Origin of the sequence: Streptomyces diastatochromogenes, assembly GCF_002242805.1 — a bacterium.
Lineage (GTDB): Bacteria > Actinomycetota > Actinomycetes > Streptomycetales > Streptomycetaceae > Streptomyces > Streptomyces diastatochromogenes.
Genome location: NZ_MCGQ01000030.1, coordinates 1 through 56,372, shown reverse-complemented (window position 1 = coordinate 56,372; position 56,372 = coordinate 1). Strand labels below are relative to the sequence as shown.

Sequence of the window (56,372 nt, the reverse complement as noted above, 5' to 3'; positions counted from 1 at the left end):
GCCGCCGACGTAGAGCGGCCCGGCGGGGTTGAGCTGGCCGAAAGCGCTCTCGGCGCCCGACAGCCAGGCTTCGAGCACGGCTGCGGTCTGAACACTGGTCTGGGGCATCTGTGGCCTCCGAAGGCGGGAGTTTGGGGCGGATCGCCCAGCCCTGAGTATCGCGATGTTCGAACACCCGTCAGATGCGCAATCCGGCCACAGTCGTGCGGGAATCCTGATGCCTCCTGTAGGAAACTGAGGCGTACGACGTGTGCCCGTCCCGCTCACAACATGACGTGCTTGACCTGTGTGTAGTCGAGCAGGCCGGTCAGGGACAGGTCGCTGCCGTAACCGGAGTGGCGCACACCGCCGTGCGGCATCTCCGAGACTGTCGTGCCATGGGTGTTGACCCAGACGATGCCGGTGTGCAGCGCGCGGCTCGCCCGCATGGCCCGGTCGTGGTCGCGGGTCCAGACGCTGGCGGCCAGCCCCTGGGGAACGGCGTTCGCCATCCGGAAGGCCTCGGACTCCTCGGTGAAGGGCTGGACGGTGACGACCGGGCCGAACACCTCGCTCCGTACGATCTCGTCCTCCTGCCGGGCTCCGGCGACCACCGTGGCCTGGTGGAAGTAGCCGGGGCGGTCCAGGGCGCCGCCCCCGGTGACGACCTCGGCGTGGTCCGGGATCCGCTCCAGCAGGCCGCGCACGCGGGTGAGTTGGGCGGCGTTCGCGAGCGGGCCGAAGTCGGTGTGCTCGTCGTCGGGGTCGCCGGGCAGCAGCCGTGCGGCCCGGTCGGCGAAGGCGTCCAGGAAGGTCTCGTACACGCGGTGGTGGACGAGGATCCGGGTGGCGGCCGTGCAGTCCTGCCCCGCGTTGTAGAAGGCCAGCGACGACAACTGCTCGACCGCGTCGTCGAGATCGGCGTCCGCGTGGATCAACACCGGTGCGTTGCCGCCGAGTTCGAGGTGCAGCCGTTTGAGGTCAGCGGCCGCGGCGGCGGCGATCTCCTGCCCGGCGCGGACGCTGCCGGTGACGGCGACGAGCCGGACGTCCGGGTGGGCCACGAGGGCGCGCCCGGTGTCGCGGTCGCCGCACACCACGTTGAGTACCCCGGGCGGCAGATGCTCGGCGGCCAGCCGGGCCAGCAGCGTGGCCGACGACGGCGTGGTGTCGGACGGTTTCAGGACGACGGTGTTGCCGGCGGCCAGCGCGGGGGCGACCTTCCAGACGGCCATCATCAGCGGGTAGTTCCATGGGGTGATCTGCGCGCAGACGCCGACCGGCTCTCGGCGCAGGACCGAGGTGCGGCCCGGCGTGTACTCGGCGGCCGCGGCGCCCGGCAGGTTCCGGGCGGCCCCGGCGAAGTACCGCAACACGTCGACGACCGCGGGCAGTTCGTCCGCCAGGAACAGGGCACGCGGCTTGCCGGTGTCGGCCACCTCGGCGCTTGCCAGCGCGCCGGCCTCCCGTTCCAGGGCGTCGGCGATGCGCAGCAGTGCGGTCTGCCGCCGCGCCGGAGTCGTGGTCGACCAGCCGTCAAAGGCCTGCTCGGCCGCACGGCAGGCCGCGTCCACGTCCTCGGGGCCGGAGAGCGGGGCCGTGCCGTGGGGGAGTCCGGTGGCCGGGTCGACCAGCCGCACGGTGGCACCGGAGGCGGCCGGTACCTCCTTGCCGTCGATGTGGTTGAGACGGGCGTGGTCAGCCACGGCGCAGCGCCTCCCCGGCGGCGGCGCGGCCGGTGCGGACCGCGCCCTCCATGTATCCGGCGACCCACTGGTCCGAGCCGCAGACGTAGAACGGTGGCTCGTGCGTGCCGTGCAGCGGGCCTACCGCCATGACCTCGCCCGGCGGCCACTGGGTGACGTAGCCCTGGGTCCACGGGTCGGTGCCCCAGAGCCGCAGATGGCAGGCCGTCGGCCGCTGTGCCTCGTCGCCGAACATGGCGGCCATCTCCGCCAGCAGCTCGGGCGTGCGCAAATGGGGCGGGGTGCCGAGCAGGACGCCGTAGCGTTCGGGCGGGATCAGCGCGGACAGGACGCCTTCGTTCTGTGGCCAGGTGCTGCCCAGGACCCCCTCGGTCTCGGAGAGGCCGTTGAGCCCGTCGGCGCGCCAGAAGGGACGGTCGTACACGGCGGCGAACTTGGCGGCGACCGCCTGGCGTTGCCGGTGCAGGGAGGCCAGCCGGGCCTCGCTCACGCCACTGACGGTGACGGACCGCAGCGGTCCCACGGGCAGGGCGCTCACCACGGCCGCCGCGGTGAGGACTTCGCCGGTGACGAGGCGTACGGCGCAGTCGCCGGGGCGTATGTCCAGCGCGGCGACCGGCGAGCCGAGGCGTATGCGCGGCCCCAGCTCGCGGCCCATGACCTCGGCGAGGGTGGCCGACCCTTCCGCCAGCCGGAGTCCCTCCCAGTTGTCGTAGTCGTAGTCGCCCGTACCGGGGACCGCCGCGCTCTTGCGCAGCGCGGCCAGGAGCGAGATGCGCTCGTACGATCCTCCCGCCAGGGCCAGTTGGCCGATGTCCCACAGCCGCACCACGGCGGGTGTGGCGTGGCGGGAGCGCAGCCAGTCGGCCACGGACAGCCGGTCCAGGGCGGTCGCCTCCGGGTGCGACCAGGGATCGTCGGGGTCGACCGTGGCGGCGAGTTCGCTGAACTCCTTGCCGAGTTCCTCGTGTCGGGCCAGGTCGCCGGGGCCGAACCAGTGCGGTGGGTCGCCGGCCGAGAGACCCTCGGGTGTGGAACGGGTGATACGGCCGGGTTCCGCGACGTAGCTGGCGACCAGCTCCAGGCCGAGTTCCTCGGCGAGTCGCAGGTACGCGGTGTGGGCATGGCCGACCACTTCGCCGCCCAGCTGGACGGTACGGCCGTCGGGCGTGCGGGTCTGCTCGACCCGGCCGCCGACACGGTCCCGGGCCTCCAGGACGAGCACGTCGGTGCCGGCGGCTGCCAGGTCCCGGGCGGCGGCGAGCCCGGCAAGACCCGCGCCGAGCACGATCACGTCGTGATGCATCAGCTTCGCTTTCTTGAGGGATGGGGTCAGGCCAGGACCAGGCAGTGTTCGGGCCGCCAGCCGAACTCCACCGTCTCGCCGCCGCTCCAGCGGTCCTCCATGCGCGCACGGGCCGTGTTCTGCTCCAGCACCGACAGCGTGACGCCCGGGGCGAGTTCGATCAGGTACGTGGTGGTCGGGCCGCTGTAGACGGTTTCGCGGATCACCCCGCGCAGCATCGACATGCCCGGTTCGAAGTCCGACAGCCAGATCTTCTCGGGGCGCACCGACACGCTCACGGCGGTGCCGTCCGCGATGCCGGTCCGGGCGCCGACCGGCAGGGCGGGCCCCTGCTCCAGGGCGACCTCACCTGCCCGGTAGGTGCCGGTCATCAGGTTGGAGGTGCCCATGAAGGAGGCGACGAAGCGGGTCGCGGGGTGTTCGTAGACGTCCTCGGGGGTGCCGCACTGTTCGATGCGGCCCTCGTTCATGACCGCGATCCGGTCGGACATGGTCAGCGCCTCGTCCTGGTCGTGGGTGACGAAGACGAAGGTGATGCCGACCTCGCGCTGGATCTGCTTCAGCTCGACCTGCATCTGCCGGCGCAGCTTCAGGTCGAGGGCGGCCAGCGGTTCGTCGAGGAGCAGGACGGCCGGACGGTTGACGAGCGCGCGGGCGAGCGCGACGCGCTGCCGCTGGCCGCCGGAGAGGGTACGGGGTCTGCGGTCGGCGAGGCCGGCGAGCTGGACCAGGTCCAGCATCTCGCCGACCCGCTGCCGTATCTCGGCCTTGGCGACGCCCTGGCGCTTCAGCCCGAAGGCGACGTTGTCGGCGACGCTGAGGTGGTCGAACAGCGCGTAACTCTGGAAGACCGTGTTGACGTTGCGCCGGTTCGGCGGCAGCGCGGTCACGTCCTCACCGGCGAGCAGCACCGAGCCCTCGCTGGGGTCGCTGAACCCGCCGATCATGCGCAGCGAGGTGGTCTTGCCGCAGCCGGAGGGGCCCAGCAGGGAGAAGAAGTGGCCGGCCTCGATGTCGAGGTCGAGACGGTGGACGGCGGAGGAGTCGGCGAACCGCTTGGAGACGCCGTCGAGCCGGACTGCGGGGGTCGCGTCCATGGATCACTCTCCGGAGAGGATGTCGAGGCCGCCGCGGCGGCCGAAGAGGCGCGGGATGAACAGGGCGAGGGCGATCAGGGCGATGGATCCCGCGAGCATCAGCGTGCCGACCGCGTTGATGGTCGGCTGCACCCCGAAGCGGATCGCCGAGTAGATCCGCACCGACAGCGGCTGGGGGTCGACGCCGGTGGTGAAGTACGCGAGGACGAAGTCGTCGAAGACGAGCGCGAAGATCAGCACGGCGCTGGCCAGCACAGCCGGGAGCAGGGCCGGCAGGGTCACCAGACGGACCGCCTGCCACCGGGTGGCGCCGAGGTCCATCGCGGCCTCCTCCACCTCCGGGTTCAGCGCGGCCACCCGGGACCGGAGGATGACCGTCACGTAGGAGATGGAGAAGGTGATCTCGGCGAGCATCACCGTGCCGGTGGACAGGGCCACGCCCAGGCCCTTGAACAGCAGCATCGACGCCACGCCCGTGACGATCTCCGGCGTGATCAGCGGCACCAGCATGATCAGGCCGGCCAGCGAGCCGAGCCGGGTGCGGCAGCGGACCAGACCGAGCGCCAGCGCCACTCCGAGGACGACCGAACCGGCCATCGCCACCAGGGAGATCCGCAGGCTGGTGCCGAGCGACGAGATGAGGACGTCGTCGTGGACGAAGGCCCGGTACCAGCGCAGGCTGAACCCGCCGAAGACGGTCAGGGACTTCTTGGAGTTGAAGGAGAAGAGGGCGACGACGGCGATGGGGAGATAGAGCAGGGCGAAGAAGAGGCCGGTGACCGCGATCAGGATCCGCGGCTTGCGGTCGGCACGGCCGCGCCGCGTGCGGTTACGGGCGGTCGGCCGGGAGGGGGCGGTGGCGGAGGGCAGCTTGACGATGGTCATCGGCGGGCCTCCGCCTCGTCCTTGCGGGTGCGCCGCAGATAGCCGAACATCCCGATCAGCAGCACCAGCATCAGCAGCATGGTGAGCGCGGAGCCCAGCGGCCAGTTCTGGCCCTGGAAGAACTTGTCCTGGATGAGGTTGCCGATCATGATCTGGTCCGGTCCTCCCATGAGCTGTGCGCTGACGAAGTCGCCCATGGCGGGCAGGAAGACCAGCACGAGTCCGGCCGCCGCGCCCTGCCGGGTGGCGGGCAGGGTGACGTAGAGGAAGGTGCGGACCGGGCCGCCGTAGAGGTCGCGGCCGGCCTCGATGAGGGAGACGTCCAGGCGTTCCAGGGCCGCGTACAGCGGGATGATCATGAAGACGACGAAGCCGTAGACGAGTCCCGCGACGACGCCGACGCCGGTGTTGAGGATCTTCGTGCTCCCGTCGGCCAGCCCCACCGCGCGCAGGGCGCGCAGCACGGGCCCGTCGTCGGAGAGGACGACCGACCAGCCGTACATCCGCACCAGGTAGTTGGCGAAGAACGGCACGACGATCGCGGCGATCAGCGCGTGCTTGTACCGTCCGCCGTACAGGGCGATGGTGTACGCCACCGGGTAGGCGATCAGCAGGCAGATCGCGCAGGTGAGCAGGGCGTAGCCGAGTGAGCGGGCCAGGACTTCCGTGTAGGCGGGATCGGCGAGGGCGCGTACGCCGGACAGATCGAAGCCGAAGCGCGGGTTGCCGAGGTCGTCGGTGGTGCCGACCGCGAGGACGGCGACGAGGACCAGCGAGGCGATCAGGAAGCCGGTCATCCACAGCGTGCCCGGCAGCATGAACCAGACCCACATCCGGTTTCCGGTGGTGTCCCGGCGGCCGGTGCGGGAAGCGGGGCGGAAGAGTGCCATGGTCAGCCCGCCTTCACATGCGTCCAGGCGGTGTCGCGGGCGTCCTCCGCCGCGCGGCCGCCGTTGCGGAAGAACAGGTCCGCCTTCAGGTCGTCCTCGGTGACCAGGCACTCGGGGAACGGCTTGACCAGCTCGGCGTAGGTCTTCTCGGAGCCGGCCACCGGCATCGGGTAGCCGATGTACTCGATGTTCTTCTTCACGTTCTCCGGCCGCAGCATGTAGTCGATGAACAGCATCGCCGTGCCGGGGTGCGGGGCGTTCCAGGGAATGGCGTAGCAATCGGAGTTGATCGGCGTGCCCTCCCTCGGGGCCTCGAAGCCGAACACGGAGGGGTCCTTGGCCTGGTTGAGCATGGCGGCCATGTCCCCGCTCCAGGCCTGGGTCATGACCGCGTTGCCGTTGAGAAGGTTGTTGTAGCTGTCGCTGGAGAAGCCGCGCAGCCGCGGGCGCAGCGTGCTCAGCAGTGAGGTGATGCGGTCGAGGTCACCGGTGTCCCCGGTGCTGACGGGCAGACCGAGTGCGAGGGCGCCCATGCCGAGGACCTCGTCGCGGTCGTCGAGCAGGAAGACCTTGCCCTCGGCCTTGTCGCTCCACAGGTCCCGCCAGGATCCGGTCAGTTCACCGATCCGGTCGCGGCGCCAGCCGATGCCGGTCTTGTACGCGGTGAAGGGGACCGTGTGCGCGGAGCCGGGGTCGTACCAGGGATCGGCGAAGTACGCGTACGTGCCGAATATGGCGTGCGCGTTGGTGAGTTGGGTGTGGTCGATACGGCGCAGCCGGCCGCCGCGGACCAGGCGCTGGGCCCATTTGGCGGTGGGGAAGACGATGTCGTAGCGGTTTCCGGCGTTGAGCTTGGCGACCATGCCTTCCATCGAGTCGAAGTTCGACTGGATGACCTTGACGCCGTACTCCTTCTCGAACCCCTTGAACACGGACGGGTCGACGAAGTCGGCCCAGTTGAAGTAGACGAGATCGCCGTCGACGCGCGCCTTGACCGGGGCGAGCTGCTGGGCGTCGGGTGTTTTCGCGGGCATGAACCCGCAGCCCGCGGCCGCCGCACCGAGCAGGCCGTAGGCGCCTGCCCGTAGCACGGCGCGGCGGGGCGGGGGTGGGGATACCTCGGGGGACATGGAGCGTCCTCTCCGTCGAGGAACGGCACAAGTCCAGGGCGGACCGGCTGGTCGGCTCACGGAGGCCCTGACTCCGTAGTGAAGACCGGTCTGGGGAGGGTGCTGGTGTGCTCAGAAGGAGAGGGGTAAGCCCGACGGAAGGCGTACGGCGTACAGCGTGCGGGAGGGCGTCACCGGGTGTCCCCCTCCAGGTCGTCCCGGACCCGGCGGGCGAACCAGCCGACGGCGGCCTCGCGCTGCGACAGCGGTCCCGGCTCGAAACCGGGCGTGGTCAGGCCGGCCTGCACGCGTTCCACCAGCTCGGCGTCCTCGTCGTTGGTGACCCAGCCGATGTGGATGTTCAGCCGCCGGGCAAGCCGGGTGCGGACGCTCTCCCCGTGCCGGGTGTAGAAGCCGCCGGGGATCGCCGCCCGGTCCTGGGCGGTGGGCAGGGCGGTCCACGCGAGCACGTGGTCAGGGTAGAAGTCGATGAGCGTGTTCGGATAGATCACGGCGTACCGCCACACGCGCCGGTCGGCCTCGGTCAGCCCCGGCATCGGGGTCGCGAGGCGCTGGTAGAGCCGCTCGGTCCAGTTCGAGGAGGGCTTGTCGCGCAGCGGGGACTCGAACAGGACGTAGTTCTGCTGAACGTCCACCGTGTACGCCTGGTAGTCCAGCAGCCGCATGAGCGCGGGGTGGGCGACGGGGACGTGGTAGCCCTCCAGATAGTTGTCGACGATCACCTTCCAGTTGGCGTTCTGCTGCTCGCCGCCCGCCAGGTCGTGGATGCGGTGCTTTCCGACGGGGATGAGGCCGGGCCCGGCGTAGTGGCCGACGGCCTGGGCGAGCCCGGCGCAGCTCTCCGCGAGCGGGGTCGCCTCCATGTCGAGGTTGACGAAGACGAACCCGAGGAAGGACTCCACGTTGACCGGGTGCAGTCCGAGCCGGGGCTTGTCCAGGCAGGGGATCCGGCGCGCCTCGGGGGCACCGACGAGCCGTCCGTCGAGCTTGTAGGTCCAGCCGTGGTACGGGCAGCGGATCGCCTTGCCGGACGGCTCCGGTGCGGTGACCAGGCGGGTGCCCCGGTGCCGGCAGACGTTGAGGTGGGCGGCGAGGCCGCCGTCCTCGGTGCGGACGACCAGCACCTCCCGGCCGGCGGCGGTGGCGGTGAGGCGTGCGCCGGGTCCGGGGAGGTCGGATTCGTGGCAGACGAGCTGCCAGGACTTGGCGAAGATGCGCTCGGTCTCGGCCTCGGCGACGGCCGGATCCGTGTAGTAGCGGGCCGGCAGGGCTTCCCCGGGGTGCTCGGGGGGCGGTTCCGGCGGGGCAGCGGAGACGGTGTCGGCTGCCCGGGTGGGCGAGGGGTGCATGGGGTCCTCCTCCGCGCCGCGGCGGCGGCGATGGGCGGTGAGGCTGTGCCCGGAACGGACGGCAGGTACGGCGTCAGGCGAGGCGTAGGGGTCAGGAGAGGCGTACGCATCGGCTGAGCCGTCCGGACCTGCCGGGATCCGGCTGACTGATTGGTTAGTCAGAGTGCGACCGCGGCGGGATCAAGTCAAGACTTGTGGGCTGACTAATTAGTTAGTTAGTCTCGTGGTAGGCGGACGACCGTGCATCTCGCACCGGTCCGGACACCCTCCGTCGCCGTCCACGCCACGCCCGGTCCCGGCCGGGCTCGCACAGCTCCCCACCCCTCTCGTCGCGGTGCCGGAGCATCCCCGTCCACGCCGTCGCCGCGCCACCCCGTTCTCCGGACCACCCGGGGACGGTGCGCCCCCGGAGGCACCCATGAGCGCTCGCCGAAGTCTCGTCTGGCTCGGTCTCACGCCGGAGCCCGAACAGGAACTGCCCGCCGCGGTGGCCGCCCTGCGCGCCCCGGCGGACCACCGCCCGCCGGCGGCCCTCGTCGCCGCCGAGCGGCACCGCGTCGAGCGGCTCGTGCTGCGCGGCACGCAACGCGGCTGGCTGCGCTACCTCAGCGAAGTCACCGACCTGGTCGTCGAGGCCGCCGCGCCGACCGCCACCGCCGACCCGCGGCCGGCGCTGGTGGCCGGTGAGGTCGTCCTCGACCACCACCGCATGCTGATCGGCCTGCCCGGGGCCGGATACGTGCGCACCGCCACGCAACGGCGGGATCTGGAACGGGCGCTGGTGCGGCTGAGAGACCGCGACTACACCGTCCCCTCCAGCCACCGCGACCCCAGGAGCACCGCATGACCGGCGTCTTCTCCCTCCTCCCCGAAGGCCGGCCGGGCCTCCTCGCCCCGCTGCTGTCCGGCGCCTGGCTGTCCGGCGGCAGCGAGGACGCCTCCCGGTACCTGGCCGCGGGCGGCTACGCACCCCTGACCGCGCCCGACCGGCTGCTCGACCGGTTGCTCGACCGCATCGCCGCCGTGGGGCTGCGCGGCCGTGGTGGGGCCGGTTTCCCCACCGCGGTCAAGATCCACGCCGTCCGCGACGCACCGGGCCCACCTGTCGTCGTCGCCAACGGTGAGGAGGGCGAGCCGGGCTCGGTGAAGGACCGCTGGCTGCTGCGGCACCGGCCGCACGTGGTCCTGGACGGCATCCGCCTGGTCGCGGCCATGACCGGCGCCGAGCGCGGCTGCGTGTACCTCTCCGACGGTCCCGCCGAGCGGGCCGTGCGCCGGGCCCTCGCCGAGTGTCCCCCCAGGCTGCGCATCGACGTCGTACGCACGGAGCACACCTACGTCGCGGGGGAGGAGACCGCGGTCGTACGACGCATCGACGGCGGCCCGGCGCTGCCCACGGCGAAACCCCCGCGCCCCTTCGAGCGCGGTGTCGGCGGCGCGCCCACCCTTGTGGCCAATGTCGAGACGCTCGCACGCATCGCGCTGATGTACTCGCGTCCCGAGGCCGCGGGCGCCGTCGCCGGAACCCATCTGGTGACCCTCTCAGGAGTCCGTGGCGCGTCCGCGCTGGCCGAGGTGCCCGCCGGTACGCACCTGAAGGTCCTCGCCGACCTGTGCGGGCACGGCAGAGCCCAGGCAGTCCTGCTGGGCGGCCTCTTCGGCGGCCTGCACGGCACGGGCTGGACGGACCTTCCCCTCGACCACGACCGCCTGCGCGCGGCCGGCGGAGGCCTCGGCTGCGGGGCGCTGCACTTCCTGCATCCGGAGGACTGCCCGGTCGCCGTGGCCACGGAGGCCGCCGCCTACCTCGCGGCACAGAGCGCCCGGCAGTGCGGGGTGTGCGTCTCCGGCACCGGAGCACTGGCCCGCACCCTCACGGCCGTCGCTCGCGGCCAGGCGGGCGACGAGGCGGCGGACAAGCTGCACCGCTGGTCGCGGCAACTGCCCGGCCGCGGGGCCTGCGGGCTGCTCGACGCCGCCGCCCGCATCGTCGCCACCCTGCTCGCCCACTTCCCCGACCACGTCGACGCCCACCGCCGCTCTGGCTGCCCCGCCTGCGAGGGGGCGGCACCTGAGGACGGACGCCGGTTCACGGTGCCGGTGCCCTGAGCCGCGTCCGGCCTCCTAAGTCGCATCCGGACCCCGGCCCCGCATCCGGACCCCTCGCCCCGCCCCCGCCCCGCACCCCGCCGTACCGAAAGGACCCCGCCATGAAACTCCTGCTGGACTCCACCCGCTGCCAGGGCTACGGCCTCTGCCACGAACCCGCGCCCGAGCTGATCGAACTCGACGAGTGGGGCTACGCGCGGGTGCGCGAGCACGACGTCCCGCAGGGCGGCGCGGACGCTGCCGAAGCAGCCGTCGCCGCCTGCCCCAACTCCGCGCTGCGGCTGGTGAAGTGACATGGGACGTGACCTGTCGGCCCTCTTCGACCCCGTCTCCGTCGCCGTCGTCGGAGCCAGCGACGACCCGGCCAAGTACGGCCATGCCATCGCCGCCCAGGCCATCCGCGCGAACGGCCGCCGCCCCGTGCACCTGGTCAACCGGCGTGGCGGCACCGTGCTCGGCCGTACCGCAGCCCCCAGCCTGAGCGCGATCGGCGAGCCCGTCGACCTGGCGGTGGTCTCCGTGCCCGCCGCCGGCTTCGAGGACGCCGTCGACGAGGCGCTGCGGTGCGGGGCCCGGGCGATCGTCGCGATCACCGCCGGGTTCGCCGAGACCGGCGAAGCGGGGCGCACCCGCCAGCGTGCCGTCGCCGAACGCGTGCGCGCCGCCGGTGCCGTGCTGATCGGCCCCAACTGCCTGGGCCTGGCCGACAACACCACGGACCTCTTCCTGGCCTCCGACACCTTCGCACCCGGCGGCATCGCGCTCCTCAGCCAGAGCGGCAACCTCGCCCTCGAACTCCAGCTCCGCTTCCGCCCGCACGGCCTCGGCTTCTCCCGCTTCGTCTCGCTCGGCAACCAGGCCGACGTCACCCTCGTCGACCTGCTCGCCGACTGCGCCCGGCACGAGGGCACCAACGCCATCGCGGTCTACGCGGAGGACTTCGCCGACGGACGCGCCTTCGCCGAGGCGGCCGCCGACGCCGGCAAGCCCGTGGTGCTGCTCACCGGCGGACGCGGCGACGCCTCCGCACGCAGCGCCCAGTCGCACACCGGCGCGCTCACCACCTCCGCCGACGTCGTCACCGCGGCCTGCCATGACGCCGGTGTGGAACTGGTCGCCACGCCCCGTGAACTCACCGTCGTCCTGGCCGCGTTGAGCGGCGCGCGACGGTCGGCCGGCCGCCGGGTCGCCGTCCTCACCGACGGCGGCGGCCACGGCGTGGTCGCCGCCGACGCCGTCGAGGCGGCGGGCCTGACCGTGCCCGAACTCCAGGAGCCGACGCGGCAGCACCTGCGGGAGGCCCTGTGGGCACAGTCGGCCGTCGCCAACCCGGTGGACCTCGCCGGAATGGGGGAGCAGGACCCCGGCTCGTACGCGGAAACCGTCGCCGCGCTGCTCGCGGCCGAGGAGGTCGACGCCGTCCTGATGACCGGCTACTTCGGCGGCTACGCGGCCGCCGACGGCGGGCTCGGGGGAGGCGGTACGGTACTCGCGGACGGGGAACAGGCGGCCGCGCGCCTCATCGCGGCCCGCCACCGGGCCACCGCGAAACCCCTCGTGGTGCAGTCGATGTACCCCGAGTCCCCCAGCTGCCGCACCCTCACCTCGGCCGGCATCCCGGTCTTCGCCGCCACCGAGGACGCCGCCCGCGCCCTCGCCGCGACGGCACCCGGCACACCGGACACCGGTGTCACACCCCTTCCCCGGGCCGCGTCACCGCTCCGGGAGAGCGGTTACATGGAGACACGCAGGGCCCTGGAAGCGGCCGGACTCGCCTTCCCCGCCGCCCGGGAGATCCACGACGAGGCGGAACTGCTCGCCGCAGCCGAGGAGTTCACCGGCCCCTACGTCCTCAAGGCCCTCCACCTGCTGCACAAGTCCGACGCGGGCGGCGTGGCACTGGGCCTGGCCGGACCCGGCGAACTGCTCGCCGCGTTCCGCGAGATGCACGCCCGGCTCGGCGCCTCCTCCTACTCCGTGGAGGCGATGGCCGACCTGACCGACGGCATCGAGCTGATCGTCGGCGTCAACCGGGACCCGCGCTTCGGCCCGGTCGCCATGGTGGGCCTGGGCGGAGTACTGGCCGAGGCACTGCACGACGTCGCCTTCACCCTGGCCCCCGTACCCGCCGACCGCGCCCTGAGCCTGCTGCGCGGACTGCGCACCGCCGCCCTGCTCGACGGGGTGCGCGGCCGCCCGCCCGTCGACGTCACCGCGGCCGCGGCGGCCATCGAGACGATCACCGCGTTCGCCGCCGCCCACCCCGAGATCGCAGAGATCGAGGTCAACCCCCTGCTCGTGCAGCCCGGCGGCGTCCTCGCCCTGGACTCGCGCGCCGTACTCGCCTGACCCACCCGCACGCCGCCCACCGACCGAAGAGGCCCCCATGGACATGCGCTACACCCCCGAACAGGTCGACCTGAAGCACCGCGCCGCCGAGTACGCGCGCCTGCTCATGCGCTACGAGGACCAGTCCGAGCAGGCCGGCGGCCCCCTGCCGCAGCAGCTCGTCACCGAACTGACCCGCGCCGCCATGGACGCCGGTGTCTACGCCATCAACATGCCCGCCGAGTGGGGCGGCGCCGGCCTCAGCCTCCTCGACCAGGTCATCGTCGAGGAGGAGTTCGGCAAGGTCACCAACTGCCTCTGGGACATCCCCTGGCGACCCGCCAACGTCCTGGCGTACGGCGACGAGCGGCAGCGCGAGAAGTACCTACTGCCGGTGATCCGCGCGGAGAAGTTCGACGCGTTCGCCGTCACCGAGCCGGGCGCGGGCTCGGACCCGTCCGCCGGCACCTCCACAGCCACCCGCACCGACGGAGGCTGGCTGCTCAACGGGGAGAAGTGGTTCGTCACCTGCGGAGACATCGCCGACTTCCTGCTGGTGCAGGCGGACGCCGGCCCCGAGCGGCAGCCCACGCTGTTCTTCGTGGACAAGGCCGCACCAGGAGTCGAGATGACACGGGTCCCGCGCTTCATGCACTCCGCGGTCAATGGGCATCCCGAGTTCACCTTCACCAACGTCTTCGTGGCCGACGAGGACGTCCTCGGCGGCGTCGGCAACGGCTACGAGCTGACCAAGGAATGGTTCACCGACGAACGCCTGATGATCGCGGCACGCACCGTCGGCGCGGCCGAGCGCGCCCTGGAGCTGGCGCGTGACTGGGCGGTGGAGCGGGAGCAGTTCGGGGCGCCGATCGCGTCGTACCAGCTGATCCAGGGCATGCTCGCCGACTGCGCCGTCGACATCGCCGTCAACCGTGCCTACACCCACCAGGTCGCCTGGGAAGCCGACCAGCCGCACACCGACCGCAAGACACTGCACGCCAAGGCCTCCACCGCCAAGCTCGCCGCCAGCGAGGCAGCAGGCCGGGTCGCCGACCGCTGTCTGCAGATCTTCGGCGGCCGCGGCTACGACCGCTCGTACGCCGTCGAGCGCATGTACCGCGAGCTGCGCGTCGACCGGATCTGGGAGGGCACCTCCGAGATCCAGCGGCTGATCATCGCCAACGAGCTGATCAAGCGCGGCACCCGCGCCCTCGCCCTGCCCGTCCACTGAAACCGCCCACCCCGATCACCCCACAGCGAGGACTTCCATGGACTTCCGCCTCACCCCGCGCCAGGCCCAGCTGAAGGCCGACGCGCGCGCCCTCACCGACTTCATCACCGCCTACGAGCTGCAGTGCGAGGAGGACAACGGCCTCCCCGCGAGCGCCCACGCCAAGATCCGCGACGCGGTGCTCGACGCCGGACTCCAGGCCGTGAACATGCCGGCCGAGTGGGGCGGCGCCGGACTCACCATCGCCGAGCAGGTCACCGTGCAGGAGGAACTGGGCCGGCTCACCGGCGCCCTGTGGGACATGGTGTGGCGCCCCGCCAACGCCCTCAGGTTCTGCACCCCCGAGCAGCGCGAGCGCTTCCTCGTCCCCGTCATCAAGGGCGAGCGGCGCGACTGCTACGCCGTCACCGAGCCCGGCGCGGGCTCCGACCCGCAGAACCTGGCCACCACGGCCACGAAGAACGACCACGGCTGGGTGCTCGACGGCGAGAAGTGGTTCGTCACCGTCGGCGACCACGCCGACTTCATGATCGTGCTCGCCGCGGCGGGACCGGACCGCGCGCCCACGCTCTTCCTCGTCGACAAGGACACCCCCGGCATCGAGATGACGCGCGTACCGCGCTTCATGCACACCTTCGTCTACGAGCACCCCGAGTTCACCTTCACCGACGTCCAGGTCGGCGAGGACGCCGTGCTCGGCGGCATCGGCGAGGGCTACGACATCACGCGCTCGTGGTTCACCGAGGAGCGCCTGATGATCGCGGCACGCACGACGGGTGCGGCCGAGCGCGCCCTGCAACTGGCGCGTGACTGGGCGGTGGAGCGGGAGCAGTTCGGGGCGCCGATCGCGTCGTACCAGCTGATCCAGGGCATGCTCGCGGACAGCGCCGTCGACATCGCCGTCAACCGCGCCTACACCCACCAGGTCGCGTGGGAGATCGACCAGGCCCCGGCCGAGGACCGCAAACGCCTGCACGCCAAGGCGGCCATCGCCAAGCTCTCGGCGAGCGAGGCCTCGGGCCGCGTGATCGACCGCTGCCTGCAGATCCACGGTGGCCGCGGCTACGACCGCTCCTACGCCGTCGAACGGCTCTACCGCGAGCTGCGCGTCGACCGGATCTGGGAGGGCACCTCCGAGATCCAGCGGCTGATCATCGCCAACGAACTCGTCAGGCGCGGCACGGGGGTTCTGGACCTGCCCGCCGCATGACGCTCCATATCGCCCCCGCATTTCGCCACTGAAGGTCACCACTGATGGGAGAGGAAGACGGATGACCGACATCGAGCGCGTCGGAGTCGTCGGCTGCGGCCTGATGGGCGCCGGCATCGCGGAGGTCTGCGCACGCTCCGACGTGCCGGTGACGGTCGTCGAACGCGACGCGGAGGCGGCCCGTGCGGGCCTGCTGCGCATCACCCGCTCGCTCGACCGGGCCGTCGCACACGGCAGGCTCGGCGCGGAACGTCGCGAGGCCGCAGCGGCGCGGATCACCGTGGTCGACCAGATCGAAGCGCTGCACGACCACGACCTGGTGATCGAGGCGGTGCCGGAGGACGAGAACCTCAAACTCGGCGTCTTCACCCGCCTCGACTCCGTGATCACCGGCGACCACACGATCCTCGCGACCAACACCTCCGCCATCCCGGTCATCCGGCTCGCCACCGCGACCAGCCGCCCCGACCGCGTCGTCGGCGTGCACTTCTTCAACCCCGTACCGGTCCTGCGGCTCGTCGAACTCGTCCCGTCGCTGCTGACCTCGCCCCCCACGACGGCACGGGCCGAGGCCTTCGTGACCGGCACCCTCGGCAAGGAGGTCGTACGGACCCGGGACAAGGCCGGATTCATCGTCAACGCGCTCCTCGTCCCGTACCTGCTGGCCGCCGTCCGCATGGTGGAGTCGGGCAGCGCGACCGCCGAGGACGTGGACCGCGGGATGGTCCTCGGCTGTGCGCACCCGCTCGGCCCGCTGGCCCTGACGGACCTGATCGGCCTGGACACCACCCACGCCATCGCGGAATCGCTGTACGCCGAGTTCCGCGAGCCGCACTACTCGCCCCCGCCTCTGCTGTCCCGGATGGTGGAGGCCGGCCTGCTGGGGCGGAAGTCCGGCCGGGGCTTCCACGTGTACGAGGATGAGCCGCAGCGTGAGACGGCGACACCGGCGAGGCCGCGGTGAGGGAAGATGGTCACGGCGTACGACCACCGAACGAGGGGAGCCGCAGGGTGTCCACGAAGGTGCGCACGGCCGACACACGCGAGCGCATCCTGACCGCGGCGTGCGAGGTCATCGCCGAGATCGGCTTCGAGAAGATCCGCATGCGCATGGTCGCCGAGCGGGCCGGTGTGTCGACGGCGCTGTTGCACTACCACTTCGACACGCGCGAGAAGCTGTTCACCGAGGCGATGACCCACTCGTTCGCCCACACCGCCGTCGACGTCGACCGCGACGTGGAGACCGCGCCGGCGGCGGTCGTCCTGGCCCGCATCCTGCGCAGCCTGCTGCCCACCGATCCCGAACTGCGCCAGGACTGGCGGCTGTGGCAGGAACTGTGGGCCCGGGCCCTGCGCGACGAGACCACCCGGGCCTTCGCCGTGGACCTGTACGCGCAGCTGCACACCTGGGTGGCCGACGCGGTACGACGCGGCATCGCGTCCGGCGAGTTCACCCCGACCGACGTCGACGCGCTCAGCACCCTCGTCCTGTCCCTGAGCGACGGCTACGGCATCCGCCTCATGCTCCGCGACCCGACGGTGACACTGGACAGCGCCCTCACGGCCATCTGGCGCCAGGTGTCCGCGGCGCTGGGCCTGCCGGACGCGGTGCCGGTGGACTGACCTCCCACAGCTCGGGCACCCGGCCCCCACCGGTGTGCATATGGGTCGCCAGTGTCCGCAGCGCGGCGGCGAACGCCACCGGGTTGCGGAGGAACTCCATGTGGATGCCGGGGAATTCGGTCCAGGGTGCACCGATCCGGCGGGCGATCTCGACGGAGGGCCGCGCGTAGTACAACCCGCGGTCCTCAGCACCGGCGCCGAGCACGATCGGGAAGGGCGCCGACTTCAGCGCGGCCTCGTCGGGCCGGAAGGCGGCGAAGCCCGGCCACTCGGATCCGAAGAGGTGCTCCTGGTTGGCGAGGAACCGCTGCCACAGGTCGTCCGGCCAGCGATACGTCCCCTCACCGCGCACCGTCTGCGCGAACCGGCGGCCCGCCGCCGGGCCGCCGCCCTCCGCGTAGAGCGCGGCCAGCTCCGGGAAGAAGCCCCGCGCCGGATCGTCGGCGGGCAGGACGTTCACCGCGGGCGGCTCGTGCGCGATCAGCCCCGACACCACCTCGGGATACGAGGCGGCCAGCGTGAGCCCGATGATCGCGCCGCCGCTGTTGCCGAACACCAGCGCCCGGCCGCCGGCCAGTCCCTCGACCAGCTCGCGGGCGTCGGCCGCCTGCTGCGCGAGCCGCATGGGCGTACCGTTCCGCCCGGTGCTGCGGGAGTTGCCTCGCCGGTCGTAGGTGATGACCGTGAACGCGTCCGCCAGTTCGTCGGCGACGGCGCTGTAGTACCCGGCATCGCCGCCTGCCCCGCTGATGAGCAGCAGCGCCGGCCCGCCGCCGCGGATCTCGTGGTACAGCTCGGCGTGGTCGACCTCGAACATGCCACTGCGCATCGATGCACTCCGTTCTCGACGAGGCGCTGCCGTCGGTAGCGGTCGGGTGCCGCTGGTACCGGTCAGGTGCCAGTGTGTCCAAGACGGCTGTCCTTGAGATGTACCGGCGCCCCCTCCTGCACCGACCGCACGGCCGCCAGCGCGATCGTCAGGGCTGCGCGGGCGTCCTCTCCGGTGGCCGTCGGGGTGCGGGCGCTGCGGACGCTGTCGGCGAAGTCGGCGAGTTCGGCGACGTACGCGTCGTGGAACAGGTCCTGGTCGTAGGTGACGCACTCGGCGGCGATGCCCTCCGCGCCGTAGGAGGTCAGATGGGTGCGCCGGATGTCGCCCAGCGTCAGCATGCCCGCCGAGCCGAAGACCTCGCCGCGCACGTCGTAGCCGTACACCGCCTGGAAGCTGGCCTCCGCGGTGGCGAGGGCCCCGTTGTCGAAGCGGATCGTGACGACGGCGGTGTCCAGCAGGCCGCGGTCCTTGAAGTCGGGGCGGACCAGGGCGTCGGCCCACGCGAAGACCTCCGCCGGCTCGGCACCCGGATTGAGGTAGCGCAGGGTGTCGAAGTCGTGGATGAGGGTCTCCAGGAAGATCGTCCACGGCGGGATGGGCGCCGGGTCGGCCAGTTTCGGGTCGCGGGTGAGCGAGCGCAGCAGGTGCGGGGTGCCGATCGCGCCCGCGGCCACCTTCTCGTGCGCGGCGCGGAACCCGGCGTCGTAGCGCCGGTTGAAGCCGACCTGGAGCGGTACGCCCGCCGCGGCGGCGGCCGCGATGGCACGGTCGGCGTCCGCGAGGGTGGTGGCCATCGGCTTCTCGCAGTAGACGGCCTTGCCCGCCCGCGCCGCGGCCTCGACCAGGTCGGCGTGGGTGCGGGCCGGCGTGGCGATCACCACCGCGTCGACCTCCGGATCCGCGAGCAACTCGCCGATCTCGGTGTACGCCGTGGGGCAGCCGAGCCGGTCGGTCAGGCATCGCGCCGCGCCCAGGGCCGGGTCGGCGACCGCGGCGAGGCGGACGCCGGGCAGGCGGCGGGCGAGGGTCTCGGCGTGGAAGGAGCCCATGCGGCCCGCGCCGATGAGGCCGACGGCGAGGGGCTGTTGGGTGGTCATGCGGGTTCTCCGTACGTCCGTGGGGGGCCGGGGCAGGTTTTTTGGGCGTGTGGTCAGAGGGTGAACGCGGTGCGGAAGCGGGCCATGGCGCGCTCGCTGTCGTCGTCGCGGGCCCATGCCTCCATCGCGACCGTGCCGTCGTAGCCGAGGTCCGCCAGGGCGCGGGCGACGGCCGGGTAGTTGATCTCGCCGGTGCCGGGCTCCTGGCGGCCGGGTACGTCCGCCACCTGGATCTCGCCGATCAGGCCGAGACCGTGGGCCCGGCGCACCAGTTCGATGAGGTTCCCCTCGCCGATCTGGGCGTGGTAGAGGTCCAGGTTCATGCGCAGGCCGGGCCGGTCCACGGCCGCGACCAGGGCGAGCGTGTCGGCGGCGCGGGCGAAGGGGACGCCGGGGTGGTCGGTGGCGGTGTTGAGGTTCTCCAGGGTGAAGGTGACTCCCGCGCTCTCGCCCAGCTCGGCGAGGCGGGTCAGGGTGCGGTGAGCGGCGATCCACATCGGGCCCGTGGCCTCGCCGGTCACCGGCACCACCGGCAGACCCGCGCCGTCCAGTCCGGTGCCGTGCAGGTTCAGCCGGGGGCAGCCCAGCTGCTCGGCCGCCTTGACCGACTCCTCGGCGGTGCGCAGCAGTTCGGCCGCGCCGGCCTCGTCGGTGAGGTTCCCGCGGAGGTAGCCCGTCATCGACGAGAACTCGGCCGGGGTCCGCGCGAGCGCGTCGAGATCGTGCCGGCTCCAGTCCCAGATCTCGACCTGGAAGCCGGCGTCGTGGATGCGCCGCGCCCGGTCCTCGATCGGCAGGTCCCGGAAGACCATCTCGGCACAGACTGCCAACGTGTACATGGCTGCTCGTCCTCTACTCAGGTTCTGGAGGCTCCGACATTTCCGGGGGCTCGGAGCATCTAGAACGTTCTAGACGGTGGGGCAGCAGTACGCCAGCCACTCGCCCCCTGTGTCAAGCCTTCGCAGGGCGTACGTCTAGAACGTTGCAGTACCCTCGGAGCAGCTACGATCCTCGCCGGGAAGGACACCTCGACCGGCTCGACAGGGAGGACAGCCGTGCCAGCCACCCCCGCGGTCCCCGACGGGAAGCGGCCGACCCTGGCCCATGTCGCGGCACGCGCGGGCGTGTCCGTCGCGCTGGTCTCCATCGTGATGCGCGGTGCCTACGGCGCGAGCGACGCCACCCGCGAGCGGGTCCTCAGGGCCGCCGAGGAGATCGGCTACCGGCCCGACACCCGGGCCAGGCTGCTGCGCAGCAGCCGCTCGCGCCTGCTCGGCGTGCAGTTCGGGCTGCGCCATCCCTTCCACACCGACCTGGTGGAGGGCATCTACGCCGCCGCCGAGCCCGCCGGCTACCAGGTGGCCCTCAGCGCGGTCGCACCGTCCCGCGGCGAGCGGCAGGCCGTGGAGGCGCTGCTCGCCGACCGGTGCGAGGCCCTCATCCTGCTCGGCCCCGAGGTCCCGGCCGCCCGGCTGGCGGAACTCGGCGCCCAGGTCCCGGTCGTCTCGGTGGCCCGCCGGCTCCGGCCCGCCCCACCGGGCGTGGACGTCGTCCGCAGCGCCGACGACGAGGGCGCCCGCCAGGCCGTCGAGCACCTGGTGGCGCTCGGACACCGCGCCATCGTCCACATCGACGGCGGACGGGCGCCCGGCGCCGCCGACCGCCGTCGCGGCTACCGCACCGCGATGAACCGCCACGGCCTCGCCGACCACGTCCGCGTCCTGCCCGGCGGGCTCACCGAGGAGGACGGCGCCCGGGCCGCCCGCACCCTGCTCGCCGAAGCGCCCCGGCCGAGCGCGGTCCTCGCCTTCAACGACCGTTGCGCGACCGGGGTCCTCGACACCTTCCTGCGGGCCGGTGTCACCGTCCCCGACGAGATCTCGGTGGTCGGGTTCGACGACACCCGCCTGGCCCGCCTCGCCCACATCGACCTGACCACCGTCGCCCAGGACATCCCTCGCATCGCGCAACTCGCCGTCGGCCGCGCCATCGCCCGCCTGGACGGCGAGGACGTACCGGACGGCGAGAACGTCATCCCGCCCCGCCTCGTCGTCCGCGGTACGACGGCTCCGCCCGGTGGGGCCGGAAGGGGCTGAGCCGACTCGGCGTACCGCGGGGGCTCGGACGCGTCAGTCGGCCAGGTCAGCCGACGACCGGGCGTCGTCCGCGACCAGCCGCGCGGTGCGCCGTCAAGCGTCTCCACCTGCATGTCACAGGATCCCCCGCCCGCCGGCTGCCCGGCCCTTAATCGTTTTTCGTGTCAGGCCGGCCGGGGCTAGTGTTCCCGTCATCCGAGGGGTCCCTGTGCCATCCGCTTCTTCTGTTGTTCCCGGTTCCGATCGACCTGTTTCGCCGAGCCTGTGGCGGGACAGCGACTTCCGCAGGCTCTGGGTAGGCCAGACGGCCTCCCAACTCGGCGAACAGACAAGCCTGGTGGTTCTGCCGCTGATCGCCGTCGTGACGCTCCAGGCGGACGCCGGCCAACTGGGTGCCCTTCGTGCAGTGGGGCAGGCGCCGATCCTGTTGCTCTCGCTCTTCGCCGGGGCGTGGGTGGACAGATGGCGAGCCCGCACGGTGATGGTGCTGACGGACGCCGGTCGTGCCCTGGCACTGGGCGCCGCCGCAGTGGCCGGCCTCCTCGGTGGGCTCGGCCTGCCAGGGTTGCTCGTGCTTGCCTTCGCCGTCGGGTGCCTGTCCGTGTTGTTCGACGTGGCGTACCAGGCCTCTCTCGTGCGGTTGGTGAACCACGATCAGCTGGTGCGAGGCAACAGTGCGCTCGAAGGGAGTCGGTCTTCGGCCCAGATCGGCGGCCCCGCTCTCGGCGGCGCGTTGGTGTCCCTGCTGTCGGCGCCCATCGGCGCCGCATCCAGCGCGGCGTGCTTCGCGGTGTCGCTCCTGTCGATCCGGCGGATCCACCGCCGCGAGCCGATCCCCGAGAACTCGGAACGTCCCTCGCCGGTCTGGCGGCGGATCCATGACGGCCTGCGATTCGTCGTCCATGACCCCTCGCTGCGGGCCGTGGGACTCGCCTCGGCCGCATTCCAGTTCTCGTTCGCGGCCACCATGACCGTCTATCTGGTCTTCCTGCCGCGGGAACTCCACCTGTCCGGCACAGCTGTCGGGCTGGCACTCGCAGCGACGGGACCGGGCGCGCTCCTCGGCTCGCTGCTGGCCGCCCGACTTCCGCAGCGCTTCGGTTACGGCCCGGTGCTCGTCTCCGCGGCGGCACTCGGCGACGGCGCGATGCTGTGCGTGCCTGTGCTCCACGGACCCGACGCCGTGACGATCACCGTGCTCCTGGCGGCCAACTTCGTGTTCGGAGCCTTCGGCCAGCTGGTGAACGTCACGGTCATGACCGTGCGGCAGGCCGTGACTCCGAGCGGGATGCAGGGCCGCACCAGCGCGACGATCACGTTCATCGGCATGGGGCTGACCCCGCTCGGCTCGCTGCTCGGCGGCCGGCTCGCGCAGGGGTGGGGCTTGCGCACCAGCCTCTTGATGACGGCCGCCGGCATGATGCTGTCGCCTGCGGTGATGGCCGTGTCCCCGCTCGCGCGCCTGGGACGGAAGCTTCCCACCCCCACAGAAGGCTCCGGTGCCCTCTGCGTGAGGGCACCGGATCACTGCGAATGACCGCGTACCCGTCAGAACCCCACCGCGTCGACTTGGCTCGAAAATCGAACATGTGGCCTAATTGGAGGCATGGAGCACGCCCCCTTCCCGCCCGACCTCCTGCAGCTCCAGGCGGACTGGCACCGCACGTACGCGGCACTCGCCGCGCCGCACCCGCTGCACCCCACGGCCTTGCGCCGCCGCCTGCAGATACTGTCCGGGCGGCTGCTGTGGCACCCGTACTGGTCCGGCCCGGCCGGAACGCCGGCGGCGCGGGTGGAGCTGCGCCGCCGGGCTCGCACCCTGGAGCCGCTGCCATGACCACGCACCTGGTCCGCCTCCAGTTCGCGGCCGGCGGCCCGGCGGTCACGGGGGAGTGGGCCGACGGCACGACCGCCCGCCGCACCTGGCGCGACTGGGTCGGGCGGTACGGAAGCGACGAGAAGGTCGTCATCCGACTCGCCGAGGGCGCGGACGGAGGCGAGCGGGTGCTGATGGCGTGGGAGCGGGGGCAGGAGGTCGAGACGGACTCGGACGGGCCCGCCGCGACGGAGAAGTCGGGGTTACCGGGTTGCGGCGACCGCCCGGAGCGCGGTCCAGGGGTCGCCCTCGCGGGCGTGGTCGAGGGTCAGGCGCAGCGGCCGTTCGGCGTGTGTGCCGTACACCGTCGCGTTCGTGACGATCCGGCCCGCTCAGCGGCAGGCCGTGGCGATCTCGGTGTGGTCGGCGGCGGCTGGCGTGGGCACGGGTGTCCTGGAGGGTCAGGAGGAGGACGTCGTGGCGTCGTCCTGCGGGGTGACCGCCGGGCGGTCGGTCTGCGTCCTGCCGGTCGGTGACGGCTGGGAGCCGAGCATGTCGAGGAGGACCAGGGCGTCGTACTCGGGCGTGTTCCGCTCGGCGTAGTACGTGAGCATCCGGTGGCCGGGCGTGCCCTCCAGCTCCATGGACTGGTAGCCGAGGGTGAGGTCGCCGACCTCGGGGTGGTGGAAGGTCTTGCGGCCGTGGCTGCGGGCCCTGACGTCGTACCGTTCCCAGAGCCGCGCGAAGTCCGGGCTCTTGACGAGGAGTTCACCGGCCAGCCGGGTGAGGTCGGGGGCGTCGGGTTCCGTGCCCGCCAGTGCCCGGAGGCGGGCGACACAGCCGCGGAGCTGGTTGCTCCAGTCGTCGAACAGGTCGCGGGCGGCGGGATGCAGGAAGACGTAGCGGTTGATGTTCCGCTCCTTGGCCGGCCAGTCCTCGATTCCCGCGAGCAGGTGCAGCCCGCCCGGGTTGTACGCGAGCAGGTCGTTGGTGCGGCTGACCACGTACGCGGGGAAGGGGCGCAGGTTCTCCAACAGCAGCTTCGTGCCCGGGCGTACCGTCCGTGACGGGGCCGCCGCCGGTGCGGGGGCGCTGCGGGCAGCCGTGGTCGCGAGGGAGCGCAGGTGCTCGTGCTCGTCGTCCTCCAGCTGGAGGGCACGGGCCAGGGCGTCGACGACCGACGGACTCGGGCGGGTCTCCTTGCCGCGTTCGAGGCGGGTGTAGTAATCGACGCTGATCCCGGCGAGGGTGGCCAGTTCCTCGCGGCGCAGCCCAGGCGTGCGCCGCAGCCCGAAGCCCGCCGCGAGCCCAGCCTCGGCGGGGGTCAGCCGAGCGCGGCGGGCGCGCAGGAAGCGTCCCAGCTCGGTGCCGCCGTCGGTGGAGTGCTCACGTGTCATGTCCTCCAGTGTGGGCACGCCGTGACCTGCGCGGGAGACGTCTGGGGGGCCGTGTCACACCCCCTAACGGCACTCCCCGGCACAGCGCGGCCTGCCACCGACGGCCCCGGGCACGGAGAGTGGAGGCGGCGGGAAGTCCCATGTCCAACGCCCCTCGCCCCCCCACACACCTCAATCCGCGTTCCCTACTTCGAACGGAGCCACCATGAAGCACATCAAGCTCGGCGACCTCGACGTCTCCCGCATCGGTCTGGGCGCGATGCCCATGAACGCCTTCTACACAGGTAAGGACACCGACGAGGCGGAGGGGATCCGCACAATCCACCGGGCGATCGATCTGGGCATCACCCATATCGACACGGCCGAGGTCTACGGCCCCTTCACCAACGAGGAGTTGGTCGGCAAGGCGCTCAGGGGCCGCCGCGACCAGGTCGTGCTGGCCACGAAGTTCGGCTTCGTCTCGCACACCGGCCGTGCGGGCAGCCTCGACAGCAGCCCCGCCAGCATCCGTATCGCCGTCGAGGGCTCCCTGAAGCGGCTGGGCACCGACTACATCGACCTCTACTACCAGCACCGCGTCGACCCGGAGATCCCCATCGAGGAGACCGTGGGCGCACTCGCCGAACTGGTCGCGGAGGGCAAGATCCGGCACATCGGCCTGTCCGAGGCCGCACCGGCCACGATCCGCCGTGCCCACACCGTTCACCCCGTGACCGCGCTGCAGACGGAGTACTCCCTGTGGTCGCGTGACCCCGAGGCCGAGATCCTGCCGACGACCCGCGAGCTGGGCATCGGCTTCGTGCCCTGGTCGCCGCTCGGCCACGGCTTCCTGACCGGAGCCATCCGCTCGACCGAGTGGTTCGACGACGACGACTTCCGCAAGAACAACCCGCGCTTCACCCCCGGCAACTTCGAGCAGAACCTCCGCATCGCCGACGAGGTCAAGGCCGTCGCCGACGAGGCGGGTGCCACCCCGGCGCAGGTGGCCCTGGCCTGGCTGCTGGCCCAGGGCGACGACATCGCCCCGATCCCGGGCACCAAGCGGGTCGCCCACCTGGAGGACAACGCCGCAGCCGACGGCGTCGAGCTGACCGCAGCGCAGATCGAGAAGCTGAACCAGCTCACCCCGGCCACCGGCGAACGCCTCGACGAGGCGTCCATGCAGCTGTCCGACCGCTGAACCGGACGGGACGACCCCCACGCGCCCGCGTCCGTCGCCGAACCCCTCAGTGCATGCCCTCGACAGGGGACGCGGGTTTCTGCTCGGCCCCCGACATGTCGAGCAGGACCAGTTTGTCGTGGTCGGGGGTGCCGGGTTCGGCGTAGTACGCGATGAACCGCTGCCCCTGGGTGCCTTCGAGTTGCATGGACTGGTAGCCGGGGGTGAGGTCGCCGACCTCGGGGTGGTGGAAGGTCTTGCTGCCGTGCGTATGCCAGCGCACGTCGTAGCGCTCCCACAGATCGGCGAACTCCGGGCTCTTGTCGAGGAGTTCACCGACGAGTTCGGTCAGGTCGGCGGCGTCGGGCTCCAGGCTGTACAGGGCCCGCAAACGGCCCACGACGGCGCGGAGTTGCTCGTCCCAGTCGTCGAACAGCTTGGTCGCGGCGGGGTGGAGGAAGACGTAGCGCACCACATTGCGCCTGTTCGCCGGCCAGTCCGCCATACCGGCGAAGAGGCGCAGGCCGCCGGGGTTGCAGGCGAGGATGTCCATGGTGCGGCTGATCACGTACGCCGGGAAGGGCCGCAGGTTCTCCAGCAGCAGTTCGGTCCCGGGCCGTACGGTCCGGGCGGGCAGGGAGTCCGTCTCCACGGCGGCCCTGCCCGCGCCTCGCACGACCAGCTCACGCAGGTGCGCGTGCTCGGCCGGGTGCAGGCGCAGGGCCCGGGCGAGGGCGTCCACGACGGAAGGGCTGGGGTTGGTCTCCTTGCCGCGCTCCAGACGGACGTAGTAGTCGACGCTGACCCCGGCGAGCGTGGCCAGCTCCTCCCGGCGCAGCCCGGGGGTGCGCCGCAGCCCGGGGCCGACGGGCAGTCCGGCCTCCTCGGGGGTCACCCGGTTGCGGTGGGCCCGCAGGAAGGTGCCCAGTTCCGTGCCGCCGGTGCCGTTCTGCCGCTCACGTGCCATGCGTCCAGTGTGGCAGTCCGGGTGCGAGGGGGCCATGAGCTGCGGTGCGGCTCCGAGGCGGCCATGAGCTGCGCAGGCTGGATCACGGATCACGGATCACCGAACCGCTGGCGGCCGCCGGGCCCCTGGTTCCACCGAAACCACCTTCTCTACGCAGGAGATCTCCGCGTGTCCTCTTCTCTCACCTCCGCCCCGCACAGCGGGAGCCCAGCTCGGCACAAGAGCGCCGGTGTGGCCCTGGCGGCCGCACTGCTCGGCTTCTTCGTGATGACGCTGGATGCCCTGATCGTCAACGTGGCGCTGCCGGAGATCGGCCGCGGATTCGGTGCCGGGATCGCCGGACTGCAGTGGGTGGTGGACGGCTACACGCTCATGTTCGCCGCGCTGCTGCTGTCCGCCGGCTCCATCACCGACCGGGTGGGTGCGCGTACGGCCTTCGGCGCCGGGCTCGCCGTGTTCGTCGCCGCCTCCGCCGCCTGCGGCTTCGCACCGAACCTGGGCACGCTGGTCGCCGCCCGGCTGGTGCAGGGCGCGGGAGCCGCGGTGATCGTGCCCGCTTCGCTGGCCCTGCTCCGCGAGGCGTACGAGGATCAGGCCCAGCGCGCCCGGGCGATCTCCGTCTGGGCGATGGGCGGCTCGGTGGGTGCCGCGGCCGGCCCGGTCGCCGGCGGCCTGCTGAGCCTGGTCAGCTGGCGGATGATCTTCTTCGTCAACCTGCCGGTCGGCCTGCTGGCGCTGTTCCTGCTGACGCGTACGACCCGGTCCCCGCGGCGCGCGGAGGCGTCGTTCGACTGGGCCGGGCAGTGCGCCGCCGTGGCGGCGATGGGCGGGCTGACGTACGCGGCCATCGAGGCCGGTGCCGACGGCTTCGGCGCGCCCCGGGTTCTGGTCGCCTTCGCGGTGGCCGTGGTCGCGGGCAGCGTCTTCCTCTTGGCCCAGGCCCGTGGAAAGCACCCGATGGTTCCGATGGCGCTGCTGCGATCCCGCACCATGGCCGTTTCGGCGGGCGTGGGCTTCGCGCTGAACATCGGCTTCTACGGCATGGTCTTCCTGCTCAGCCTCTACCTCCAGCAGACGCGGGCCCTGTCGCCCCTGGCCACCGGCATGGCCTTCCTGCCGATGACCCTGCTGACCGCGTTCGTCAGCCCGACCGCCGCCTGGTTCGCGGCCCGGTTCGGACAGCGGATGCCGGTGATCGCGGGGCAGCTCGTCATGGCCGCCGGCCTGGTGCTCCTGTGCCTCGCCCCGGCGAGCGCGCCCACCTGGCTGCTGGTCCTGCTGATGATCCCGGTCGGCGCGGGCGGCTCCCTCGCGGTGCCTGCGGTGACCGCGATGCTGCTGGACCGTGTCCCGGCCGAACGCGCCGGCACCGCCGGCGGCGTCCTCAACGCCTCCCGCCAGGTCGGCGGCGCGCTGGCCGTCGCCGTCTTCGGTGCCCTCGTCGCCCGACAGGCCGGCTTCTTCCACGGCCTGCGCACCAGTCTGCTGATCGCCGCCCTGCTGGTGCTCGCGACCACAGCCACGAGTCTGTTGCTCAGGCCTGCCGCCGCCCTCGACGCCCTCACGAAGGAGCCGCGGGCGTGACCACGACGACGACCTGGCCCGGCATGCGGATCGATACGTAGACCCCGGCATGCGGATCGACACGTAGACACTGCGCTGACTCCCCGGACAACTCACCGCTGTTGGTCGTCGGCACGCACCGCCCGCTGGTCTATGCTCCAGCCTCCCCGCACCGGAAGGCGGCCCCCCATGCCCGTGCCGAGCCTGCTCGCGGTCTTCGCTCACCCGGACGACGAGTCGTTGACCGCGGGGGGAGTGCTCGCCCGTCACGCGGCCGCGGGCGCGCGCGTCGCCGTCGTCACGGCGACCTGGGCGGCCGACACCCCGCGCGCCGCCGAGTTGGCCGACGCGCTGCGCATCCTCGGTGCCGGCACACCGCGGATGCTCGGCTACGCCGATGCGCGCGTGCCCCAGTCGGCCCCGGGCCGTGCGCGGTTCTGCGATGCGCCGCTCGACGAGGCGGTGCGGCGGTTGGTGACGCACATCCGGGATTTCCGCCCCGAGATCATGGTGACCAACGACGCCTACGGCGGGCTGACCGGCCATCCGGACCACGTGCACACCCACCGGGTGGCCATGCTCGCAGCGCAGGCGGCCGGGCTTGAGCAGCTCTACCCCGACGCGGGTGCCCCCTGGCAGCCACGTGCCCTCTACCTGGCGACGCACCCGCACTCCGCAGCGTCGGCCCTGAAGGACGTGGTCGGCGCCCACAAGGCGATGTACTCCGTTCCGGACGATCAGGTCACCGCGACCGTCGACGTCGGCCCCTGGATGGAACAGAAGATGGCCGCCGTACTGGCTCATCGCACCGAGGTGGAACGGGGAGCCGTACCCGGCCTGATCGCCGGCCTGCCGCAGGAGGATCGAACGCGGCTCTTCTCCACCGAGTGGTACATCCGCCACACCCCCGTCTGCGTCTCCACCCCGGCGTCCCAGACCGAACTGACCGCCTGACCACCTGGCCACCTGGCCACCCAGGGCCGAACAACCCAGGTGATTCGTGTAATCCATAACGATCTTGGCCGAAACCTTGCGCGAATCCTGGCCGCCTCTAGCCTCCGGACATGGCTTTTCTTTCAAGTCGCCGCAAAAGGGCACGCCTCGCCCCGGAACTCGACGACCAGGACCTGGGCAGGCTGCTGAAGTCCCTGCTGGCGACGACGAGGACCGGAACGATCGCGACGACGGACCTGTGCGCGGCGCAGATGTCCCGTCTCCTGGACCAGGACCCGGGCGACTGGGACCGCCGGACGCACCGCCTGGGCGTCCTGGCGGACTACCTGGCGGACTCGCATCTGCCGCGGTCCTGGGCCACGCGCGAGCCGCACAACGCGAGCGCGCTCGTGCTGCACGCCTGGACACAGCTGGCACGCGCCCGCTCGCAGGGGCGACCGCAGGACACGGGCGACGCCACAGACGCCTGTCTCCGTGCCGCCGAACTCGCTCCGGAGGACCCCACTCCCTGGGTGGTCCTCCTGGGCCTGGCGCGCACGCAACGCTGGGAGCAGTCCCAGGTGTTCGGCGTGTGGAACGAGGTGCTCACGCGCGATCGCTGGAACCGCGAGGCCTACCTGAACATGCTGGGCTACCTCACCCCGGAAGAGGCGGGCTCACGCATCCAGGTCCTGGAGTTCGTGGACGCCCTGGGCGCCCGTATGCCGGCGAACGCGCCCTGCGCGGCGACGGAACTGACCGCGCAGGTCCTGCAGTACCACTCCGTCCTCGGCCGGGGCGGATTCGAGGCGCTGGTGGCACGGAACCACTGGTCCCAGGCGATGGCCGCCCAGGCACTCGACCGCGTGGCCCGGACCTGGGTGCAGCCGGGATTCCTCCACCACGCCAGGGCGCTTGCCGACCTCAACCTCCTCGCCTACGCGCTGATGGCCGCCGACCGGCGCCGCGAGGCCCGTCCGGTCTTCGAGGCGCTCGGCGGCGCCGTCACCGGGTGGCCCTGGCATACCGACGGCGACCCTCTGACGGAGTTCGACCAGGCGCAGCGGAGAGCCACCGCCGGGCAGTGATCCGCCCCCCACACCGTCAAAACGTCGGTGCCGCAACCCGAACGCCGGTTGCGTCGCACCGTGGCACGATGGTGGTGAGCATCACCTACTGAGGGGGTGTGGGGCATGGCCACATCGGAAAAGGCACCTTCCTCAGGAACCCGCCCGGGGTTGCGGCGCGAGATCGGCTTCATCGGGCTCATCTGGGCCTCGGAGGGGTCGATCATCGGATCCGGGTGGCTGTTCGGTGCTCAGGGGGCACTGGCGGCGGCCGGGCCCGCGGCGATCATCTCCTGGGCCATCGGCGGCGTCGCCATCCTGATCCTGGCGCTGGTGCACGCCGAACTCGGCGGAATGTACCCGGTCTCCGGCGGCACCGCCCGCTTCCCGCACTACGCCTTCGGCGGGGCCGCCGGCGCGTCCTTCGGCTGGTTCTCCTGGCTGCAGGCGGCCACCGTGGCACCCATCGAGGTGCTGGCGATGATCACGTACGCCCAGCACTACTCCTGGGCGAGCGGCTGGGAGAAGATCCAGGGTGGCGAGCACGTCCTGACCCCGACCGGCATCGCCGTCGCGGTCGGTCTGATGGCGGTCATCACGGCCATCAACTTCCTCAGCATCCGGCTGCTGGCCCGCACCAACAGCGCGGCGACCTGGTGGAAGGTCGGCGTCCCGCTGGTGACGATCTTCGTGCTGGCCGTCGCCCAGTTCCACACCAGCAACTTCACCGCGGCCGACGGATTCGACCCCTACGGGGCCAAGGGCATCCTGTCCGCCGTCTCCACCAGCGGCATCATCTTCGCGCTGCTCGGCTTCGAGCAGGCCGACCAGCTCGCCGGCGAGAGCGCCAACCCCAAGCGCGACATTCCGCGCGCGGTGATCGGGTCCATCGTCCTCGGCATCATCATCTACATCCTCCTGCAGGTGACCTTCCTCGCCGCTCTGCCCGCGTCCCAGATCGGCAGCCACTGGGCCACCTCCGCGTTCACCGCCCTGAGCGGACCGTTCGCCCAGGTCGCCACGCTCATCGGCCTCGGCTGGCTGGCGACGGTCCTCTATCTCGACGCCGTGATCTCGCCGGCCGGCACCGGCCTGATCTACATCACCGGCTCGTCCCGGGTCTCGTACGGCCTGAGCCGCAACGGCTATGTGCCCACCGCGTTCGAGGCCACCAACCGGCGTGGCGTCCCGTGGGTCGGCCTGATCACCGCGTTCGTGATCGGCTGCATCTGCTTCCTGCCCTTCCCGAGCTGGCGTTCCCTGGTCGGGCTGATCACCAGCGCGAGCGTGCTCATGTACGCCGGCGCCCCGCTGTCCTTCGGCGTGTTCCGCAACCGCCTGCCGGACGCCCACCGCCCCTACCGGCTCCCCGGCGGCAGCTGGATGTCGCCGCTGGCCTTCGTCGTGGCCAACCTGCTGATCCTGTGGTCCGGTTGGGACACCGACTGGAAGCTCGGCGTCGCCATCCTCATCGGCTACGTCATCCTGATCGCCAACCGCGTGTTCAAGATGAACCCCATCACGCCCCAGCTCGACCTGCACGCCGCGCAGTGGCTGCCCGTCTACCTCGTCGGAATGGGCCTCATCGTCTACCTCAGCGACTTCGGGCCCCTCAAGCACCCCTGGTTCCCGCTGTGGTGGGACATCGGCGTCGTCACCGCGTTCAGCCTCCTCGTCTACTACTGGGCCCTGGCGGTCGCCCTGCCGAGCGAGAAGATCCAGAGCATGGTCGACCAGGTCGTCGTCCCGGAGGAGGAGACCATCCTCTGACCACCGCCGGGCACGCATGACCACCCTCGGGCACGAAACGGGTCACGCCCGTCCGTGTGCCTCCTGCGAGCGCCGCGACAGCGAGTCGATGACCACCGCGGCGAAGAGCACCCCGCCCGTGATCACGAGCTGGACTGCGGTGGGGGTGTCCGTGAGCGCCATGCCCGACGCGATCGACTGGATGACCAGGATGCCGAGCACCGCGGACCAGGTCGTACCGCGTCCCCCGAACAGGCTGGTGCCCCCGATGACCGCTGCCGCGATGGCGTTGACCAGCAGCGGACCCGAGCCCGAACCCTGGCTCACCGAGGTGATGCGCGAGGCCAGGAACAGGCCGCCCAGCGCGGCCATGGTGCCCGAGACCGCGAGCACCGCGGTCTGTACCCGCAGCACGCTGAGACTCGCCCGACGAGCCGCTTCGACCCCGCCGCCGAGGGCGTAGACCTGTCGTCCGTAGTGCGTGCGCCGGAGAACGATGTCGAGGCCGGCCACCACCACGAGGAAGATCAGGAGGGCGAGCGGCAGACCCTGGAACCGGTTGAGCACATACGCGGCGGCGAAGGTGATCACCGCGAGCACCGCCGTACGTGCCGCGATGCCCCGGAGCGAGCGGTACGGCATGCCGACGCCCTTGCGGCGCCGTCGCTCCAGGTAGGACCCGACGAAGACCATGCCCGTACCGAGGGCCGCCAGACCGTAGGCGGCGGCGTGGTTGGTGAAGTAGTAGCTGGTCAGCTTCGCGACGATCCCGTTCTCGTCCAGGTTGACGGTGCCGCTCGTCCCGAGGATGGCGAGCATGACGCCGTTCCAGGTCAGCAGTCCGGCGAGGGTGACGACGAACGCCGGCACACGGATCCTGGCGAAGGAGAAGCCCTGGATCGTTCCCGCCAGGGTCCCGGTGAGCACCGCGACGATGAGCGCGAGCCATTCCGGCACGCCCTGGTTCACGTTCAGAACGGCGAAGACCGCCGCGGCGAGGCCGCTGATCGAGCCGACGGACAGGTCGAGTTCACCGAGGAGCAGCACGAAGACGATGCCGACCGCGATCAGACCCGTACCCACGATGTCCACGCTGAGATTGGACAGGTTGCGGGGTGAGAGGAAGTTCGCGTTGAGGGACTGGAAGGTGATCCAGACCACGGCGAGGACGAGGATGACGGGGAGCGAGCCCAGTTCGCCGGCGCGCAGCTTGTGCCGGAAGACGGCGGTGCAGCCGTCCAGGGCCTGGGTGACCGCCCGCATGCGGTGCGGCCGAGGGGCCTCGGCGGTGGGTGCGGAGGATTCGGCTCGCGTGTGGTCCGCCATGTCGTGCATCCCTTCACCACCCCGCTTCCTGGTGCGCCATCCGGCGGGGCACGTTTTCCGTGGCACCGGTGATGGAGGAGATGATCTGCTCCTGAGACGCGGTGTTCACGTCGAAGAAGCCGTTGTTGCGGCCCAGCCGCAGTACGGCGGCCCGGTCCGCGAGGGCTTTCACGTCCCCCAGGTTGTGGCTGATGAGCAGCACGCCCAGACCGCGGTCCCGCAGCCGGTCGACGAGGTCCAGGACCTCGGTGGTCTGCTCGATCCCCAGCGCCGCGGTCGGTTCGTCGAGGAGCAGGACCCGCGGTTCACCGAGCAGGGAGCGGGCGATGGCGACGGTCTGCCGCTGGCCGCTGGACAGGGAGACGACAGGGCCACGCAGATCGGGGATGCCCCTGGTCAGCCCCTCCAGCAGGTGCCTGCTGCGGCGCTCCATCTCCACCTCGTCGAGGAAACCGAACCTGCGGATCTCCCGGCCGAGGAAGAGATTGCCGACGACGTCGAGGTTCCCGCACAGCGCGAGGTCCTGGTAGACGGTGGCGATGCCGAGGGAGCGGGCGTCATGCGGACGCCTGATGTGGACGGGCCGGCCCTCCCACTCGATGGTGCCCTTGTCCGCGGGGGCGACGCCGGAGATCACTTTGACCAGGGTGGACTTGCCGGCCCCGTTGTCGCCCAGCAGGGCGAGGACCTGGCCGGCGTGGAGCTCCAGCTCGATGTCCGTCAGGACATCGACGACACCGAAGCGCTTGCACACGCCGTGCAGTGCCAGTAGCGGGGCAGCCGGCACGGAAACCATCTCCTTCCCGGGGCACGGCCGCGGTCGGGAACCGCGCTGTCAGGTCAGCCCGGCCCGCTTGCAGGCGGCTGCGAGCTGAGGGGTGCAGATCTGCCGGACCGTGTACACGCCGTCCTTCACCAGGGTGTCCTTGATGCCGGGCGCGGTCACGGACACCGGGGTGAGCATGACGGCCGGAACCTCCGTCCCGCCGCGGGTCCGCACCTTGGTCGTGGCGACCCGGTCGAGGCTCTGGCCGCGGGCCGCCGCCACGGCCATGGCGGCGCCGGCGGAAGCCTCGGGTTTGAACGGCTTGTAGACCGTCATGTACTGATCACCGCCGACGATACGCCGCACGGCGCCGAGTTCGGCGTCCTGGCCGGTGACGGGGGGCAGCGGCTGGACCTTGTTCGCTTTGAGGGCGGAGATGCTTCCCGAGGCCAGGCCGTCGTTGGCGGCGTAGACCCCCTGGATGTCGTCGGGGCCGAGGGCGGCGATGGCGGCGTTCATGTTCATGTTGGCTGCCTCCGGCCGCCACTGCTGCGTGTCGTACGACTTGCCGATCTTCACTTTCCCTTTGAGCACGGACAGAGCGCCCTTCTTGAACGCCACCGCGTTGGGGTCGGTGAGATCGCCGTTCATCATGACGATCTGGCCGCCGTGCACCCTGTCGCCCATGGCCTTCAGCAGCGCGCGGCCCTGGAGCTTGCCGACCTCCTCACCGTCGAAGGAGACGTATCCCGAGATCGGGCCCTCGGCGAGCCGGTCGTAGGCGATGACCGGGATGCCCGCCTGGTGTGCCTTCTGGACCGTGGGGCGCAGCGACCTGGCGTCCACGGGCACGAGCAGGATGGAGTCGACCCCCTCGGTGATCATCGATTCCATCTGTTCCTGCTGGATGGCCACGTCGTTCTTGGCGTTGGCGTACTCGATCACGCAGTCGTGGCACAAGTCCTTGATCGTCTTCTCCAGCAGGGGCCTGTCCTGTGTCTCCCACCGGGCGGTGGTGGCGTCCGGCAGCAGCACACCGATCGTCGGCGAATCTCCCCCCGCGGAGCTGTTCCCGGCGCTCGTCCCGCAGGCCGCGACGGCGACGATCGCCCAGGCGGCGGCCATGGCCATGGCCGCGTTTCCCATGAAGGCCTTCATCGGAGAGACCTCCCTGAACGAGCTGGCCGGGAAGACAGCTGGCCGGGAAGACAACTGGCCGCGAAGACGGCCACGCCGTCAGTGTGACACCGGCCGCGGTGATCTGCGAACCCGGCTTTCGGGGCCATCAGCCTGTCCGGTTAGTCCGTATATGCGATTCTGGGGTAAGGGCCTCATCACACCCTGTCGGCACCTCGGCCTGGACGGGAGGTAGGTGCGGACATGCCCCATGACGGCAGTGCCCGGGCCGGAGTCGCACAGCTGCGGGCATCCGACGCAGACTCCGCCGGTACCGGCCCGCCGCCGGTGCCCGAGGCCGCCGCGACTGTCCGCATACTGACATTCGCCGGAGCGGCGCTGGCAGCGGTCTATGTGCTCGGTGCCGGGACGGAAGAGCTTCGACGGGTGGAGACCGCCGGTCGCGCCGCCCCCGAGTGCGGGCTGCCCGAGCGCCTGCCCCTGTCCGGTGACTCACCCGCCGCCCAGGTCTTCCGCACGGGCCGGCCGCTGTGGCTGAACCCCGCGGCACTCGCCTCCTTCCCCGAGGGCGGCCCGAGGCCGCCGCGAGCGCAGACGTCGCTGGCCGCACTGCCGCTGCGGGCGGAGGGCAGGCGTCTGGGCTGCCTCGTCGCCGTGGGCATGTGCGCGGACGGCTTCGAGCCCGAGCAACAGCGCTTCCTGGAGCGGTACGCCGACGCCGTCGCCGGTCTGCTCCAGACGGCGGCCGGGGGCCCCACGCCGTCGCCGCTGCTGGCACCCGCCCTGCGGCGGCTGCGCGTCGGCTCGTTCGCCCTGGTGCCGGACACCGGCCTGATCGAGGCGGACGAGACGCTCCTCGAACTGGTCGGTATCACGCCGGACGAGTTCGACGGCAAGGCGGACACCCTGCTCGCGCACACCCTCCCGGAGGACATGCACGCGCTGATGTCGGCCCTTGAGCCGTCCGCGCACGCGCTCGGCGGCCGGGCGCTGGAGTTCCGGGTCCGCCGCCCCACCGGTGGTATGCGCTGGCTGAGCCTGAGCTGCCGGGTGTTCGCCGGCACCGACGACCGGCCGGAGCAGGTGCTGGGTCTGGTGACGGCCACCTCGGTCCTGCCCCGGAGCACCGACGACGTCTCCAGGATCCAGTGGCTGACCGCCGCACTCGACGACGCCACCACGGTCGCCGACGTCAGCCGGGTGGTCGTCACCGCCCTCCGGGAGCCGCTCGCCGCCGACCGGGTGGCCCTCGCCGAGCTGCAGGACGACCGGCTCGTAGTCACCGTGCTCGACCCGCCGGAGCCCGCCGCCTGGCCCGAGGTGTGGCGTTCGGAGTGGCGCTCGCAGTGGCCCGCCACACCGGTCAGCGCCCTGCCCACCCTGCAGCTGGCACTGCGGGACGGACGGATGGACCTGTGGCCCGCCGGTACGGCCGTCGAACCCGGACTCACGGGCATCGGCCCCGGAGGTCTGGCGGTCCTGCCGCTGCCCGCCCAGGGGCGGGCAGCCGGCCTGTGCCTGATCGGCTGGGACCGGCCGCACGAGTTCGTCCCCGAGGAACGCTCCCAGCTGACCGCGACCGCGGCGCTGGTCGGCCAGGCCCTCAAGCGGGCCCACGCACACGACGCGGAGCAGGAACTCGCCACGATGCTGCAGCGCAGCCTGCTGCCCCGGCGCCTGCCCGAACTCTCCGGAGGGACCGCCGTCGCCCGCTATCTGCCCGCCCGGCGGGGGTTGCAGGTGGGCGGCGACTGGTACGACGTCATCGCCCTCACCGAGGACCGGGTGGCGCTGGTCATCGGAGACGTACAAGGACACAGTGCCGCAGCGGCGACGATCATGGGCCAGATGCGTACCGCGGTCAGGGCGTACGCGGTGGAGGGCCACCCACCGGACGTGGTGGTCTCCCACGCCAACCGCCTCCTCGTCGGCATGGAGACCGATCTGTTCGCCACCTGCTGCTACGCCGAACTCGACATGGAACAGGGCAACACCCTGTTCGTCCGGGCCGGACATCTCGCACCGCTCGTACGGCACCCCGACGGCAGCACCGAGGAGATACAGGTCGAGGGCGCGCTCCCGCTCGGCATCTCCGCCGAGGCGGAGTTCCCCATGACGTCGGTCGCACTGGCCCCCGGCGCACTGCTCGCCCTGGTCACCGACGGCCTGGTCGAGGCAGCCGACCTCCCCCTGGACGAGGGCATGCAGCGCACCCGCACCGCACTCGCCGCGGCCGATCCGTCGGACCCGGGGCGGGTGGCCGACGAACTCCTGGGTGACGCCGGCCGTCGTGAGGACGACGTGGCGCTGTTGCTGCTGCGCTACGACGGCATGAAGACCCGGCCGATACGGGCCGGATGGGCGGTGTGGCGGCTGCCGGACGCGGTCATGCACGCCCGCCGATTCACCGCGCGCACGCTGCGCCGCTGGAACATCGAGCAAGTCGCCGACGCGGTGCTGCTGGTCGTCTCCGAACTCGTCACCAACGCCCTGGTGCACACCCAGGGACCGGTCCACGTCGACCTGACACTCCGCGGGGACCGGCTGCGGGTCTGCGTGAGCGACTCGTCCCCGCGCGCGCCCGCCAAGCCGGTGATCGTCGACTGGGAGTCCACCGGCGGCCGGGGCCTGCTCCTGGTGGAGGCGATGTCGGAGTCCTTCGGCTCCATGCCGGTGGCCAGCGGCAAGCAGGTGTGGAGCGAGATCGTCGTACCGCCACGCGATCCGGAATGCCCGGGCCCGGGGATCGGGACGGACTCAGGGAGTCCGCCATGAACCGGGGGAGTCCGCCATGAGAACTCGTGCCCGGAACTTCGTCGCGGCGCTCGTCGCGGGGCTCCTGGCGACACCCCTGGCCGCTTGCGGAGGAAACGACAGGGTGGGCGCGGACGGTTTCACCATCGGCCTGCTGCTTCCGAACCGATCGGCGCCCCGATGGGAGCACTTCGACAGACCGCTGATCGAGAAGCGGCTGAGGGATCTGTGTCCCCGCTGCGACCTGGAGTACGCCAACGCCGACAACGACGCGACCAGACAGCAGCAGCAGATGGCCTCCATGATCACGAAGGGGGTCAGGGTCCTGGTCCTCGACGCCGCGGACACCCGGGCGCTCCGTTCCTCGATCCAGCAGGCGCGCGCGGCGGGCGTCCCGGTCATCGCCTACGACCGGCTCGCCGAAGGCCCGATCTCGGGCTACGTCTCCTTCGACGGTGCGCAGGTCGGCAAGCTCCAGGCCGAGGCGCTCCTCAAGGCCATGGGCGACAGGGCGAACGACGGGAACGTCGTCATGATGAACGGCGATCCGACCAGCGCGAACGCGTCATGGTTCAGGAAGGGGGCGCTGTCCGTCCTCACCGGCAAGGTGAACATCCGCCGGTCGTACGACACCCAGGGCTGGAGCATGGACAACGCCCACGCCAACATGTCCGCCGCCATCGCGGCCCTGGGCCCCGGGCGGATCGACGGCGTCCTGGCGGCCAACGACACCATGGCGGCCGGCGTCATCGCCGCTCTCAAGAGCGCCCAGGTACGGCGACTTCCTCCCGTCACCGGTCAGGACGCCGACCTCGACGCTGTACGCCGCATCATCAAGGGCGAACAGCTCATGACGGTCTACAAGCCCTTCCCGGTGGAAGCCGCCGCAGCCGCCGCCATGGCCGTCGCCCTCGGGCGCGGCGAGAGCCTGCGCGACATCGCCACGACGACGATCGACAGCCCCACCACGAACAACATCCCGACCGTCCTGCTCACTCCGCGGGCGGTGACAGCCGCCAACATCAGGCAGACGCTCGTCAAGGACCGCGTCTACACCATCGAGCAGATCTGCACATCACAACTCCGCCCCGCATGCGCGAAGGCCGGCCTCGACGTTCACGGGGCGACCGAATGAGCATCGACGGCCGAGCTGTCGTGGTCACGCCCTGCGCTGCTGCCGGATCGGCTCGCCCACGCGGTGCATGTGGGCCAGGGCCTCGCGGTACGACTGGATCAGCCCCGTCTCGTGGTACGGCACCCCGAGTTCGGCGCAGTACTCCCGCACGATCACCTGGGCCCGGCGCAGATGGACCGTGGGCATGCTCGGGAACAGATGGTGCTCGATCTGGTAGTTGAGCCCGCCCAGCATCACGTCGGTGAACCAGCCGCCGCGCACGTTGCGGGAGGTCAGAACCTGGCGGCGCAGGAAGTCGAGCCGCTGTGCACCGGTGATCGTGGGCATGCCCTTGTGGTTGGGAGCGAAGGTGCAGCCCAGGTAGACGCCGAACAGGCACTGGTTCACGGCGAGGAACGCCACCGCCTTGCCCGGTGAGAGCACCAGGAACAGGGCGGTGAGCAGAGCCGCGATGTGCAGCAGGAGCAGAGCGCCCTCCAGCAGCCGGTTCCGCAGGGACGGCGAGCGCAGCGCCCGCAGGCTCGCGACGTGCAGATTGAAGCCTTCCAGGGTCAGCAACGGGAAGAACAGCAGCGCCTGGTGACCACCGAGGAGTCGGGCCACGCCACTGCTGGCGCGCGCCTGTTCGGTGGACCACACCAGGATGTCCGGGGCGACATCGGGGTCCAGTTCCTCATGGTTGGGGTTGGCGTGATGGCGGGTGTGCTTGTTCATCCACCAGCCGTAGCTCATGCCGATACCGAGGTTGCCGAACAGCCGTCCTCCGATCTCGCTGTGCCGGCGCCGCCGGAAGACCTGCCGGTGGGCCAGGTCGTGCGCCACCAGCGCGACCTGCCCGAACACCACGGCCAGGAAGGCGGCCACGGCCAGTTGCCACCAGCTGTCGCCGAGAGCGAAGAACGCTCCCCAGCCCCCGGCGAACAGCGTGCCCACGAGACCGAGCCGCACCGTGTAGTAGCCGGGGCGCCGCTTCAGCAGACCGGCCTCGGTTATGCGCTGCGACAGTCTCGCGAAGTCGCTGCCGGCACCTGCGTCGGAGGCCCGGGTCGCGACGGAGGTATCAGGGGAAGTCGTCATGCCCAGAATTCTCGTGACGGCCGGCCACCCCGAAGAAGCCTGCCAGCCACCGCATACACACGAGGCCTACCCCACATGACCCCCGGGGGTTATCCCCCGGTCGGCACGGTCAGAGGCCCGCGTACACCTGGTCGAGGACGGTGGGCAGCAGGGCTTGGGCGGTGGTCCGGCCGTCGGGCGACAGGGTCAGGTTCGTCCAGATCACGAGCGTGACCTTGTTGTCCGGGTCGTAGCCGATGAAGGAGTTGAAGCCGGGGAGTTCACCGCCGTGGTAGTACATCGAGGCGTGGGGGCCGAAGCGCTGGTAGGCGATGCCGTACCCGTACTTCTGCCCGTCGGGCGCGGCCGGGTCCTCGGCTTGCGGGCTGTGGAGCCACTGCTGCTGCGGCGCGGGGCTCAGGACCTTGCCCGTCACCAGAGCCCGGATCCAGGTGGCCAGGTCGTCCGCGGTGGAGATGACGCCTCCGGCGGCGGTGGCGTAGGAGGGGTTCTGATGGGTGTAGTCCACCGGCCGGAGCTTTCCGGACCGGGCCGCCGCCTGCAGGTCGGCGGGGTAGGGCCGGTCGACCAGCGCGTAGGCCGTTCCGCCGTACATGTAGCCGTGTGAATAGGGCGCGGGCAGGGACAGATCGTGGGCACCGGGCAGCGAGGTCCCCGCCAGGCCGAGCGGGGCGAACAGCCGGTCCCGCAACTGCTGGGCCAGCGGGCGGCCGCCCGCCTTCTCGGCGACGAGGCCCAGCAGCGCGTAGTTGGTGTTGTTGTACTCGTAGGACGCGTCGGGCGCGAAGTTCGGCGGGTGCCGGAACGCGATGGCCAGCATCTCCTGCGGCGTCACGGCCTGGCCCGGCTCGGCGTCCATGCGGGCCGCGAGTTCGGGTGCGTCGGTGTAGTTGTAGAGCCCGCTGCGCATCTTCAGCAGCTCGGCGATGGTGATGTGTTCGCCGTCCGGCACTCCGGGAACGTAGGCGGACACCGGGTCGCTCAGCCGGAGCCTGCCGTCCTGGGCGAGGAGGAGGATCAGCGCCGAGGTCATGGTCTTGGTGTTGGAGGCGATCCGGAAGTGGTCGCCCGTGGTGGGCGGTTCGGCCGCACCCAACTCGGTGGTCCCGACGGTCGCCCGGAAGGTCCCCTGCGGGGTGCGGAGCAGCACCACCGCGCCGGGAACCATGAGCTTCTTCGCCGCACGCTCGACGGTGGCCTGGAAGGCGGCCGGATCGATGGGCTTCAGCGCGGAGGGAGTGAGGCTGGCCGTCGCCGCCGGTGTGGCTGACGCATCGGACAGGGCCATGCGGCCGGGCTCTGCGGGCAGGACACATCCCGCGACCAGCAGCGCCGCGCAGGGCGTCAGCAGAGCCATGCGGCGGGCGGTACACGCCTGAGAATTCCTCATGCCGGCATCACAACCCTCTTGCTCGGCGGTTCGTGTCACAACCAGAGTGAGAAACTGAAGAAATCGTCCATTTTATCACCTTTCGGGACAGTTCATCCGGGCGCCGCCCCCCAGTGGAAACACCGCTCCCGAAGAAGCCGGCCGGCGTTCCTGTGGTGAACCGGGCTCAATTGACCAGGTGTTGTTGGGTGATACGAGGGTGGACCGGTGAGGAGATCGAGACGGGTCCGCGGGTGCGGGTCACGGCTCTGCTCGACCCGCAGCCGATCGGCATCGTGAGCACGGCCCCGCGCCGCGAGGTCTACGAGAAGTGTCTGCGGGCGACCGGGTCCAGTGAGGTGGAGTGGGTTCCGCTGCACGTGTCCGAAGCCGGCATCCGCGAGTTCGGCGAGGACTTCTGGGCGGACCTCCTCGCGTACCCGCCGCTGGAGATGCCGCGCCTGACCGGCCGACTCGTACAGGCTGACCGCACACCGCGACCGGGCCTACCGCAGCGGGAATGAGCCCCGCTGTCGCCACCGCGTTCCGTCGTGGACCAGCAAGTCGACCGACGAGACGTGCGCGACGACGGGGAGACGGCCGAGCAGATCGGCCTCGGCTTTCTCCAGGACATCCTCGTCCTGGCCCTGGGCGACGGTCAGGTGCGGGACGACGTCGTCGAACTGCCCGTCGAACGGCGGGTTCTCCGGCCACCGCGCCACGAACGCCTCGGTGAGGCGCCTGAAGGGAGTGTCCGGTTCGGGTGCGAGATACAGCACGCCGGGAAACCGGCCGCAGCGCTCGAACCGGACCTCGAAGGACTGGTGCCGGTCGAGTACCTCGCCGATCGCGGTGCAGACACCCTGGTCGATCCGGCTCGCGTCGAGAAACGGGAAGAGCACCGTGACATGGGCCGGGACCCCGACACGGGCCGAGGGGTCGAGCCGGCCGCGCCACGCTCGCACAGCAGGCTCCGCCGCCGGGACCCTCACGATCAGCCCCGACTGCCCCGCGTGGAACCCGTGGAAGTCGTCGTCCGCCATCACGCCTGTCTATCAGCGGGGCGCGATCGACGGCGACCGAATATCACTCCGCATCTGCGAGGTCCTCCAGCCCCTCGCCGAAGCCCACACCCGGCAGCCGTTGTGAGTGGCGCCTGCCACGGTGTGGGCCGCTACCGGCCGATCAGCGGCAGCACAGGAATGGAGTGGTCCTGCCAGATGAGGCGAGAGGTCTCCTCCGGATAGGTGGTGACGGCCGGCCGCGTGTCGAAGAGGTGGGTGAGGCGTTGCTCGGCGTCGTACGGGGCCCAGCCGGGGTCGCCGTGAGTGGCGAAGGCTGTCCACGCGGTGCGCATGCGTGCGGACAGCTCCTCCGCGGCGGGGGAGGGGCTTTCGCCGATCAGCGCGGCGGGCTGGCCACTCTCCAGGTTGCCGAACACGAGAGGTACGTCGAGCCCGTGGCAGGCGCCGAAGACACCCCCCATTCCCGGTGCGGACCAGGTCAGTTCGTACAGGTGGGCTCGTCCGCCGCCGGTGATCTGCGCGGTGGCGAGGTGGAGGCTCGGCATGCGGAACACCCAGTCCGAGCAGACCAGTTCGTACAGCTCGTCCGGGCCCGCGTCCGGGAAACCGTCACGGTACCGGCGTACGCCGTCCGGGCCGGGGGCGCAGACCCGCAGAGCGGTCTCGGCCTGCTCTTCCGTCACCTGCCCGAGCATGCCGTCGAGCGCGGTCAACAGCCGCTGCTCGTCACGGGTGTGTCCGACGAGGATGTCGATGTCCCGGCCCGCGCCCCGGGCCAGGGCCTGCCAAGGGGTGTCGGACAGGACGTCACCGTCGACGACGGGCGAGAACGGGATCGACCGGTGCGCGATGGGACCCCAGCGCTCCGCGAACGACGCGGACTTGGCGGTGATCGCGTCACCGGCGGTGGGCAGCCGGTTCGGGTCCACGGTCGCCAAGTCGGCCACCGTCGGCCGCAGTCCGAGTTCGGCTGCGCAGGCGGCGGCGATGTCGGCAGCGAGCGCCGGCGAGAAGAACGTCCCCTGCACGCTCTGCGCGATCGCCCGGCGGAAGAGCCCTGCCGCACGCGGCATCGCCAGCAGCGTGGCGACCGACCCCCCGCCCGCCGACTGACCGAAGACCGTGACCTGGTCCGGGTCGCCCCCGAAACCCCGGATGTTGTCGCGCACCCACTCCAACGCGGCCACCTGATCGAGCAGTCCCCGGTTGGCGGGCGCTCCGTCGATGTGCGCGAAGCCCTCGATGCCCACGCGGTAGTTGAGCGTCACCACGACGACACCGCCCTCCCGTGCGAGGCGGGCCCCGTCGTACTCGGGGAGGCAGGACATGCCGATGCTGTAGGCGCCGCCAGGGATCCACACCAGCACCGGAAGCCCGGCTCCCGGGTACGGCTCGGGCGACCAGACGTTGACCGTCAGCCAGTCAGCGCCCACCGAGTTTCGTGACAGCGCGTCCATGCCGAAGTGAGCTGCCTGCGGAGGCGGCGGGCCGTACGACACAGCCGTGCGTACGCCGTCCCAGGCCGTGACCGGCTGCGGTGCGGCGAAACGGAGCTGGTCCACCGGCGGCTCGGCGAAGGGAATGCCTCGGAAGACCGCCAGGCCCTTCTCCACGCAGCCGCGCAGCGTCCCTGTTGCAGTGCGTACCTCGGGCGCGGAGCCGGCCGGCTCGGACGCGGCAGTGGTCATCACAGTCCCTTCCCAGGCAGGGAGAACGCACAGTGCGAGGTCACAGTTGTGGCCGGGCAGGCGGGTGAACAGCCGACCGACACCGGGGATCATCCCGCCGAGTCGGGTTGAGGGCCAAGTGATTTACGGAGCAGGCCCGTTCGGCCGTGCAAGGCCGTTGACTCACACGGACGAGTATTGGTTGAGTGGCTCATCCACTGAGCCACTGAGGAGGACGGCATGGAGGCACTGCCCCGCGAGACCATCGTCGATGTCCTGGAGGGCCGTCTGCGTGAGGACATCCTCACCGGGCGCCATCCAGCGGGCAGTTACCTGCCACCCGAGCGCACGCTCGCCGACGGTTACGGCGTCACCCGCACCACCCTCAAGCACGCCTTCGGCCGTCTGATGCAGGCCGGACTGCTGGAGACCCGGCACGGCGTCGGCACCCGCGTGCGGGACTACCTGCGCCTGGGCGGCGCCGACCTGTTGCCGATGCTCGTACGGCACAGCCCCGACTGGATCGGCGAGGTCTTCGAAGTACGGCGCAGCATCGGCGCGTTGATCGCCGAGCGCGCCGCGGCCCGGGCGACCGACCGGCAGCGAGCCGAGCTACGCGCGCTGTTGACAGCTGTGGGGGACGCGGCGGACGCCGACGCCGTACAGCTCGCGGACATCGAGGTCCACCGGGCCCTGGCCCGCGCCACCGGCAACCGCGTCTACGTCCTGCTGACCAACACCCTCTTCAACGCCTATCTGCCGGTGCGTGCCGCGCTCAGAGGCCCGTTCACGGACGCCCGGGTGGCGCGTGGGCGCCTGGAGCCGGTGGTCGACGCGGTGGAGCGCGGCGACGAGGCCGGCGCCCGGAGGGCGGCCGAGCAGTATCTGACGGCGACCGAGCGGATCATGCTGGAGGGCCTCTCATGAGCGGGTCGACCACCTCAAGCGCGGCCACGAACACCGGCTCGCCCGCGCGTGGCACCGTCTTTCGCGAGACGATGCTCGGCACGCTGCGGCTCGACGACGAGGACCGCACCCGCCGGGTTCGCCTGGATCTGACGGTCTCGTCGGATGGCCGTCTGCACCTCCTCGGTACGACCGAGTCCCGTGCCACCGGCCGGATACGGATCGCGGGCTGGGCCGACGACGCGCACGCCGAGGGCGAGTTGGAGATCTCGCCGCTCGCGCGACGCCGTATCCGCTACCGCATCACCTTCACCGCCGACGGCCGCCGCATCACCCTCGACGGCTGGAAGTCCGTCACCCCGCGCAGGCCCGTGGCCTCGATGACCGTGCTGCCGTACACCCTCCAGGAGGACGGCGTGCGGATCGGCACCGGCACCCTCCGTTTCCCCCTCGGCACGCAACTCCTCCCTTTTCTGGCCAGTTTCCGCTTCCCCCGGCAGGTGGATCCCGACGCGTTCCTCGCGCCCCGCTGGCGCGGCGAGCCGGGCCGTACCGAGGTCTGGTACACCACCGTCACCGACCCGGTCACCGGCAGCGGACTGTGGCTGCACCACGAACTGACCGCGCCGTCCGACGGATCCGAGCCGTACGCGCAAGGCTGGGCCGCGGTCTTCCCCAAGAACGGCCCCGTGCGGCACGCCCGCTTCGGCCCGGCCAAGTGGACTCCTGAAGGGTCCGGCTTCACCGCCGACGGGGTCGTGGTCCGCCCCGGACGCCTGTCCGGAGCGGCCGAGGGCGGCGCCCTGCGCTGGGACCTGACCGAACGCCCCACGGACGAGCCGCTGTTCACTTTCCCCCGCTGGTCCTGGCGCCGGCCCCTGCTTCCCGCCGCCCAGATGCTCCCCGCGGCCCGGGCCGGCTACGACGGCACCTTCACCCATGACGACACCACGCTGACGCTCACCGCGGCCCCCGGCGCGTCCGCCCGGATCTACGGCCATGGCAACGCCCGCCGCTGGGCCTGGCTGCACGCCGACCTCGGCGGCGGAGACGTCCTGGAGATCGTTGCCGCCGTATCCATGCGCCCGGGCCTGCGCAGGCTTCCTCCCTTGGCCTTCCTCCGGCTGCGGCGGCAGGGGCGCACCTGGCCGCGCCGCCCCGAGCGGTCGGCCGCCGGCTGGGCCGGAGCGGGGCGTTTCCGCGCCGGTATCGCCCTGCCCACCTGGACGGTCACCGGCCGCGCCGGCCTGCGCCGGATCCGCGTGGAGGTCACCCAGCCGGCGGACCGTACCCTCGCCCTCGACTACACCGACCCCGACGGCCAACACGCGACGTGCCACAACAGCGAACGCGCCGACGCGCACGTCCTGCTGGAGCGGTGGTGGTTCGGTGGCTGGCGCACCGAGGCCGAGTGGACGCTGGAGGGCACGGCCCACGCGGAGGTGGGGACACGATGACGCTCACCGGCCTCACGTCCGCCCTCATCGCCGACGACGGCACAGCGGACTGGCCCCGGCACGTCCCCGCCAGACTGGAGACGCTCCTCGCCACCATGCCGCTGGCCGCCCGGGCCGGCCTACGGGCCGCGGCACGCGCCGTGGACGCCTATGCCATGGCGCGCACGGGACGCACCCTGAGCGCACTCACCGCACCCGAACGGGACTCCGTACTGGGCGAACTGGCCGCACGGCCCGCCCTTCTCCCGCTCCTGGACGTACTCAAGGTGCCCGTCCTGCTGGCGGCCGGAACAGAGCGGATGCTCCAGGACGGTCCCGCACCGCGCGGCCTCACGCGTCAGGACCCGCCGCTCGACCTGACACCCGCGCCCGCCTGGCCCGCCCGCTCCACCGCCGACGCCGTGGTCATCGGCTCGGGCGCGGGCGGGGCGATCGCCGCACGGACCCTGGCCCGAGCCGGGCTCGACATCGTCGTCCTCGAAGAGGGACAGCACCACTCCACCGAGTCGTTCGGCCGGCGCACGCCCCTGGACCGGTTCACCGACCTCTACCGGGACGGCGGAGCGACCGTCGCCGTCGGCAACCCACCGCTGCTGCTGCCGACGGGCCGAGCGGTCGGCGGCACCACGGTCGTCAACTCCGGCACCTGCTACCGCACTCCGGGCCACGTCCTGACGCGCTGGAGCAAGGACTTCGGATTCGCGCCCGCCGACGGCTTCGACCGGCATCTGGACGAAGCCGAGCGCACCCTGCGGGTGGCCACCCAGCCCGTCGACGTCCTCGGCAACAACGGCCGTATCGCGCTCAAGGGCGCGCGTGAGCTGGGCTGGCGGGCCGCGCCCCTGCGCCGCAACGCGCCCGGCTGTCAGGGCTCCTGCCAGTGCGTGGTGGGATGTCCGACCGGCGCGAAACAGAGCGTGCAGCTCTCCGTGCTGCCCGAGGCCTGCGCCGCGGGGGCCCGTATCGTCACCGGAGCGCGGGTCGAGCGCATCCTCGTCGACACGGACCGGCCCGGGGGCCCGCGCGCGGCAGGGGTGCGGGTACGCCGCGGGGAGGGCGGCGGGTTCGAGATCCTCGCGCCCCTGGTCGTCGTCGCGGCGGGCGCGCTGCAGTCCCCGCCGCTCCTCCGCCGCTCCGGCCTCGGCAGGCACCCCCGCCTCGGCCGCAATCTCAGCGTCCACCCGGCCACGAGCCTCGCCGGACGCTTCGCCGAACCGGTCACCGCCTGGGAAGGCGTGCTGCAGAGCGTCGGCGTCGAAGAGCACCACGCGCAAGGCGTCCTCATCGAGGCCACCGCCACCCCGCCCGGCATGGGCTCCTTCATCCTCCCCGGACTGGGCACCGAGCTGCGCCGCGAACTGGAGACCGCCGACCGACTCGCCACGCTCGGCGCGATGATCGCCGACCGCCCCTCCGGTCGCGTCCTCGGCCGCGACCGCACGCTGATCCGCTACGACCTGGACCCCCGCGACGCAGGACGCTTGCTACGGGCCGTGCGCGCCATGGGCGAGCTGCTGTTCGCCGCCGGTGCCGAGGAAGTGCTCACCGGCATCCCCCGTACACCCCGCGTACGCAGCCTCACGGAACTGGACGCCGCCCTGGCCGGCACGAGCGCACGCCACCTCCACCTGTCGGCCTACCACCCCACCGGCACGGTCGCCGCAGGCGCGGACCCGCACCGCTTCCCGGCCGACCCGTGGGGCAGGCTCCGCGGAGTACACGGAGTACTGCTCGCGGATGCCTCCGTGCTCCCGAGCTGCCCGCAGGTGAATCCCCAACTGGGCATCATGGCGGCGGCGTTGGCGATCACCGAGACGGCTGTCCGTGCATGAGGACCAGGACAGCCGGTGGCATGGAGCCCGTCTCAGCGACACTGATCGAACGCGGAGAGCACAACCCTGATCCCGTCTTCCCAAGTCGGGAAAAGGCCCCGGATCTGGGAGAGCGACACCGCCGCCGAGGTCTTGCGACCGTCCATCGCGTAGACAACGTGGTTGAACCCCGTCGCTGTGGACACATGCCCCACCCTGGTGAAGCCGCAGTCTCCGGGGTCCGGGTCAGTGCACACGAAGACGAAGGCATCCCGCATGCCGGGCTCCGGGTCAGGTGAGACGAGGAACAGACCCCTCCGTTCCACCTCGGCCCGCACGCGACGATCGATCCTCGACACATCCACTGCCGGCATGGCAAGCACCCCCATGCTCACTGGGACCATCCCGTTGGTAGCCGATCACAGTCTCGGCGGCAGCGGGGACGGAAGCAAGCTGTCATGGCCAAGTGGATTCCACAGGGCGGGAGTTGGAGACGATCCGCGATCGGGACGTGACGATCAAGTACGAGTGGCGGCCCGACGTCGACAACGCCGCCCTTTAGCTCGCGGGCCTGGCCCACGGCACCCCGTGAGAGTCTCCGGAGAGCGGTTTGACCTTGCCCTTGAGGTCAGGGTTTAGCGTTCGTGGAGATGAGCGGCATGAAGATCGGCGAGCTGGCCAGACGCGCCGGCGTGACAATCAAAGCGGTGCGTTACTACGAATCGCTCGGGTTGATCACGCCGTGCCGTCTCGCCAACGGCTACCGGGACTACGAAGAGGACGACGTGCGTCTGGTGCGCGAGATCCGGGCTCTCGCCGGCCTCGGCATCCCGGTCGAACGCACACGGCCGTTCCTGGAGTGTCTGGCGTCCGGACAGCGGCACGCCGACGACTGTCCGGCGTCGCTGGCCGGCTATCGCGAGGCCATTGACGAGCTGACCGAGCGGATCGAGGCCCTGACCAGCCGCCGGGCGACCCTGATGCGACAGCTGAGACAGGCCGCCTATCGCAACAGCAGCAGTCCAGCGCCCGACGACGGAGAGCACACCATGACCGACTTCCACCACCTGCCTGCGGACCTGCCCGTCCCGGAGGATGACGGCGCTGCCGACCACCTTCCCGGCCTGAAGGCACCCCACCTCGAACTGGTGGACACCACAGGCGAGACGGTCCGGATCGATGCTCTTGGATCCGGCCGCACGATCGTCTACATCTACCCGCTCACGGGCCGCCCGGATGTCGACCTCCCCGACGGCTGGGACTCCATCCCCGGAGCACGGGGCTGCACCACCGAAGCCTGCGATTTCCGGGACCATCACCAAGAGCTTCTTGCGGCCGGCGCGCGGAGGGTCTTCGGCCTGTCCAGCCAGGACACCGCCTATCAACGCGAGGTCGTCGAGCGGCTCCGCCTGCCGTTCGTGATGCTCTCCGATCCTCGGCTGAACCTGGCCGCGGCCCTCGGCCTGCCCACCTTCGACGTCGACGGGATGACGCTGTTCAAGCGGCTGACCCTCGTCATCCGGGATGGGGTGATCGAGCATGTCTTCTACCCGATCTTCCCGCCCGATGTGCATGCCCAGCAGGTCCTGGCGTGGCTGCGCGACAACCCCGTGGCGTGAACTTCCTTGCGCTCAGCGGGTGGTGAAGCCCCCGTTGACGAAGAAGACCTGGCCGTTGGCCCACCAGCCCTCGGTGAGCAGGAACTTCACCCAGGGGACGATGTACTCGATCTTGGTGAGGTCGCCGTTCATGGCCTGGGCCTTCAGGTAGGCGACGGAGTCGTCGGTCTCGGCCGGGTAGAAGAAGCCGGTGTCCATCGGCCCGGGAGCGATGGTGTTGACGGAGATGTTCCGGCCGAAGAGTTCCTTGGACAGGGCACGGGTGAAGTCCTCGACCGGTGCCTTGCTGCCGGCGTAGAGGGAGTACAGGCCGGTGTAGCCGGCCAGCAGCGAGGTGACGACGGTGAGGATCTTGCCGCCGTCCTCGATCCGCTTGGCCGCCTCCTTCATCACGAAGAACGCGGCCTTGGAGTTCACCGCGAACATGCGGTCGTACTCCTCGGGCGTGACGTCGACGAGAGGCTTCTTGACGACCATTCCTGCCGTGTTGACGCTTGCGTGCAGCGAGCCGAAGCGGTTCACCACCTCGTCGAAGACCCGCTCGACCTGATCGGGCTGTGTCAGGTCACCCTGCAGCGAGAACGCCTCGCCGCCCTTGGCCGTGATCTCGTCGACGACGGACTGTGCCTTGGCCGCGGACGATTCACTGTTGTAGTGCACGGCCACGCGGGCGCCGGCGTCGGACAGGGTACGGCTGATCAGCGCACCCAGGTTGCGGGATGCGCCGCCGACGAAGACGGGCTTGCCTTCCAGGGTGTTGGGCATGGCGGTGACCATGTGTCGTGACTTCCTTCCAGACCTTCGTCGGCCGCGGGCGCACAGGGCTCGTAGGACCTCCGCAGTTCGATTCTGGTACCGGTGTCCCGATCCTGCGACACGAGCAACCGATCAAGGCAGCCCCGCCGCCCCCAGCCCCTGCCGCTGCGGAGTCACCACGTACACCGGGTCCTGAGCGGACGCGATCCCCGCTGCGAAGATGCCGAAGCGGGTGCACAGCCCGGCCGCCAGGTACGCCCCACCGGCCAGAAGCGGAGCCGCCCGCCGCCCCGAGACGAGCGACAACCCGGCTCCGGCCACGACCAGCGCTTTGCTCAGGGTCAGCAGTCTCCCGGGCCGGCCCGTGACGTAGGGCTCGCCGACCAGCCCGAGGCGCCGCTCGACGCGGTGCAGCGCGGCGAGTTCCATGGCCGTGCCGAGCAGGCCCATGCGGATCGGGGGCCCGTGGTCCGCGCGGGGTGCGCAGAGCAGTGCGGCTCCCGCGGCGCCGGTCAGCGCGCTGCCCGCGAACACGTACGGCAGTTCCGGGTACGCCTCGTGCCACGCCGGCACCGCGGTGTCGGAGAGCAGCACCGCTGTGTAGGTGCACATCGCCGGCCCCAGCACGCCGGATCCGAACCCGGCGAACCGGCCCAGTCCGGGGAGCCTTCCGGTGGCCTGCGAGGCGGCCGAGGCGGTGGCGAGCGTGGAGAACGGCGCGAGGATCCAGGAGCCCACCGACAGCGGTGAGGTGGGCTTGAGGACGCGCAGCATGTGTGCGAAGCGCTCGGGACGGCCGAGGTCATGGACGAGGGCGGCGACGCCGGCCACCGACGCGCCCGCGGCGACCCACCGGCCTGCACCGGCCAGCTCCCGACGCCCGGTCAGCTCGGCCACCGCGGCCATGGTCGCCGATGCACCGGCGGTTCCCCCGAGGAACAGGTATCCCGGCACGTCCGGCACCTTCCAGGTGGGGCGCTTGAGGATCGGCCGGCCGTAGTACGACCGGAACTCCGCGCGCGGCACCATGGACCGCTCCCGCTCACCGCCGCCCGTCACGGCTTCCTCCTCTCCAAGGCCCCTCGCTCCAGGAACGACAGCGCCACACTCACCGCCACCCCGACCGCGGCCGTCGCCGCGTGCCGCCACATCGACGGCAGGTCACGGGTGGTGACCACCGGGTCCGGCGGCAGCCCGTACACCTCGGGCTCGTCCAGCAGCAGGAAGAACGCGCCGTCACCGCCGACGCCGTCCTGCGGGTCCCGGCCGTACAGCCGTGCCTCGTCCACCCCGCGCTCGTGCAGTTCGGTCACCCGCAGGTCGGCCCGCTCGCGCAGTTCCTCCAGCGGGCCGAACTGGATCGAGTCGGTCGGGCACGCCTGGGCGCAGGCCGGTTCCCGGCCCGCCCCCAACCGGTCGTAGCACAGCGTGCACTTGAAGGCCCGGCCGTCGCCCGGGCGGATGTCGATCACGCCGTACGGGCACGCCGGCACGCAGTATCCGCAGCCGTTGCAGATGTCCTCCTGCACCACCACGGTCCCGAACTCGGTGCGGAACAACGACCCGGTCGGGCAGACGTCCAGGCAGGCGGCGTGGGTGCAGTGCTTGCACACGTCACTGGACATCAGCCAGCGCACCTGGCCGTCCCCGGCGTCCGAGGCGTCCCCGGCCGGCGGCCCGATGGCAGGCATGCCCAGATCGACCGGCGGCCGGTCCGGGGTCACCGTCTGCTCGATGAAGGCCACGTGCCGCCAATTGTTGGCGCTCAGCGCGCCCGTGTTGTCGAACGACTGCCCCAGCAGGTCGAGTTCCCCGGTCTCGGCCGGAACCAGGTTCCACTCCTTGCACGCCACCTGACACGCCTTGCAGCCGATGCAGACGGAGGTGTCCGTGAAGAAGCCCATCCGGGGCGGGTGGGTGTCCGGGTAACCGGCGTCCGCGGTGGGGTCGGCCAGCGGGCCGGACAGCCTGTTGCGGTCGGACGTCATCGCTGCCCCTCTCCGGCGCCCGGCGGGGTGCCCTCGTCCTCGTTGAGGCCGGCGCGCCGCCGGTAGGCCGCCACGTGGGCCCGCAGCGCCGGGCCCCGTGGACGCCTGCCCGGTTGGATGTCGCAGGTCGCCGCCTTGGACTCCTGGATGCGTACGTTCGGATCGAGGACGACGGACAGCAGCTCGTTCGCCGCGTCTCCCTTCGACAGACCGTTCGGACCCCAGTGGTAGGGCAGCCCCACCTGGTGGATGGTGCGGCCCCGGATCCGCAGCGGTCTGATCCGCTCGGTCACCAGCACGCGCGCCTCGACCGCCGTGCGGGCCGTGGTGATGGTCGCCCAGCCCAGGTGCTCCAGGCCGCGCTCGGCCGCGAGTTCGGGGGAGACCTCGCAGAAGAACTCCGGTTGCAGCTCGGAGAGGTAGGGCAGCGTACGGCTCATGCCGCCGGCCGTGTGGTGCTCGGTGAGCCGGTAGGTGGTGAACGCGTACGGGTACACCTCGCTCCCGGCCGGGTGGTACCGGTTGGCCGGATGGTCGTAGGCCTGCAGCGCCGGGTTCGTCTGCTGTCCGTAGAGCGGGTTGTCCACCGGCGACTCGTACGGCTCGTAGTGCGCGGGCAGCGGGCCGTCGGCCAGCCCGGCTGGGGCGAAGAGCCAGGCGCGGCCGTCGCTCTGCATGATGAACGGGTCGGTGCCGGCCAAGGCGTCCTGGGCTCTGGCGCCCGGCGGCGGCCGGTAGTCGGGCGGCTTGTCGGCCTCGCAGTCGGGGACGTCCTCCCCGGTCCACCGGCCCTGCTCGGCGTCCCACCACACGTACCGCTTGCGCTCGCTCCACGGCCTGCCCTCGGGGTCGGCGGACGCCCGGTTGTAGAGGATGCGGCGGTTGGCCGGCCAGGCCCAGCCCCAGTCGGGGGCGACCCGGCTCTGTTCGTCGCGCGGCCGGCGGTTCGCCGCGCGGTTGTGCCCGTCGGCGCGGACCCCGCAGTAGATCCAGACCCCGCAGGAGGTGGAGCCGTCGTCCCGCAGCTGGGTGAACGAGGACAGCGGCTGCCCGTCCTGCCCGTGCCCGTTGATCTCGGCGAGCACAGCGTCGGCGCTCGGTTCGGCCAGCGGGCCCGACGTCGGGTAGTCCCAGGTGAGGTCGAGCAGCGGGCGGTCGCGCGGATCGGTGGATCCGGCGAGCTTCTCCCTGATGATCCGTCCGAGGTGGTGGTAGAACCACAGGTCGCTGCGGGCGTCCCCCGGCGGTTCGACCGCCGCGTGGTGCCACTGCAGCAGCCGCTGGGTGTTGGTGAAGCTGCCGTCCTTCTCCGTGTGTGCCGCGGCCGGCAGGAAGAACACCTCCGTCGGGATCTCCTCGGTGCGCAGCTCACCGGTCTCGATCTCCGGCCCGTCCTGCCAGAAGGTCGCGCTCTCGATCAGCCGCAGGTCCCGCACCACCAGCCAGTCCAGGTTCGCCAGGCCGAGGCGCTGCAGCTTGCTGTTGGCCGACCCGACCGCCGGGTTCTCCCCGACGAGGAAGTACCCCTTGCACTCGCCCGAGAGCTGGTTCAGCACCGTCCGGTAGGTGCCGTGGTCGCCGGTCAGACGGGGCAGCCAGTCGAAGCGGTAGTCGTTCTCCTCGTCGGCCGCCTCCCCCCACCAGGCCTTGAGCAGACTCACCACGTACGCGCGCATGTTGCCCCAGAAACCGGTCGTGCCCGCGTCCGCGGCCACGAACGCGTCGAGGTCCTGGTGCTGGTGGGCGTGCGGCATGGGGATGTAGCCGGGCAGCAGGTCGTACAGCGTGGGGACGTCCGTGGAGCCCTGGATGCTGGCGTGTCCGCGCAGGGCCAGGATGCCGCCTCCCGGCCGCCCGATGTTGCCCAGCAGCGCCTGCAGGATGGCCGCGGTACGGATGTACTGCACCCCCACGGTGTGCTGGGTCCAGCCGACGGAGTAGCACAGCGCCGTGGTCCGCTCGCGTCCGGAGTTGGCGGTGATCGCGTCGGCCACCCGGGTGAACAGCTCACGGGGGACACCGCAGACGTCCTCGACCAGCTCCGGCGTGTAGCGCGCGAAGTGCCGCTTGAGTACCTGGTACACGCAGCGGGGGTGTCGCAGGGTCGGGTCCATGGCCGGCTTCCCGCTCAGGGCGGGGCCGCCCGCGCCGTACGAGTGCGCGCGGCCGGTCTCGCGCAGCTCCCCGCCTCCGTGCTGCCGGTCCGCCGCGCCCGGTCCGCCCTCGTCGCCCGATGCGGGCCACCGGTCCCGGTCACCGGCCGCGGCCGAGGCCCGCGCGCCCTCGTACATCCAGCTGGTCGTCTCGTAGTGGTGGCTGTCCGGGTCGAAGCCGGAGAACAGCCCGTCCAGGTCCTCGGTGTCGGCGAAGTCCTCGCGCAGGATGGCGGGCGCGTTGGTGTAGGCGACCACGTACTCGCGGAAGTCCTTGTCGTTGCTCAGCACATGGTTGATCAGTGCGCCGAGGAAGGCGATGTCCGTCCCGGCCCGCAGTGGCACGTGGACGTCTGCCAGGGCGCTGGTGCGGGTGAAGCGGGGGTCGACATGGATGATCGTGGCACCCCGTTCCCTGGCCTCCACCACCCACTGGAATCCGACCGGATGGCACTCGGCCATGTTCGAGCCCTGGATGACGATGCAGTCGGCCTGGGCCAGATCCTGCTGGAACGTCGTGGCTCCGCCACGGCCGAACGAGGTTCCCAGACCGGGAACCGTGGCGGAGTGTCAAATCCGCGCCTGGTTCTCGATCTGGATCGCGCCCAGCGCCGTGTAGAGCTTCTTCATCAGGTAGTTCTCTTCGTTGTCCAGCGTCGCGCCGCCGAGCGAGGCGATGCCGAGCGTGCGCCGGACGGGCACACCGTGATGTGTGTCCTGCCAGGTCTGCCGACGGGTCGCGACGACCCGGTCGGCGATCATGTCCATCGCCCGGTCGAGCGGGATCCGCTCCCACCCCGTGCCGTGCGGAGGCCGGTGCAGGACGGCGCTGATCCGGCCCGGGCCGGTCACCAGCTGCTTGCTGGCCGCGCCCTTCGGGCACAGCCGGCCGCGTGAGATCGGTGAGTCCGGGTCGCCCTCGATCTGGATGACCTTCTCGTCCTTGACGTAGACCTTCTGACCGCAGCCCACGGCGCAGTAGGGGCACACGGACCGTACGACCCGGTCGGCCCGCTCGGTACGGGCGGACAGCCGCTCGGTGCCGCGCGAGCGTGCCGCGCTTCCCCTGCCGAGCGCATCGTCACCGGTGAGCTGCCGGTACACCGGCCAGCCGTCGATCCACTGCCACAGGCCCATGGCGATCTCCCGCCTCGTGCCCTTGCGCTGTCGCAGCCAACGTAACGCCGGGGCCTGCGCGGGGCATGTCGGGCACCGATCAGGCCGGTGCCGTACGCACCCGACGGGTGCTGTCCGGAAGCCGCTCGGTGACACCCCGGCGGTCCAGCAGCTCCAGCAGCGGCACTGCGACCCGCCTGGTGGTGCGCAGCGCCTGCCGCGCCTGGCTGAGGGTGAACGGCTGGGGCAGTTCTCCGAGCACTTCGGCGGCCCGCCTGTCGCCGTCGGGCAGCAGGAAGACACCGTCGGCCACCTTCAGCAGGCGGCCGGCACGCACCGCGGCGGCCAGCTCCTTGGCCCCGAGCCGCAGCTCCGCCATCCTCGCGGCGTCCGGCGCCGCGAACGGGGCGGCGCGCAGCTCGGCGGCCAGTGCGGCCACCGCCGCCTCGACGGGTTCGGGAAGCAGCGCACGGCTGCCCGGCGAGCACACCCGCCCCTCCACCACCGGCAGCGACGCGGCACCGGCAAGGCGTTCCACGACACCGGCGGTGGGCAGCCGCAGCCGTCGCCGTACCGCCTCCACGGGCATCCCGGACTCCAGCGGGTGATCGTCGCGCCACTGGTCGATCTCGGCACGCAGGGAGCCGATCAGCTCGCGCCACACGCCGGGATGAACTCTTGGGCCGTCACCCACCGGCTCGCCCACCACGGGCAGCCCCATGGCGTGCAGTTCGCCCTCGGTCGCGAAGCGCCGCCGGTGCAGCATCGCCTCGGCCACCGCGCGCGGTGGC

General features: G+C 71.5%; 50 protein-coding genes (1 of these 50 running past the window's edge). 24 read left to right on the top strand and 26 right to left on the bottom strand.

Features of this window, described 5'->3' with window-relative positions:
- The 8 genes from BEK98_RS31305 to BEK98_RS31270 all read right to left on the bottom strand — a co-directional run.
- Window positions 1–108, bottom strand: the 5' portion of a protein-coding gene (locus BEK98_RS31305) for a DUF6229 family protein (protein ID WP_094220088.1). It extends 93 nt beyond the left edge of the window; only the first 108 of its 201 coding nucleotides appear in the window; its start codon is at window positions 106–108; the stop codon falls past the left edge of the window.
- Between the two features lie 155 nt (window positions 109–263).
- The gene (locus tag BEK98_RS31300; RefSeq protein WP_094220087.1) at window positions 264–1,685 is read right to left on the bottom strand and encodes an aminobutyraldehyde dehydrogenase; all 1,422 of its coding nucleotides are present in this window, start codon (window positions 1,683–1,685) and stop codon (window positions 264–266) included.
- A complete protein-coding gene (locus BEK98_RS31295; RefSeq protein WP_094220086.1) occupies window positions 1,678–2,991 on the bottom strand; it encodes a flavin monoamine oxidase family protein in 1,314 nt (437 codons plus the stop codon). Before BEK98_RS31295 ends, BEK98_RS31300 begins: the two co-directional genes overlap by 8 nt.
- Window positions 2,992–3,017: 26 nt before the next feature.
- Window positions 3,018–4,088 carry an ABC transporter ATP-binding protein gene (locus BEK98_RS31290; RefSeq protein ID WP_094220085.1) on the bottom strand — a complete coding sequence of 357 codons (1,071 nt, stop codon included), beginning with the start codon at window positions 4,086–4,088 and terminating at the stop codon, window positions 3,018–3,020.
- A 3-nt stretch (window positions 4,089–4,091) separates the two neighbouring features.
- Window positions 4,092–4,973, bottom strand: coding sequence for an ABC transporter permease (locus tag BEK98_RS31285; RefSeq protein WP_094220084.1), 882 nt, complete (start codon window positions 4,971–4,973; stop codon window positions 4,092–4,094).
- Complete coding sequence (locus tag BEK98_RS31280; protein ID WP_094220083.1) at window positions 4,970–5,863, bottom strand: ABC transporter permease; 894 nt, start codon at window positions 5,861–5,863, stop codon at window positions 4,970–4,972. Before BEK98_RS31280 ends, BEK98_RS31285 begins: the two co-directional genes overlap by 4 nt.
- Window positions 5,864–5,865: 2 nt before the next feature.
- Window positions 5,866–6,993, bottom strand: a complete 1,128-nt coding sequence (locus BEK98_RS31275; protein WP_094220082.1) for a polyamine ABC transporter substrate-binding protein — start codon at window positions 6,991–6,993, stop codon at window positions 5,866–5,868.
- Between the two features lie 170 nt (window positions 6,994–7,163).
- Complete coding sequence (locus BEK98_RS31270; protein ID WP_094220081.1) at window positions 7,164–8,342, bottom strand: aromatic ring-hydroxylating oxygenase subunit alpha; 1,179 nt, start codon at window positions 8,340–8,342, stop codon at window positions 7,164–7,166.
- 418 nt (window positions 8,343–8,760) lie between these two features.
- Between BEK98_RS31270 and BEK98_RS31265 the strand changes: the two genes are divergently transcribed.
- From BEK98_RS31265 to BEK98_RS31230, 8 genes are all read left to right on the top strand, one after another.
- A complete protein-coding gene (locus BEK98_RS31265) occupies window positions 8,761–9,189 on the top strand; it encodes a hypothetical protein (RefSeq protein ID WP_094220080.1) in 429 nt (142 codons plus the stop codon).
- The gene (locus BEK98_RS31260; protein ID WP_094220079.1) at window positions 9,186–10,451 is read left to right on the top strand and encodes an NADH-ubiquinone oxidoreductase-F iron-sulfur binding region domain-containing protein; all 1,266 of its coding nucleotides are present in this window, start codon (window positions 9,186–9,188) and stop codon (window positions 10,449–10,451) included. The genes BEK98_RS31265 and BEK98_RS31260 overlap by 4 nt, the downstream gene beginning before the upstream one ends.
- A gap of 101 nt (window positions 10,452–10,552) precedes the next feature.
- On the top strand, window positions 10,553–10,744 hold the full coding sequence (locus BEK98_RS31255; RefSeq protein WP_094220078.1) for a ferredoxin: 192 nt from the start codon (window positions 10,553–10,555) through the stop codon (window positions 10,742–10,744).
- Between the two features lies 1 nt (window position 10,745).
- On the top strand, window positions 10,746–12,800 hold the full coding sequence (locus BEK98_RS31250) for an acetate--CoA ligase family protein (protein ID WP_094220077.1): 2,055 nt from the start codon (window positions 10,746–10,748) through the stop codon (window positions 12,798–12,800).
- 37 nt (window positions 12,801–12,837) lie between these two features.
- Window positions 12,838–14,010, top strand: coding sequence for an acyl-CoA dehydrogenase family protein (locus tag BEK98_RS31245; RefSeq protein WP_094220076.1), 1,173 nt, complete (start codon window positions 12,838–12,840; stop codon window positions 14,008–14,010).
- A gap of 37 nt (window positions 14,011–14,047) precedes the next feature.
- On the top strand, window positions 14,048–15,220 hold the full coding sequence (locus tag BEK98_RS31240; RefSeq protein ID WP_094220075.1) for an acyl-CoA dehydrogenase family protein: 1,173 nt from the start codon (window positions 14,048–14,050) through the stop codon (window positions 15,218–15,220).
- Between the two features lie 61 nt (window positions 15,221–15,281).
- The gene (locus tag BEK98_RS31235) at window positions 15,282–16,184 is read left to right on the top strand and encodes a 3-hydroxybutyryl-CoA dehydrogenase (RefSeq protein WP_094220074.1); all 903 of its coding nucleotides are present in this window, start codon (window positions 15,282–15,284) and stop codon (window positions 16,182–16,184) included.
- A gap of 47 nt (window positions 16,185–16,231) precedes the next feature.
- Window positions 16,232–16,843, top strand: a complete 612-nt coding sequence (locus BEK98_RS31230; RefSeq protein WP_094220073.1) for a TetR/AcrR family transcriptional regulator — start codon at window positions 16,232–16,234, stop codon at window positions 16,841–16,843.
- Here BEK98_RS31230 and BEK98_RS31225 read toward each other — a convergent pair.
- From BEK98_RS31225 to BEK98_RS31215, 3 genes are all read right to left on the bottom strand, one after another.
- A complete protein-coding gene (locus BEK98_RS31225; RefSeq protein WP_094220072.1) occupies window positions 16,779–17,672 on the bottom strand; it encodes an alpha/beta fold hydrolase in 894 nt (297 codons plus the stop codon). The genes BEK98_RS31230 and BEK98_RS31225 overlap by 65 nt on opposite strands.
- Window positions 17,673–17,734: 62 nt before the next feature.
- A complete protein-coding gene (locus tag BEK98_RS31220; protein ID WP_094220071.1) occupies window positions 17,735–18,772 on the bottom strand; it encodes a Gfo/Idh/MocA family oxidoreductase in 1,038 nt (345 codons plus the stop codon).
- A gap of 53 nt (window positions 18,773–18,825) precedes the next feature.
- The gene (locus BEK98_RS31215) at window positions 18,826–19,611 is read right to left on the bottom strand and encodes a TIM barrel protein (RefSeq protein WP_094220070.1); all 786 of its coding nucleotides are present in this window, start codon (window positions 19,609–19,611) and stop codon (window positions 18,826–18,828) included.
- Between the two features lie 216 nt (window positions 19,612–19,827).
- Here BEK98_RS31215 and BEK98_RS31210 point away from each other — a divergent pair, with 216 nt between their 5' ends.
- The 4 genes from BEK98_RS31210 to BEK98_RS49615 all read left to right on the top strand — a co-directional run bounded on the left by BEK98_RS31210 (window position 19,828) and on the right by BEK98_RS49615 (window position 23,220).
- On the top strand, window positions 19,828–20,868 hold the full coding sequence (locus BEK98_RS31210; RefSeq protein ID WP_094220069.1) for a LacI family DNA-binding transcriptional regulator: 1,041 nt from the start codon (window positions 19,828–19,830) through the stop codon (window positions 20,866–20,868).
- 208 nt (window positions 20,869–21,076) lie between these two features.
- Window positions 21,077–22,405 carry an MFS transporter gene (locus BEK98_RS31205; protein ID WP_094220068.1) on the top strand — a complete coding sequence of 443 codons (1,329 nt, stop codon included), beginning with the start codon at window positions 21,077–21,079 and terminating at the stop codon, window positions 22,403–22,405.
- Window positions 22,406–22,474: 69 nt separating this feature from the next.
- Window positions 22,475–22,705 carry a hypothetical protein gene (locus BEK98_RS31200; protein ID WP_094220067.1) on the top strand — a complete coding sequence of 77 codons (231 nt, stop codon included), beginning with the start codon at window positions 22,475–22,477 and terminating at the stop codon, window positions 22,703–22,705.
- Entirely contained in the window at window positions 22,702–23,220 is a 519-nt protein-coding gene (locus BEK98_RS49615; protein WP_208643285.1) for a hypothetical protein, read from the top strand. Before BEK98_RS31200 ends, BEK98_RS49615 begins: the two co-directional genes overlap by 4 nt.
- Here BEK98_RS49615 and BEK98_RS31190 read toward each other — a convergent pair.
- Entirely contained in the window at window positions 23,146–24,081 is a 936-nt protein-coding gene (locus BEK98_RS31190) for a helix-turn-helix transcriptional regulator (protein WP_094220066.1), read from the bottom strand. The genes BEK98_RS49615 and BEK98_RS31190 overlap by 75 nt on opposite strands.
- Window positions 24,082–24,286: 205 nt before the next feature.
- Here BEK98_RS31190 and BEK98_RS31185 point away from each other — a divergent pair, with 205 nt between their 5' ends.
- Window positions 24,287–25,261, top strand: coding sequence for an aldo/keto reductase (locus tag BEK98_RS31185; protein ID WP_094220065.1), 975 nt, complete (start codon window positions 24,287–24,289; stop codon window positions 25,259–25,261).
- A gap of 46 nt (window positions 25,262–25,307) precedes the next feature.
- Here the strand turns inward: BEK98_RS31185 and BEK98_RS31180 are convergent, their stop codons facing one another.
- The gene (locus BEK98_RS31180) at window positions 25,308–26,207 is read right to left on the bottom strand and encodes a helix-turn-helix transcriptional regulator (protein ID WP_094220064.1); all 900 of its coding nucleotides are present in this window, start codon (window positions 26,205–26,207) and stop codon (window positions 25,308–25,310) included.
- Between the two features lie 168 nt (window positions 26,208–26,375).
- Here BEK98_RS31180 and BEK98_RS31175 point away from each other — a divergent pair, with 168 nt between their 5' ends.
- The 4 genes from BEK98_RS31175 (at window position 26,376) to BEK98_RS31160 (ending at window position 31,540) form a co-directional block, all read left to right on the top strand.
- A complete protein-coding gene (locus tag BEK98_RS31175) occupies window positions 26,376–27,791 on the top strand; it encodes an MFS transporter (RefSeq protein ID WP_094220063.1) in 1,416 nt (471 codons plus the stop codon).
- 168 nt (window positions 27,792–27,959) lie between these two features.
- The gene (locus BEK98_RS31170; RefSeq protein WP_094220062.1) at window positions 27,960–28,724 is read left to right on the top strand and encodes a PIG-L family deacetylase; all 765 of its coding nucleotides are present in this window, start codon (window positions 27,960–27,962) and stop codon (window positions 28,722–28,724) included.
- Between the two features lie 110 nt (window positions 28,725–28,834).
- Window positions 28,835–29,791: a hypothetical protein gene (locus BEK98_RS31165; RefSeq protein WP_094220061.1), complete on the top strand. Its 957-nt coding sequence runs from the start codon at window positions 28,835–28,837 to the stop codon at window positions 29,789–29,791.
- 105 nt (window positions 29,792–29,896) lie between these two features.
- The gene (locus tag BEK98_RS31160) at window positions 29,897–31,540 is read left to right on the top strand and encodes an APC family permease (RefSeq protein WP_094220060.1); all 1,644 of its coding nucleotides are present in this window, start codon (window positions 29,897–29,899) and stop codon (window positions 31,538–31,540) included.
- A gap of 42 nt (window positions 31,541–31,582) precedes the next feature.
- Here the strand turns inward: BEK98_RS31160 and BEK98_RS31155 are convergent, their stop codons facing one another.
- The 3 genes from BEK98_RS31155 to BEK98_RS31145 are packed head-to-tail and all read right to left on the bottom strand — an operon-like array spanning window position 31,583 to window position 34,769.
- Window positions 31,583–32,854, bottom strand: a complete 1,272-nt coding sequence (locus tag BEK98_RS31155; RefSeq protein WP_094220059.1) for a sugar ABC transporter permease — start codon at window positions 32,852–32,854, stop codon at window positions 31,583–31,585.
- Window positions 32,855–32,858: 4 nt separating this feature from the next.
- The gene (locus BEK98_RS31150) at window positions 32,859–33,641 is read right to left on the bottom strand and encodes an ATP-binding cassette domain-containing protein (protein WP_094220058.1); all 783 of its coding nucleotides are present in this window, start codon (window positions 33,639–33,641) and stop codon (window positions 32,859–32,861) included.
- Window positions 33,642–33,680: 39 nt separating this feature from the next.
- Window positions 33,681–34,769 (bottom strand): substrate-binding domain-containing protein, encoded by a 1,089-nt coding sequence (locus BEK98_RS31145; protein WP_094220057.1) that lies wholly within the window; start codon window positions 34,767–34,769, stop codon window positions 33,681–33,683.
- Window positions 34,770–34,991: 222 nt separating this feature from the next.
- Here BEK98_RS31145 and BEK98_RS31140 point away from each other — a divergent pair, with 222 nt between their 5' ends.
- Window positions 34,992–37,523 (top strand): SpoIIE family protein phosphatase, encoded by a 2,532-nt coding sequence (locus BEK98_RS31140; protein ID WP_094220056.1) that lies wholly within the window; start codon window positions 34,992–34,994, stop codon window positions 37,521–37,523.
- A 16-nt stretch (window positions 37,524–37,539) separates the two neighbouring features.
- Entirely contained in the window at window positions 37,540–38,637 is a 1,098-nt protein-coding gene (locus BEK98_RS31135; protein WP_094220055.1) for a sugar ABC transporter substrate-binding protein, read from the top strand.
- Between the two features lie 24 nt (window positions 38,638–38,661).
- Here BEK98_RS31135 and BEK98_RS31130 read toward each other — a convergent pair whose 3' ends face one another.
- Window positions 38,662–39,714 carry a fatty acid desaturase family protein gene (locus BEK98_RS31130; RefSeq protein WP_094220054.1) on the bottom strand — a complete coding sequence of 351 codons (1,053 nt, stop codon included), beginning with the start codon at window positions 39,712–39,714 and terminating at the stop codon, window positions 38,662–38,664.
- Window positions 39,715–39,823: 109 nt separating this feature from the next.
- On the bottom strand, window positions 39,824–41,071 hold the full coding sequence (locus tag BEK98_RS31125) for a serine hydrolase domain-containing protein (RefSeq protein WP_094220053.1): 1,248 nt from the start codon (window positions 41,069–41,071) through the stop codon (window positions 39,824–39,826).
- 221 nt (window positions 41,072–41,292) lie between these two features.
- Here BEK98_RS31125 and BEK98_RS31120 point away from each other — a divergent pair, with 221 nt between their 5' ends.
- A complete protein-coding gene (locus tag BEK98_RS31120; RefSeq protein WP_244202077.1) occupies window positions 41,293–41,607 on the top strand; it encodes a hypothetical protein in 315 nt (104 codons plus the stop codon).
- On the opposite strand, the gene BEK98_RS31115 is transcribed toward BEK98_RS31120, so the two are convergent.
- Both BEK98_RS31115 and BEK98_RS31110 read right to left on the bottom strand, forming a co-directional pair.
- Window positions 41,590–42,126: a 2'-5' RNA ligase family protein gene (locus BEK98_RS31115; RefSeq protein ID WP_094220052.1), complete on the bottom strand. Its 537-nt coding sequence runs from the start codon at window positions 42,124–42,126 to the stop codon at window positions 41,590–41,592. The two genes, BEK98_RS31120 and BEK98_RS31115, sit on opposite strands and share 18 nt — an antisense overlap.
- A gap of 131 nt (window positions 42,127–42,257) precedes the next feature.
- Complete coding sequence (locus tag BEK98_RS31110; RefSeq protein ID WP_094220051.1) at window positions 42,258–43,796, bottom strand: carboxylesterase/lipase family protein; 1,539 nt, start codon at window positions 43,794–43,796, stop codon at window positions 42,258–42,260.
- A 219-nt stretch (window positions 43,797–44,015) separates the two neighbouring features.
- Here BEK98_RS31110 and BEK98_RS31105 point away from each other — a divergent pair, with 219 nt between their 5' ends.
- Genes BEK98_RS31105 through BEK98_RS31095 form a run of 3 tightly spaced genes read left to right on the top strand, consistent with a single transcriptional unit; the run spans window position 44,016 to window position 47,970 of the window.
- The gene (locus tag BEK98_RS31105) at window positions 44,016–44,702 is read left to right on the top strand and encodes a FadR/GntR family transcriptional regulator (protein ID WP_094220050.1); all 687 of its coding nucleotides are present in this window, start codon (window positions 44,016–44,018) and stop codon (window positions 44,700–44,702) included.
- Window positions 44,699–46,138 carry a hypothetical protein gene (locus tag BEK98_RS31100; protein ID WP_094220049.1) on the top strand — a complete coding sequence of 480 codons (1,440 nt, stop codon included), beginning with the start codon at window positions 44,699–44,701 and terminating at the stop codon, window positions 46,136–46,138. The genes BEK98_RS31105 and BEK98_RS31100 overlap by 4 nt, the downstream gene beginning before the upstream one ends.
- Window positions 46,135–47,970: a GMC family oxidoreductase gene (locus tag BEK98_RS31095; protein ID WP_094220048.1), complete on the top strand. Its 1,836-nt coding sequence runs from the start codon at window positions 46,135–46,137 to the stop codon at window positions 47,968–47,970. Before BEK98_RS31100 ends, BEK98_RS31095 begins: the two co-directional genes overlap by 4 nt.
- Window positions 47,971–48,002: 32 nt before the next feature.
- Here the strand turns inward: BEK98_RS31095 and BEK98_RS31090 are convergent, their stop codons facing one another.
- Entirely contained in the window at window positions 48,003–48,323 is a 321-nt protein-coding gene (locus BEK98_RS31090; RefSeq protein WP_143684188.1) for a hypothetical protein, read from the bottom strand.
- Between the two features lie 285 nt (window positions 48,324–48,608).
- On the opposite strand from BEK98_RS31090, the gene BEK98_RS31085 reads away from it, so the two are divergent.
- Window positions 48,609–49,568 (top strand): redoxin family protein, encoded by a 960-nt coding sequence (locus BEK98_RS31085; RefSeq protein ID WP_094220046.1) that lies wholly within the window; start codon window positions 48,609–48,611, stop codon window positions 49,566–49,568.
- Between the two features lie 12 nt (window positions 49,569–49,580).
- Here the strand turns inward: BEK98_RS31085 and BEK98_RS31080 are convergent, their stop codons facing one another.
- The 5 genes from BEK98_RS31080 to BEK98_RS31055 form a co-directional block, all read right to left on the bottom strand.
- On the bottom strand, window positions 49,581–50,333 hold the full coding sequence (locus BEK98_RS31080; protein ID WP_094220125.1) for an SDR family oxidoreductase: 753 nt from the start codon (window positions 50,331–50,333) through the stop codon (window positions 49,581–49,583).
- Between the two features lie 123 nt (window positions 50,334–50,456).
- Complete coding sequence (nrfD, locus tag BEK98_RS31075; protein WP_244202076.1) at window positions 50,457–51,383, bottom strand: NrfD/PsrC family molybdoenzyme membrane anchor subunit; 927 nt, start codon at window positions 51,381–51,383, stop codon at window positions 50,457–50,459.
- Window positions 51,380–52,312 carry a 4Fe-4S dicluster domain-containing protein gene (locus BEK98_RS31070; RefSeq protein WP_094220045.1) on the bottom strand — a complete coding sequence of 311 codons (933 nt, stop codon included), beginning with the start codon at window positions 52,310–52,312 and terminating at the stop codon, window positions 51,380–51,382. Before BEK98_RS31070 ends, nrfD begins: the two co-directional genes overlap by 4 nt.
- Window positions 52,309–55,602, bottom strand: coding sequence for a formate dehydrogenase (gene fdh, locus BEK98_RS31065; RefSeq protein WP_244202075.1), 3,294 nt, complete (start codon window positions 55,600–55,602; stop codon window positions 52,309–52,311). Before fdh ends, BEK98_RS31070 begins: the two co-directional genes overlap by 4 nt.
- Before the next feature lie 79 nt (window positions 55,603–55,681).
- The coding region (locus BEK98_RS31055; protein ID WP_208643283.1) for a SelB domain-containing protein at window positions 55,682–56,372 on the bottom strand (691 nt) is incomplete at its 5' end.

Bases quoted from the DNA above. Each gene is read 5' to 3' on its own strand.
- BEK98_RS31275 (WP_094220082.1), bottom strand. From the start codon at position 6,993: ATGTCCCCCGAGGTATCCCCACCCCCGCCCCGCCGCGCCGTGCTACGG.
- BEK98_RS31190 (WP_094220066.1), bottom strand. From the start codon at position 24,081: ATGACACGTGAGCACTCCACCGACGGCGGCACCGAGCTGGGACGCTTC.
- BEK98_RS31240 (WP_094220075.1), top strand. From the start codon at position 14,048: ATGGACTTCCGCCTCACCCCGCGCCAGGCCCAGCTGAAGGCCGACGCG.
- BEK98_RS31280 (WP_094220083.1), bottom strand. From the start codon at position 5,863: ATGGCACTCTTCCGCCCCGCTTCCCGCACCGGCCGCCGGGACACCACC.
- BEK98_RS31165 (WP_094220061.1), top strand. From the start codon at position 28,835: ATGGCTTTTCTTTCAAGTCGCCGCAAAAGGGCACGCCTCGCCCCGGAA.
- BEK98_RS31100 (WP_094220049.1), top strand. From the start codon at position 44,699: ATGAGCGGGTCGACCACCTCAAGCGCGGCCACGAACACCGGCTCGCCC.
- BEK98_RS31080 (WP_094220125.1), bottom strand. From the start codon at position 50,333: ATGCCCAACACCCTGGAAGGCAAGCCCGTCTTCGTCGGCGGCGCATCC.
- BEK98_RS31155 (WP_094220059.1), bottom strand. From the start codon at position 32,854: ATGCACGACATGGCGGACCACACGCGAGCCGAATCCTCCGCACCCACC.
- BEK98_RS31115 (WP_094220052.1), bottom strand. From the start codon at position 42,126: ATGGCGGACGACGACTTCCACGGGTTCCACGCGGGGCAGTCGGGGCTG.
- BEK98_RS31200 (WP_094220067.1), top strand. From the start codon at position 22,475: ATGGAGCACGCCCCCTTCCCGCCCGACCTCCTGCAGCTCCAGGCGGAC.
- BEK98_RS31180 (WP_094220064.1), bottom strand. From the start codon at position 26,207: ATGGCACGTGAGCGGCAGAACGGCACCGGCGGCACGGAACTGGGCACC.
- BEK98_RS31245 (WP_094220076.1), top strand. From the start codon at position 12,838: ATGGACATGCGCTACACCCCCGAACAGGTCGACCTGAAGCACCGCGCC.
- BEK98_RS31150 (WP_094220058.1), bottom strand. From the start codon at position 33,641: ATGGTTTCCGTGCCGGCTGCCCCGCTACTGGCACTGCACGGCGTGTGC.
- BEK98_RS31225 (WP_094220072.1), bottom strand. From the start codon at position 17,672: ATGCGCAGTGGCATGTTCGAGGTCGACCACGCCGAGCTGTACCACGAG.
- BEK98_RS31130 (WP_094220054.1), bottom strand. From the start codon at position 39,714: ATGACGACTTCCCCTGATACCTCCGTCGCGACCCGGGCCTCCGACGCA.
- BEK98_RS31185 (WP_094220065.1), top strand. From the start codon at position 24,287: ATGAAGCACATCAAGCTCGGCGACCTCGACGTCTCCCGCATCGGTCTG.
- BEK98_RS31220 (WP_094220071.1), bottom strand. From the start codon at position 18,772: ATGACCACCCAACAGCCCCTCGCCGTCGGCCTCATCGGCGCGGGCCGC.
- BEK98_RS31250 (WP_094220077.1), top strand. From the start codon at position 10,746: ATGGGACGTGACCTGTCGGCCCTCTTCGACCCCGTCTCCGTCGCCGTC.
- BEK98_RS31295 (WP_094220086.1), bottom strand. From the start codon at position 2,991: ATGCATCACGACGTGATCGTGCTCGGCGCGGGTCTTGCCGGGCTCGCC.
- BEK98_RS31125 (WP_094220053.1), bottom strand. From the start codon at position 41,071: ATGGCTCTGCTGACGCCCTGCGCGGCGCTGCTGGTCGCGGGATGTGTC.
- BEK98_RS31160 (WP_094220060.1), top strand. From the start codon at position 29,897: ATGGCCACATCGGAAAAGGCACCTTCCTCAGGAACCCGCCCGGGGTTG.
- BEK98_RS31290 (WP_094220085.1), bottom strand. From the start codon at position 4,088: ATGGACGCGACCCCCGCAGTCCGGCTCGACGGCGTCTCCAAGCGGTTC.
- BEK98_RS31170 (WP_094220062.1), top strand. From the start codon at position 27,960: ATGCCCGTGCCGAGCCTGCTCGCGGTCTTCGCTCACCCGGACGACGAG.
- BEK98_RS31235 (WP_094220074.1), top strand. From the start codon at position 15,282: ATGACCGACATCGAGCGCGTCGGAGTCGTCGGCTGCGGCCTGATGGGC.
- BEK98_RS31105 (WP_094220050.1), top strand. From the start codon at position 44,016: ATGGAGGCACTGCCCCGCGAGACCATCGTCGATGTCCTGGAGGGCCGT.
- BEK98_RS31110 (WP_094220051.1), bottom strand. From the start codon at position 43,796: ATGACCACTGCCGCGTCCGAGCCGGCCGGCTCCGCGCCCGAGGTACGC.
- BEK98_RS31135 (WP_094220055.1), top strand. From the start codon at position 37,540: ATGAGAACTCGTGCCCGGAACTTCGTCGCGGCGCTCGTCGCGGGGCTC.
- BEK98_RS31260 (WP_094220079.1), top strand. From the start codon at position 9,186: ATGACCGGCGTCTTCTCCCTCCTCCCCGAAGGCCGGCCGGGCCTCCTC.
- BEK98_RS31285 (WP_094220084.1), bottom strand. From the start codon at position 4,973: ATGACCATCGTCAAGCTGCCCTCCGCCACCGCCCCCTCCCGGCCGACC.
- BEK98_RS31270 (WP_094220081.1), bottom strand. From the start codon at position 8,342: ATGCACCCCTCGCCCACCCGGGCAGCCGACACCGTCTCCGCTGCCCCG.
- BEK98_RS31265 (WP_094220080.1), top strand. From the start codon at position 8,761: ATGAGCGCTCGCCGAAGTCTCGTCTGGCTCGGTCTCACGCCGGAGCCC.
- BEK98_RS31095 (WP_094220048.1), top strand. From the start codon at position 46,135: ATGACGCTCACCGGCCTCACGTCCGCCCTCATCGCCGACGACGGCACA.
- BEK98_RS31255 (WP_094220078.1), top strand. From the start codon at position 10,553: ATGAAACTCCTGCTGGACTCCACCCGCTGCCAGGGCTACGGCCTCTGC.
- BEK98_RS31145 (WP_094220057.1), bottom strand. From the start codon at position 34,769: ATGAAGGCCTTCATGGGAAACGCGGCCATGGCCATGGCCGCCGCCTGG.
- BEK98_RS31215 (WP_094220070.1), bottom strand. From the start codon at position 19,611: ATGTACACGTTGGCAGTCTGTGCCGAGATGGTCTTCCGGGACCTGCCG.
- BEK98_RS31085 (WP_094220046.1), top strand. From the start codon at position 48,609: ATGAAGATCGGCGAGCTGGCCAGACGCGCCGGCGTGACAATCAAAGCG.
- BEK98_RS49615 (WP_208643285.1), top strand. From the start codon at position 22,702: ATGACCACGCACCTGGTCCGCCTCCAGTTCGCGGCCGGCGGCCCGGCG.
- BEK98_RS31070 (WP_094220045.1), bottom strand. From the start codon at position 52,312: ATGACGTCCGACCGCAACAGGCTGTCCGGCCCGCTGGCCGACCCCACC.
- BEK98_RS31140 (WP_094220056.1), top strand. From the start codon at position 34,992: ATGCCCCATGACGGCAGTGCCCGGGCCGGAGTCGCACAGCTGCGGGCA.
- BEK98_RS31090 (WP_143684188.1), bottom strand. From the start codon at position 48,323: ATGCCGGCAGTGGATGTGTCGAGGATCGATCGTCGCGTGCGGGCCGAG.